This window comes from Rhizobium sp. P2_G2, from assembly GCF_056403555.1.
In genome coordinates, this window is record NZ_JBFUFF010000024.1 from 1 (window position 1) to 57,671 (window position 57,671).

Below are 57,671 nucleotides of genomic sequence, written 5' to 3' on the forward strand. Positions count from 1 at the left end.
TCTTTGTACGACACGCGCCTGCCGGCCCAACAGACGACCCGCTTGAGCCAACAGAATGGCTCCAAATAGATGCGACACGCCCTTGTGCCGTCAAACCCGTAGAGAGTCACGAGTCCATGAGACGACAGAAGCAGAACTGGTTCCGGACATTCGCAGCGACGGCCGTGATCGCCGCATCGGTGCTGGCGCCGATTGGAGAAGCCATGGCTCAAACGCCGTGTTTCCGGGGCATCAATCTTTCAGGCGCCGAGTTCGGCAAGCCGGGTGGCCAGCCATTCAAGGATTATACCTATCCCTCGGCGGAAACCGTCACCTATTTCGCCAGCAAGGGTTTTGACACGATCCGCCTGCCTTTCATGTGGGAACGGCTGCAGCCCAAGCTGATGCAGCCTCTCGATCCGGGCGAGACGAACCGGCTGAAGGAAGCGGTGGCACTGATCCGCTCGCATGACATGCGCGTCATCCTCGACCCGCACAACTATGCCCGGTATCGCGAAAAGGTGGTTGGATCGCCTGATGTGCCGGCTGCGGCCTTCGGCGACTTCTGGGCGCGGCTCGCTTCGCTTTATCCCAATGACAAGGACGTCATCTTCGGGCTGATGAACGAGCCCTACCAGATGCCGATCACCCAATGGCTGAATGCCGCCAATACGGCCACCAGCGCCATTCGCAACCAGGCCCGCGCCAACAATCTTATCCTCGTGCCGGGCACGGCCTGGAGCGGCGCGCATTCCTGGATGAAGCCGATCGACGGCGAGCCGAACGGCGTCGCCATGGCCCGCTTCCAGGATCCGGGCCATAACTTCGCGTTCGAAGTGCACCAATATCTCGACGACGACTTTTCCGGCACGAAGCCGAATTGCTCGCGCGGCAGTGATGCCGTCGAGGCGCTGCGCAAGTTCACAGAGTGGCTGAAGCAGAACGGCTTCCGCGGTTTCCTCGGCGAGTTCGGCGCACCTGCCAAGGCCGGCAAGATGCGCTGCATCGACACGCTGAAATCCATGGTCGGCGTGATCGAGGATAACAAGGATGTCTGGACCGGCTGGACCTATTGGGTCGCCGGCGACTGGTGGCCGGCCGAAGAGCCGCTCAACATCCAGCCGACCAAGGATGGCGACCGGCCGCAACTGGCCGCACTGCAGCCGACGCTCAGCGACTTTTCGGCTGGGGGAAAGGACTGCCCGTCGCTGAATTGACGGCTTTCGCGGCGATTGCGCCTGGCTTGGCCTCGGCACTCCGCCCAAACATCCGGCTCCAAATCGACCGCATCGCGGGAAACTGCACGGCATTCGCCGTGCCGAGCATGAAGAACATGATCGCGGCGGTCTTCACCGAATAGAACGAATTCGAGATGATCAGGATGAGCAGCAGGTAGACGATCATCATCGAATGGAACTGCCAGCCCTGCTTGTCGCGGCAGGGCAGCATCACGAAGGTCGCCCAGATGCCGATGAAACCCAGGACGCCGAACTGGGTCAGCGTATAGGCAAAGCCCGAATCTGACGTGAATTTCTCATAGGTCTCGTAGCCCAGCACCGCGCCTTGCGGCAGCGTGGTGATCAGATGCGCGGTCGACTGCAAGCGGCCGGTGAAATCGTCCGGACCCTGGTTGACGCCGGTGATGATGCCATATGCGGAGAACAGCGACAGCATCAGGAAGGGCACGACCAGCCAGATCTGGCGGGGTATGAGGCGGTAGCAAGGCACGAGCACTGTCATGACGACGCAGGCACCGAGGCCGAAGCGCGCGTCAGCCGAAATGATCAAGATCAGCGCCGAGATGATCAGGAACCAGCGATGTTTGTAGTCGCGGCGAAACAGACCCCAGGCATAGAGGATGGCGCCGTAATTACCCATCGACACTGGTTCGAGGAACACCGAGGAGACACGCTGCTGGCCGAGAAAGGGCAGAAGCGTGCGCGGTTCGGGGCGATTGCCGGAGATGAACAGGCCGCGCGTGGCGCCATAGCTGTCCTGCAGGCTCACGGTGCCGCGCGAGATGTAATAACCCAGCACATTGAACCAATCGAGATAGAGGTCGAGCAGGAAATATTCGAAGGCGGCGAAGACCAGGACGATGATGGCGGAGATCAGCGCCAGCCGGTCGGCGATGCGGATATCCTTCACGCGCGTGCCGAGCACATAGAAGATCACCGGGTTGAGCACATCGCGCAGCGCTTTGAGGTCGGTCTGATGCCGCAATTGGAAGAGGAAGAACATATAGGTGACGAAGATCGCCAGGAAGAGATAGAGCCCGGCGCGCCGATCCGTGGCGGCGAGGAAGGCAGTGCCGGTGACCGCCATCTCACCCAGCATCACATGGCTGTCGGAGACGGCCATGACGCGGGTGTTGACGAAGCAGAGGAAGAGATTGAAGGTCAGGCCGCCGAGCACCGAGGCAAAGGCCGCAAATCGTATGAAACCGCTCAGCGCGCCCTCGTCCTGCCCTTCGGCCGTCAGCGTCGAATCATAGGTGAGCGCCATATCGCCTTTCCTCAGGCTGCCTGTTCGAACAGGATGGTGCCGAGCATCCGGTCCTTGAACGGCGCCAGCGCCTGTATCAGCCCGTCGATCTCATGGTCGGCTTCCGAGCCACTCGCCAGGACGAGAATGCCGTCGGCATTCGACAACAATTCCTCGACGTGGTAGCGGGCCTCGGGTCCGCGGCTGTCGATGATGACATAGTCAGCCCTGCGGTTGCGGTTGGCAAAATTGCGGAACGTCGGCGCCTGCTCGGCCGAAGGGACGACCGGCGAAAGGCGCTGGAATTTCAGCACCGAACCGAGCAGCACGTCGGCCGGAATTGAGCGGTCGCCGGCGCCGGCGCTCTCGCCGGTGGAGAAAATCACGTCTTTGCGCTKATGGTAAAGAGCATCGGCAAGATCGCGCGTGATGCCGCGGGCCGGATTGTCATTGTCCGGAGACAGGACGATGATCAGGGAAGGCATGTCCGACGGCTTCATCGACAGAATGCGATCAACCGTGGCCGAGATACCGGCCGTTCCCATCTCGTCGACCGGCGCCGGCGCTGGCTTCGGGCGTGCATTGGCAAACCTGACCGCCGAAGGTGTCTGCATCGGTGCGACAGGCGTGGCGACGGCAGGCGTTTCGGATATCACCGGTTCCTCCACCGCCACATCCTCGTCGTCCTCGTCGTCCATGACCGGCTCAGCATCGCCACGCACGGTCTTGCGGGTGAACAGCTTGCCCAGCATTTCACGGGCCACAGCGACGCCGCAACCAGCGGCAAAGCCGAACAGGCCGGCGGCGATCAGGATCATGACCTGGGCCAGCTTGGAACTGCCGCCGAGCGCCACGGCCTTGGAGATGACGCGCGAATTGTTGACATTGACCGTGTCGCGCTGGCCCAGTTCTTCGGAACGCGACAGGAAAGCCTTGTAGAGCGCGCGCAAGGTGTCGACCTCGCTTTGCAGTTCACGTGCCTTGATGCCGGCCTCGCTGGTATCGAGGCTCGACCTGGTCAACTGGTCGAGCCGACCTTCGAGCGCCTTCACATTGGCCTGGGCGCGATCGACGCTGCTTTTCAGCGATTGGCGGATGCGGGCCAGTTCCTGCTCGATCGCCTGCCGCATGCCGTCGACCTGCGAACGGGCAGCTCGCATCTGCGGATGGTTGGCGCCGAGATTGGAGGCAAGCTGGTTGGCACCGGCGACCAGATCGGCATAGCGGGCACGCATGTTGCCAAGTGCCGTGGAAGCCAGTGCCTCGGGAATGGCGCCGTCCTGAACCGAGCCCACCGTCAGCGATTGGGCTTGCTCGTAACTCGCCTGCTTGGCGCCGAGATCGGCGCGGGCCGCCAGAAGCTGGGTGTTGACGCCCTGGACCTGCTGGTCGATCACCAGGCCCTGCTGACCGGTCGAGACGAGATCGTGGTCCGCCTTGAATTTTTCCAGTTCCTGCTCCGCCTTGCGGACGCGCATGGCAAGTGTCTGCGCCTGCAGTTCGAAGGCGCCGCTGGCGCGGTTCGAGGCATCGCTGCGTGCCTCATGCACTTTCTTGAGATAGACGGAGGCAATGGTGTTGGCGATCTCGGCACCCTGCGCCGCGTTCGGATGCTTGACGGTCAGGTTGAGGATGAAGGACCCGCCGGCGCGCTCGACCTCGATATGCTTTTGCAGCGAAGCGATGGTGATCGCCTTGGCGAGCGCCTTGTCGGTCGTCGGTCCCTTATAGAGGAACGGATCCTTGGTCAGGTCCAGCTTGTCGATGACATCGCCGAGGATCTCACCGGACTGCATGACATAGATCTGGCTTTCGAGGATCGCCGAATCCTGGGTCTGGGCGGAAGCCTGCGGCACGAGGTCGGGCTGCTCGGCCACGAGGCCCTGCGTATCGACAAAAATATCCGTCTCGACCGGAATGGTCGGCTTGACGGCAACGACATAGGCGGCGCCGATGAGGACGAACAATAGCATCGGCACCAGCACATAGAGCCAGCGCCGCCAAAGAATGCCCGGCAGTTCAAAAATGTCCATTGTCCTGCCCTGTTTTCCTGAACCGGAGCATCTATACGCCGTGCATCCCGCCACGCCACCGAAGCGCCGGCAGCATGCGAGGGACCAGGCCAATCTGGCAAAACATGGTTAACAGCCAGTGAATTCAAACAAATTTGTCGCCCCGCAAAAGACTTCGTTGACCCATTGCGAAACAAGTTCGATCCAGCGCGTGCCCGGACCGGTTCATCGGCGGGACACGTCATCACTTGTTAATATTCATGGCGTCAATACTGCCTCGACCAAAAGCATTTCACCTTTTCCGGGGCCTTTCACACGCGCATGAAACGCATCGAGGACGACGTAGCCACCGGTTTTTCGGGCAGCGGCCCTGTGCCGCCTGCACCGCTGATCGTCCATGTCGTGCGCCAGTTCCTTCCCAATCGCGGTGGGCTGGAGGATGTCGTCTTCAATCTCTGCCGCCAGGCGATTCGGCACGGTTTCCGTATCCGGGTCGTGACCTTGAATTCACTATTCTCCGAGCCCGGCCGCGCGCTGGCGGAACGCGAGACGATCGATGGCATCGAGATCGTGCGCATCCCTTGGAAAGGTTCGAGCCGTTATCCGGTGGCGCCATCGGTGCTCAAGCATATCCGCGATGCCGATCTGGTCCATGTGCACGCGGTCGATTTCTTCTTCGACTTCCTCTCGCTCACCCGATTGGTCCATCGCAAGCCGATGATCGCCACGACACATGGCGGCTTCTTCCATACGAAGCGGTTTGCGGCGATCAAGGCGCTTTGGTTCCGGACGCTGACCCGCCTCTCGGCTTCTGCCTACCATCCCTTGGTCGGCTGCAGTCAATCGGATGTCGAGACATTCCGTCCGATCGCCGGCGGCAATCTCGAACTGATCGAGAACGGTGTCGACACGGCCAAATTCCACGACAGGGCTTTGACGCTGCCTGCAAAGCGATTGATCACGATCGGCCGCTTTTCATCCAACAAGCGTCTTGACCGATTGATAGCAGCGACGCGAACACTGCTCGACGTCGATCCGGAATGGTCGTTGGACATTATAGGCGTGCCCTCGGACCTCACACTCAGCGATGTCACGGCCATGACCAAAGGCATCGAAGCGCAAGTGCGTGTGCATGCCGGGCTCAATAATGGCGCAATCGCGGACCTGATTTCGCAATGCTCGCTTTTCGTCTCCGCCTCCGAATATGAAGGTTTCGGCCTCGTGGCGATCGAGGCAATGAGCGCCGGCCTGCTGCCCGTCCTGCAGGAGAACAGCGCCTATGCGGCGCTCGCCGCACGGCACGGGATGATGAAAGTCGGCGACTTCACCTTTGCCTCGCAAGGCGCAGAGCTGATTCGAAGCGCATGGCGCATGCTTGAGGGCGATCCGGAAAGGATGCGTACGACGCTGATCCATGAGGCTGACGGCTATTCCTGGGAAAAGGTCGCCGAGCGTTATATCCGGCTCTACCGGCAGGTTCTCGTCCAGAAGGCCTGAATGATCAGCATGGTCGCGACCGCTATGGCGGCCATGGAACGATCCGGGGTGATGGCAGGCGCCAGATCGCCTTGCACCATCCACTTCAGCTCCGATGTCATCTTATGGATGGAGATCGCGCCATGACCGGCGATCTTTCCCCCGGCTGGCGATCATATTTGCAGTAATGAATTTCAACTTCACCGGTGATGATTCGCGCCATGAACTCGACGCAAGATTGTGGCTTTTAGTCCTTTTGGCGATTGCATGGTTTGAAGGACCTGATAACGTGCAGACGACACGCGCCTCGCACCGCGCTTCCCCCCAAAGAAAAGACGAAAATGCCCAATTCCGCCCTGTCGCGCCAAGTCGAATCACCGAGGAAACTCAACCCTCGACCCACCTTGTCTCGCGAGGCATGGCTGAATGCTGCCGTCGATGTGCTGGAGCGGCACGGCATCGCCAATGTCAAGATCGACCGGCTGTCGAAACAACTTAAGGTTACGCGCGGCAGCTTTTATTTCCATTTCCAAGGCTTGAACGACCTGCTTGCAAGCATGGTGTATGAGTGGCGGACACGCAACTGCCAACCGTTCCAGCGCCTCGTCATTTCCGAGATCACGGATGGGCTTGCCTTTTTCGACACGGTGGCCGGCATCTGGGTCAAGGAAGATCCGTTCAGCCCGAAGCTCGACCTCGCCATCCGCGACTGGTCGCGGAGCAACCCGGCACTGGCGCGCGAAGTGACCGCGATCGACGACTTGCGCATAGGTCTCTTGAAGCGCTCGTTCCTCGCCATGGGCTATAGCGAGGACGAGAGCACGGTCAGGGCGCGCATCACTTATTTCCATCAGATCGGCTATTACGCTTTGTCGTTCAAGGAGAAGCTCACCGACCGTTTGCGCCTTCAACCGCTTTACGGCGAAGTTCTCGTCGGGCCCTTGGCGAAAAAGCCGGACTAAGAGCCATGCATGCGGATGATCGCCGATGCCGAATTGCGTCTTTAAATCCAGGCACTTGAGCGGATCGGCAGATCATTGCGCGAGACTTAACGCCCCTTTAAACCGCCACATTTAAAGTTCATCGCGTCGTAACATCCAGGCGGAACAGGCGGAAATATAGGCGGCATGGCGGGAAAACCAAGGTCCGGAGGCAGAATCGAGCCCTCTTTCGAGGGTGGCGGCAAACGCAGCCGCAATGACGATCTGCGTGCCGATCCGCGTGACCGGACGGGAAGCCGCAGCAAAAAATCTACTCCGTCACGCTCCAAATCCTCGTCCAGCCGCACACGATCCGGCGGCATCGTCGGCTTCCTCCGCCGCTCGGTCTACTGGATGCTGGTGCTCTGCCTGTGGGGCACCATGGCCGTGGCCGGCGTGGTCATCTATTACGGTGCGAAAATGCCGAGCGCCGAGACCTGGGCCATGCCGAAGCGGCCGCCCAATATCAAGATCGTCGACGTCAACGGCGAACTGCTCGCCAATCGCGGCTCGACCGGCGGCGAGGCAATCCCGCTCGACGCCATGTCGCCCTTTATCCCCGAGGCGGTGATTTCCATCGAGGATCGGCGTTTTTATTCGCATTGGGGTGTCGACCCGATCGGCCTGACACGCGCCATCGTCACCAATATCACGTCTGGACGCGCCGTGCAGGGCGGTTCGACGCTGACCCAGCAGCTTGCCAAGAACATGTTCCTGACGCCCGACCGGACGCTGGAGCGCAAGGTACAGGAAGTGCTGCTCGCCTTCTGGCTGGAAAGCAAATATTCCAAGGACCAGATTCTGGCGATGTACCTGAACCGGGTGTTCTTCGGTGCCAATTCCTATGGCGTCGAAGCGGCCTCGCGGCGCTATTTCAACAAATCGGCGCGTGACCTCAACCTTACGGAAGCAGCAATCCTCGCCGGCCTGCTTAAGGCGCCCTCTGCTTTGTCGCCGGCGAAGAACCCGGAAGGCGCCATGGCCCGCGCCAAGCTGGTGCTCGCCGCCATGGAGCAGGAAGGCTTCATCACCCACGACGAAGAGCAGGCGGCGATCGAAAACAAGCCGCAGAAAGCCAAGAGCTTCTGGACCGGGGCCGAGCACTATGCCGCCGATATGGTGATGGACCAGCTGCCCAGCCTGGTCGGCGACGTCAAGGAAGATGTCGTGGTCGAGACCACGATCGATCGAGGCCTTGAGAAGGACGCCGAGAAAGCCATCCAGGCGACGCTCGACAAGGAAGGCAAGAAGCTCAACGCCTCGCAGGCCGCCCTTGTTTCGATCGACGGCACTGGCTCCATCCGCGCGCTGGTCGGCGGCCGCGACTATGCCCAGAGCCAGTTCAACCGCGCCTTCAAGGCCAAGCGGCAGCCGGGCTCGGCCTTCAAGCCCTTCGTCTATGTCACGGCGCTGGAACGCGGCCTGACGCCGGCATCGGTTCTGGTCGACGGCCCGGTGAGGATCGGCAACTGGACGCCGGAGAATTTCGACAACAAATATCGCGGCTCGGTGACGCTCGCCAATGCGCTGGCGCAATCGCTCAACACGATCGCGGCGCAACTGGTCGCCCAGGTCGGCGCGAAAAATGTCGCCAAGACCGCGCACCGCATGGGCATCGACTCTGACCTGCAGGAGAATGCATCGATCGCGCTCGGCACGTCGGAAGTGTCGCTGGTCGAGCTGACCTCGGCCTATGCACCGTTCATGAATGGCGGCTACAAGGCCAATCCACACATCATCAAGCGCATCACCACCATGTCCGGCAAGGTGCTCTACGAGAATACCGACGACCGGCCACCGAAGGTGCTTTCGCCTGTCATCGCCGCCGAGATGAACCAGATGATGTCGGGCGTGATTCGATATGGGACCGGCAAGAATGCCAAGCTTCCGGGCTGGCAGGTGGCCGGAAAGTCGGGCACGACGCAATCGTTCCGCGATGCACTGTTCGTCGGCTTCACCGCCAACCTGACCACCGGCGTCTGGTTCGGCAACGACGACGGCACATCGATGAAGAAGGTCACGGGCGGCGGGCTGCCGGCCAAGGCCTGGAGCCAGTTCATGATCGCGGCCCACAAGGGCCTGACGCCGGCGCCCCTGCCCGGCCTCAACGCCAACGACGTCGATCCGGGCCTTGTCGCGAATGCGCCCGAAGCCGGCAAAGACAAAGGCCATGACAACCTGTTCGATATGATCAGTCATGTGCTCGGCAATGATGATGCCAAGGCAACACCCGCCATGCAGACCAATGACGGCAAGACCGTGCGGCCGCCGGCTGATGTGACCGACAAGCAGGCTTCCCAGCCGGACAAGAAACAGGACGGCCTGCCGACACAGCAAATCGACGACGTCATCCGCAAGGCGGACCAGACCCAGGATCCGGGTCTGATGCCGCCGGTGGATGTCGGTCAGACGACCGCCACACCGAAGCGCAGCAAGGCCAATTCTACCCTGCTCGACGTTATCATGCAGTAATGTATGTGCCGGCTGGGCAGCCCTGCGCAGCGCAAGCCGGCAAAAGGTGCTGTAATATGCGGAATTGCCAACAGAATTCTTGTCGCGAAGACTGACTTTTGCGTGATTTCACCCATAGAAACGCCTTGCAGAGGCAAATTTGCCTCCTTATATACCCGCCATGAACACGAGCGCATGCAGCTCGCACAATCGCAATGAACCCATCCATCGGGGGTTGCGCGGGAATGCCGGATATCGGGTCCCTGCAGCCTGCTAAAAGGAGAGAAGTAAAAATGGCAAAAGTTATCGGTATCGACCTCGGAACCACCAATTCCTGCGTTGCCATCATGGACGGCAAGGACGCCAAGGTGATCGAAAACTCCGAGGGCGCCCGCACGACGCCGTCGATGGTCGCTTTCACGGAAGACAGCGAACGCCTCGTCGGCCAGCCGGCCAAGCGCCAGGCGGTGACCAACCCGGAAAACACAGTCTTCGCCGTCAAGCGCCTGATCGGCCGCCGCAACGATGATCCGACCGTCGAAAAAGACAAGGGCCTCGTTCCCTACAAGATCATCAAGGCCACCAACGGCGACGCCTGGGTCGAATCCCGCGGCACCGGCTATTCTCCCTCGCAGATCTCGGCGATGATCCTTCAGAAGATGAAGGAAACCGCGGAAGCCTATCTCGGCGAGAAGGTCGAAAAGGCCGTCATCACCGTTCCGGCCTATTTCAACGACGCCCAGCGCCAGGCCACCAAGGATGCCGGCAAGATCGCCGGCCTTGAAGTGCTGCGCATCATCAACGAGCCGACTGCCGCAGCCCTTGCCTATGGCCTCGACAAGCGGGAAGGCAAGACGATCGCTGTCTACGACTTGGGCGGTGGCACGTTCGATATCTCGGTTCTCGAAATCGGCGACGGCGTCTTCGAAGTGAAGTCCACCAATGGCGACACTTTCCTCGGCGGTGAAGACTTCGACATGCGCCTGGTCGAATATCTTGCTGCCGAATTCAAGAAGGAACAGGGCATCGAGCTCAAGAATGACAAGCTCGCTTTGCAGCGCCTGAAGGAAGCTGCCGAAAAGGCCAAGATCGAGCTCTCGTCCTCGCAGCAGACCGAAATCAACCTGCCGTTCATCACGGCGGACGCGACCGGTCCGAAGCACCTGACGATGAAGCTGACTCGCGCCAAGTTCGAAAGCCTGGTCGACGATCTCGTCCAGCGCACGGTCGCACCTTGCAAGGCCGCGCTCAAGGATGCCGGCGTCACTGCCGCCGAGATCGACGAAGTGGTCCTGGTCGGCGGCATGAGCCGCATGCCGAAGGTGCAGGAAGTCGTCAAGCAGCTGTTCGGCAAGGAGCCGCACAAGGGTGTCAACCCGGATGAAGTGGTCGCCATGGGCGCCGCCATCCAGGCCGGCGTTCTGCAGGGCGACGTCAAGGACGTGCTGCTGCTCGACGTGACCCCGCTGTCGCTCGGCATCGAAACGCTCGGTGGCGTCTTCACCCGCCTGATCGACCGCAACACGACGATCCCGACGAAGAAGAGCCAGGTGTTCTCGACTGCCGAAGACGCCCAGCAGGCCGTGACCATCCGCGTCGCCCAGGGCGAGCGCGAAATGGCCTCCGACAACAAGCTGCTCGGCCAGTTCGACCTGGTCGGCATCCCGCCGGCGCCGCGCGGCGTGCCGCAGATCGAAGTCACCTTCGACATCGACGCCAACGGCATCGTCAACGTTTCGGCCAAGGACAAGGGCACCGGCAAGGAGCACCAGATTCGCATCCAGGCCTCCGGTGGTCTCTCCGACGCCGACATCGAAAAGATGGTCAAGGATGCCGAAGCCAATGCCGAAGGCGACAAGAAGCGCCGCGAGGGTGTCGAAGCCCGCAACACCGCCGAAAGCCTGATCCACTCGACCGAGAAGTCGCTCAAGGATTACGGCGACAAGGTCGGCCAGGCTGACCGCGACGCCATCACCGGTGCGCTCGAAAACCTGAAGTCGGCCATTGCCGGCGCGGATATCGATGCCGACGACGTCAAGGCCAAGACCCAGACGCTTCTCGAAGTCTCGATGAAGCTCGGCCAGGCCATGTACGAAGCCCAGCAGGCCGAAGGCGGCGCTGCCGGCGGCCAGGAAGCCGACGACGGTGTCGTCGACGCAGACTACGAAGACATCAGCGACGACAAGAAAAAGTCGGCCTGATTCACGCGAACCCGAAAGGCCTGCAAGGAAGCCCCTTGCAGGCCTCTTCGAATCTGCCATTCTCCGATCTCGGCGCGGGGGAAACGGAATGGCTTTCCAGTCGAGTGGATGTGATACGCGTTCGCGTATGGTTTTTTGAATATGGCCAAAGCTGATTTTTATGAAACGCTCGGCGTGAGCAAGACGGCGGACGAAAAGGAGCTCAAGGGCGCCTTCCGCAAGCTCGCGATGCAGTGGCACCCCGACAAAAACCCGGGCGATGCCGCCGCCGAAAGGAAATTCAAGGAAATCAACGAGGCTTACGAGATGCTCAAGGACCCGCAAAAGCGGGCTGCCTATGACCGTTTCGGCCACGCCGCCTTCGAACAGGGCGGCCCAGGAGGTCCCGGCGCCGGCTTCTCGGGCGCGGGCGGCTTTTCAGACATTTTCGAGGACATTTTCGGCGAGATGATGGGTGGCCGCCGTCGCGGCGGTGGCGGCTCTCAAGGTCGCGAGCGCGGCGAAGACCTACGCTACAATATGGAAATCACCCTCGAGGAAGCTTTTTCGGGCAAGATCGCACAGATCCGCGTCCCCTCCTCGATCACCTGCGATGTCTGCAGCGGCTCCGGCGCCAAGCCCGGCACGAAGCCGACCTCCTGCCCGACCTGCCACGGCTCGGGCCGCGTGCGCGCGACGCAGGGCTTCTTCTCGATCGAACGCACCTGCCCCACCTGTCAGGGCCGCGGCCAGACGATCTCCGACCCCTGCGGCAAGTGCCACGGCCAGGGCCGCGTCACCGAGGAACGGTCGCTGCAGGTCAATATACCCGAGGGCATCGAAGACGGCACACGCATCCGCCTGCAGAGCGAAGGCGAAGCCGGCTTGCGCGGCGGCCCATCCGGCGACCTCTACATCTTCATGTCGGTCAGGCCGCATTCCTTCTACAAGCGTGACGGCGCTGATCTCTATTGCACCGTGACGATCCCCATGGTGACGGCGGCTCTGGGCGGCAAGTTCGAGATTTCGACGCTTGACGGCACGAAGTCACGCGTCACCGTGCCGGAGGGCACGCCAACCGGCAAGCAGTTCCGCCTCAAGGGCAAGGGCATGCCGGTGCTGCGCTCGCACCAGACCGGCGATCTCTATGTGCAGATCGTTGTCGAGACGCCGCAGAAGCTGACCAAGCGCCAGCGCGAACTCTTGGAAGAATTCCAGAAGATTTCATCGAAGGAGAACAATCCAGATTCCACAGGCTTCTTCGCCAAGATGAAGGATTTCTTCGATACCTTGAGCGACTGATCGGCGCGGCCGTTTTCGAATTCGGCGAAGAGTTTTGCAGCGAGACAGCTCTCATGACTGTCTCGCTGTTTCATTGTGGAACTCCCGCTTTCGCCAGAAAATGACGGAAATGTTCCACGTCTTCATGTCGTCGATACGGCGCCTGCTGTGGACTGGTCCAATGGGAAATCGTCACTCTCGAATCGATCTCTCGCGCCGTGTCGAGGGTTTGCCTGGCGTCGTTGACCTGATCCAAAGCCGCATAGCTTGCGGCAAGGTAGAGTCGAGCGAGAGCCGTTTCCAGCGACGGAAGAGCCTCAAACGTCGCAACGGCCTTTTCATAGAGCCGGGCGTCAAAATAGATTGCCCCCAGCTGGAGGCTGTACCATGAAGGGTAGTGAGGGTTTAGCCGAATAGCGCGTAAAGCAAGCTCTATGGCATCCTTGGCACGACCAGCGTAACTCAAACACCAAGCCATGTCGCTGAGCACATCGGCATCGTTTGGATTGAGCGCGATGGCATGTTCGAATTCAGTGATTGCACGATCATGCTGTCGCTGATTGACGTAGCAACCAGCCCGCGCCCAGTGTCCCCAAGGCTCATCATCATCGGAAACGACTGCTCGATTCGCAAATTCCCAGGCGAGCTCCCATGAACGCTCTTCCGAGCTACTCCAGCCATACAAGACATCGATGATGTGGGTCCATGCAAGCTTTGCCAGTGCTTTGGCATATTGCGGGTCGAGTTGTATCGTCTCGAGGAAGAGCTCCCTCGCATGAACAACACTTTCCCTTGTAAACAAATCGAAGCTCTGCATTCCCAGTAGAAAACGGTCGAACGCCTGGAAACTTCGGACGCCCGCGCGATCGGGCCTGCCCTCCCAGGCCTTGGAGATGCGCCCGCCATAACCCGAAGCGAGAGTGCCAACGATCGTCTCAGCAATTTCATCCTGAACGGCAAAAATGTCTTCGACTTGGCGGTCGTATCGGCCGGCCCACAGATGCTTGCCCGTAGCAGCTTCAATGAGCTGCGCAGTGACGCGGACACGGTCTGCGGTTCGTTGCACACTGCCTTCCAGAATGTACCGGGCGCCCAGTTGCAAACCAATCTTGTCGATGCTGATCGCCTTGCCGCGGTAGGCGAAGGTGGAATTTCGAGCAATGATTGATAGATCTCGGAAGCGAGACAAGTTGGTGATGATATTCTCTGTGATACCATCGGCGAAATATTGTTGCCCCGGCACCTCGCTCATATTATCGAAAGGCAAAACCGCAACCACGGGCTTTTCATGGAACGGGGCTGCTTTATTGGAGCCGCTGTTCCGATCGATCGAATAGGTGCGGTAGGCAGCAACGGGACGCACGATATTCTTGAGCGATATTTCGCCGAGATCTTCAAATTCGGCTGTCACGCTTGCGTCGAGTTCTCTGATCACGCTCTCCGAAACGGCAGATGCCGCCGGCTGGTGAGAGCGGCTCCAGGCGTGCAGCAATGTTCACGCCCTCGCCATAGATGTCGCCGTCCTCCTCAAGCACGTCGCCGACGTTGATCCCAATTCGAAGAACGATCTGTATTCCCGACACAAGAGCTGCATTGGCTTCCGTCATCCGCTTCTGCAGTTCCAGCGCGCTTTCCACCGCTTCGGTGGCATTTGGGAATTCCACGAGGGCGCCATCCCCCATATACTTGACGATGAGCCCGCGGTATTTTTGCAGGACCGGCTCCAGCACATTCTCCCGCCGGCTTCGCCAGGTATTTAATGTATCGACCTCGTTTTCTCCCACAAGTCTCGAATATCCGACAATGTCGATCACCATGATCGCGGCAAGCCGGCGCTTTGCGGGATATTCGCTCACCACGCGTGATCCTCAAGAGGCCCTCGGTGAGAAAGAGATTATCGAATATCATCTCATGTGAACAGGCAGGTGGATCGTGAATTCTTCCTTGCTTCCGCAGGGCAAAGCGGAAGCTGAATCGGCGAAGTTGCGCGCCGCCAAGCAGGTGAAGACAGCAATACTCTGCGCAGCGGCCGACGCGATACTTTCCTACCCGCTAACGCAAGAGCGTGGGATAAGGAAGTCCAGGTGGAGCTTCACCTCAACCACCGGAATGCGGGTCGATGCTATAGGGATGCACGGGATAGCCAGGACCGATGGCGTCTTTCACGCGCCCAAGCCAGGCCTCGAACGCCGGATAATCCGTGGAAGCGACGCCGCAATCGGCGACCAAGTGACTGTAGGCATAGACCGCGAGGTCAGCGATCGAAAATTCCATTCCAACCAGAAACGGCACTGCTTTCAAGCTGCGTTCCAAAGCTCCGAGAGCACGGGCGATGGCCTCGCGCTTACCCGCGACCATTGCCTGGTTGCGCTCAAGTCGTCCGGTCAAGGTCCAGAACCGCAGCGAACCGATTGTCGGCTCGACGTGATATTGTTCGAAGAACAGCCATTGCATGACTTTGGCGTTGAGATAGCGGTCCTCCGGCAGGAAGCGCGTCCCCTCGGCCAGATAGACAAGGATCGCGTTTGACTCCGCGATCGTGCGCCCATCCTCAAGACCAAGTGCGGGAACTGCGCCGGCCGGGTTGATATCCAGAAACGCTTCGGTCCGGCTTTCGCCTTCGAAGATCGATATCGGCCGGCTGTCATGGGGGATGCCGAGCAGCCCAAGCAAAACCCGTGCCTTCCAGCCATTCTGGGATGGCAGATAATCATAGAGCGTGAGCATGAAGATCCTTTCGCGGTGACGGGATGAAGTTCACATAAAGCTTGGGCACCCGCCACCCGATTCCTGTACCGACCCCAGAGATTACAGCGCCGTTTCTTCATCGTTTCTTGAGGATGATTCGCATCGAAACGCGACAGACTTACTCTCAGCCGCTCGATTTTAGGTTTCCATAATATCTCGCCGATAGCGTCGGACCATCTGTGAGCAGAAGGTTTTGCCGTGCGCGAACACTACAGAAGATTCAGGGCCGAGATATTGCAGCGGGGAATCCCCCGCTCGCGCCGCACATTCATGCCGGGCGCCCCGGTCGAGGTTGCCGGCTATCTTTCCATGACCGCAGGTGTTGGCGAGTCAGCGCGGCTCAATGCCGATGCCTTGGCTCGAGCGGGTATTCCTGTCCGTCTCGCCGATCTCAGCACGCATCTGGACGAGAAGCGCGATGTCGAGTGGAGGATGCCTGCATTGAGCAGCGAAGCACCCGGACAGCGCATCCTGCATCTCAATCCGCCAATGTTGCCGCGCGGCATCCTGAAACTCGGGCTGGGCGCCTTCCTGCGCGCCTACAATATCGGCTACTGGGCCTGGGAACTCGAAGTCATCCCCTCCGAATGGCGACATGCCTTGCGGTATATGAACGCCGTCTTCGTGCCGTCGGAATTCACCCGCAGCGCGATTGCCGGCCACACGGCCCTGCCCGTCATCACCGTGCCGCATCCGGTCGCAGAGCGCCAGGCGGCGTCCGGTATTCGGGCGCAGTTCGGCATTCCGGCCGACGCCTTTCTGGTCAGCAGCATTTTCAGCGCCGGCTCGTCGATCAACCGCAAGAATCCGGAAGCGGTGCTCAAGGCTTTCGCGCAGTTCGCCGCAAAGCGGCCGGATGCGCATCTCCTCATGAAGGCAAGCGGCAATCCGGCCGGCGACGAGCGGCTGCGCGCCGTGCTCGAGGCCGCAGCCAGGATCGGCAATGTCCGCATCGTCACCGAAAATTTACCAAGCTCGGTGATCGCGGGCATTATCGGCCAGTCCGATGTCTATATCTCGCTGCATCGCTCGGAAGGTTTCGGACTGACCGTCGCTGAGGCCATTCTCGCCGGAACACCCGTGGTGTCGACCGGCTGGTCCGGCACGGTGGATTTCTGCGATCCCGAGAATACGTGGAACACGTCTTACACGCTCATCCCGGTGGTCGATACGCATCCGGAATTCGTCAAGCTCGCCGGTGCCCGCTGGGCCGATCCGAACGCCGAGCATGCAGCCCAGCAGCTCGCCGAGATCGCCCGCGATGCGGAAGCAGCCAAATGGCGGACCGGGCGGGCACGGGATTTTCTCCGCCGCTACCTGGCGGAACGGACCTACGAGAAGGCCCTGCAGCAACTTGCCGCGTGAAACGGCACACAGGCTAAATTTAACAATTGCCAAGTACCGGTTTGTTCAAACCAATTTTGGCAAGATGCATGGATGGAACCGATAATGTCGAACGGCATCATTGCGAACTCGATCGTCAACGCGCTGGCGGGCTTCATGCTGCTGATCACCGGCTTTGCCTCGGCGATCATAACCGCGCGCCTGCTCGGTCCGGAGGCCAACGGCATCATCGCCTTTTCGCTATGGCTGGTCGTGTCAGGTGCTTCGATTGCCGAACTCGGCTCTTCCATCATGCTGCTCAAGATGATGCCGCAGCTCAAAGCGGAAGGCTATAACGAGCACCGCCGTCGCGGCTTTGCCGCCATCCTGATCACGCCGACGCTGTTTGCCGTGCTCGCGCTGCTCGCTATCTATGCCGTCTTTTTCCTCACCTCGGAACGGTTTCATTGGTCGGGTGCCACGGCACCCTCGGTGGCGCTGGTGACCGGCATACTTTTCGTCATCCAAGCGATCGGTTCGTTTTCTAAATTCTACCTGATCGGCGAAAAACGGCTCGGCAGTTTCTTCAAGCTCACTGTCGTCGTTTCGCTGTTCCAGATCGGCGGCGTGCTGTTCGGTTCGCTCTATCACGGCGTCGAGGGCGCCCTGATCGGCTATGCCGCCGGCCAGGTCGTGCTTTTCGTGGCCACGCTGCCGATCATCTTCGCGGCACGCGATGCTTGCGACGTGCCACGCAACTATCTCACCTCGTCGTCACTGTTCATCTCGCTGCAGTTCATCGTCGAAGCGATCTTCCTCAACCGGCTCGAACTGCTGTTTCTGCAGCAATTCTGGTCGGTGAAGATGGTCGGCTTCTACGCCGCGGGCCTGTCGATCTCCAACATGGCGCTGCAGGTGCCGATCCAGCTGACCGGCAGTCTGCTGCCCTACTATTCGGAACGTCGCCACGAGGCCGGCGGCACAGGGCTGTCGCCCTCGGTCATTGCCGGCGTCACCCGCAGCCTTTCCTATATCACCCTGCCGATGAGCATCGGACTGGCGGCCATCGCCCAGGAACTTGTCGTCACCGTATTCGGCTCGGCTTTCCGCGAGGCGGGAACGACGGTGGCGCTCCTGGCGCTCGCCTCGCCTGGTGCTGCCTTCATGCAGACGCTCAGCCTCTATCTGCTCTCGCAGGATCGTGCCAAGGAAAGGCTGGTCATCAGCCTCGTCGCAGGCACGCTTCTGGTCGCCGGCTGCCTGGGAACCGTGCCATTCCTTGCGGGCGAGGGCGCGGCTGCCGTTCGTGTCGTCGTCTTTATCGTCATGTGCATGCTGATGATCCGTTTTCTCAAATTCGGCAGCGAACTTCATCCGCTCTATTTCAGCCTGTTCAAGGTCGGGCTCGCTTCGGCAGCCTGCGGCGCTGCTGCTTTCGCCGTCCTCCAGGTCCACGGCGGGCCGATCGGCCTGGTGCTTGCGATCATTGCCGGAGCGATCGTCTACATTCCGGCGCTCAGGCTCTTCCGGGCCGTGCCGGAGGAGGACGCGGAACTTATCCGCCGCAGCACCGCCCGGCTTGGCCGGCTGCGGCGCGTGGCCGAACGGATCATCGATTTCGTTTCGCCACGCCGGCCGGAGCCAGCGCCCCAGAACCCCATGCGCCGTGCGCCGGGTGTGAACGCCACGGTCGAAGGCGCCGGCCGCGCCGCGGCACTTCCCATCTTTTTCTCCGGCACGATAGGTCATTTCATGCCGGAGGATTCCGCGGCTCGCCGGGATGCCGCCGTGCTGCTGCTCAGCCCCTGGGGCTATGACGAGATGTGCCTGAGGAAATCCTATCGCATCCTTGCCGAACGGCTCGCTGCCGCCGGTATTCCGAGCCTGCGCTTCGACTATCCCGGCACCGGCGATGCGATCGACGGAACCGACTTTTCCGCCGGCCTCGCCGTCTGGGAAGCGTCAGCACGCGACGCCGCAGCAAGGCTCAAGGAGCTCGCACATACCGATCGCATCATCCTGGTCGGCCAGGGCATAGGGGCTACGATCGCGCACCGGATCGCCGGGGATATCGAAGGCGTGACCGCCGTCGGCATGCTGGCGCCGGTGCTGAACGGCCGCAGCTATCTGCGCGAAGTGGGTTTCAGGGCCCGTTTCATCTACGAGGATCTCGGTCTCAAGGACAGCCACCGCGAGGTCGAAGGTGTGTCCGTCGCCGGCCTGCGCATGCCGGACGAGATCGCTGTGGATATTCGCAAGATCGCCATCACCGCAGATGAACCACATGCGCCGCATTACCTGGTTATCGAGCGGCCGGTGAAGATGAACGACACCGGTTTCACCGATGCGCTGCGAGCGGCCGGCGTCGATGCGCGGCAACAGGAATATGTCGGCTATGACGGGCTAATGACCATGCCGCTGACGGCGCTTGAACCAATGTGGGTCATCGAGAGCCTCGTCGACTGGGCCGGATCGCTGGCTCCCACTGACAAAAGCGGCAAGGCTTCGGAGCGCACCCTGCCCGATCAGACCATGGCCGGTTCCGGCTATGTCGAACACGCCGTCCGCTTCGGCGCCCACAACAATCTCACCGGTATCGTCAGCCTGCCGGACGGCGGCCGGCCGGGCGGGGCCTCGGTGCTGTTGCTGCCGACGGCCTATGACCGGCGTTCTGGCTGGGGTGGCACGACGGTCAATATCGCCCGCGATCTGGCACGCCGCGGCATTGCCTCGCTGCGCTTCGATTCCGCCAATGTTGCCGACAGTCCGCCATCGCCAGAAGCGCCGGAGCGCGTGCTCTATTCCTATACCCAGAGCCGGGATGCCACCGCCGCACTCGACGTGCTCGAATCCTTCCGACCCGGCCCGTTGATGGTGGCCGGGCGCTGCAGCGGCGGCTATGTCGCCTTCCGCAGCGGCCTGCGCGACAAGCGCGTGTCGGCCATCGTCGCCGTCAACCCGTTCGTCTTCTACTGGGACCCGGCGGTGAAGGTGCCTGAGGACATCAGCGTCGTGCCGCGCAGCCTCAACGACTACGGCACGCGTTTCACCCGGCTGGAGACGCTGAAGCGGCTTGTCAACGGCGAGGTCCATGTGCGCGCCGCGATCCGCAACATGACGGTCGCGATGTGGCGGCGTCTTTCTTTCCGCGCAGCACCCCTGCTCATGTATCTTCCGGGTCGGCATGTCGTCGCCAGGGAAGTGAAGCGCTCGTTTGCTGCCTATGAGCATGATCAGGTTCCGATCACGGTCATGTATAGTGAAGCCGATGTCGGTCTTGAACATCTCTATTTCCACTTCGGTGCCAATGGCCGCAAGCTCAGCCGCTACAAGAACGTCCAGCTGATCTTCATGCCCGAGACCGATCACAACCTGACGCCGCCGGCGGCCCGGCAACGCCTGTTCGACGAGATCTTCAGACTGGCGAGCCGTCCGCCCCGATCAGAGCAGCACGGCGATGCGCCCCAGCATCAGAACGAGGAACGCGTCAGCGTGCAGGCGACGTAACAGGTTGCGTTTCTTGACGTCCCGCCAGAGTCGACTACGGTCATGTTCGGTCGGCTCTGGCGATTCCCTCGCTCGGCGAAATGACAGGGACGACCATTGTCGTAACAAGGCGGACTTCCCCGCCCCTTTCAGTCCCCGAGACCGACGGAGTTCCCGATGGGCCCGCCCGTGGATGCCGTACAGGCGTCCGAGCATTTTTCTGCGTCCGCCGACATCGTCATCATCGGCGGCGGCGTCATCGGCGTCAGCGCGGCACTCTTCCTCGCCCGCCAGGGCGTGTCGGTGGTTCTCTGCGAGAAGGGTCACATTGCCGGCGAGCAATCGAGCCGCAATTGGGGCTGGGTGCGGCGCATGGGCCGCGATCCGCGCGAATTGCCGCTGATCGTCAAGGCGATGGATATCTGGGACGGCATGCAGCAGTTGGTGGGCGAGGATGTCGGCTTTCGACGCACCGGCATCGCCTATCTCTGCAAGGATGACAGAGATGTCGCCCATGAGGAAGAATGGCTAAGGTCCGCCGGCGAATATGCCCTGGACAGCCGGATAATCCGCGGAGTGGAGCTCGCGGCTGTGCAGCCGGGAGCGGTGAAGGCCTATCATGCCGCTCTCTACACGAAGAGCGATGGTCGCGCCGAACCGCAGAAAGCGGTTCCGGCCATGGCACGGGCCACCATTCGGGCGGGCGCTACGCTCCTGCAGAACTGCGCTGTGCGCGGTATCGAGACGGCAGCCGGCCGGATCGCCGGCGTGGTCACGGAGCGCGGCTCGATCAAGGCCGGAACGGTGATCATCGCCGGCGGCGCCTGGTCGAGCGCACTCTGCAGGCCGCTCGGTGTGCGCCTGCCGCAATTGCGCGTACGATCATCGGTGCTGCGGACCGGCCCCGTCGGGGGCGGACCGGAAGGTGCTGCCTGGGCCGGTTCCTTCGCCTATCGCAAGCGGCTGGACGGCGGCTATACGATTGCCGAGGGTTCGAGCACCCGCCACGAGATCGTGCCGGACAGCTTTCGCTACCTCTTCGATTTCATGCCGATGATCGCCCGGGAATGGCGCAGTCTCAGTCTGCGGCCAGGCGGCGATTTCTTTCAACAGCTCACCGCCGCGGATGATATCTTCGAGAAAAACCGCGTGCTCGATCCGCCGCCGGACAATGCCTGGCTCGACCGCGCCCGCGCAGCGATGGAAGCCGTCTTCCCCATGCTCAAGGGCGTTCCGACCGTGCAAAGCTGGGCCGGCTATATCGACGCGACCCCGGACGCCGTGCCGGTGATCGCGCCGGTGCAATCGCTGCCCGGGCTGATCATCGCCACCGGCTTTTCCGGGCATGGATTTGGCATCGGGCCTGGCGCGGGCCACCTTGCGGCGGATATCGCAATGGGCAGGACGCCGATCGTCGATCCGTCGCCGTTTCGCTATGAGCGATTTATCGACGGGACAAAGTCCCGGCCTTTGACGGGCGTCTGATCAGAGATCGAAGACGCTGCCTGAAATCACCTCGCCATTGACCTTGATCTCCGCGGCGCCATGATCGCCGCGCTTGACCTCGATCCTGAAATCCTTCCCGTCCTGCTTCAGCACGGCGCTATAGCCCGGCCAGGCCGACGGTAGCGAGGGTTCGACCCTGATCTTATCGCCCTCGCGACGGATGCCGAGGATCGCCTCGACAGCCATGCGATAGAGCCAGCCGGCCGAGCCGGTATACCATGTCCAGCCGCCGCGCCCGGTGCGGCTTCCCTCGCCATAGATATCCGCCGCTACGACATAGGGTTCGACGCGATAAAGATCAGCCGCTTGCCGGCTCTTGGAATGGTTGATCGGCATCAGCATCGAGAATGCCCTATAGGCATCGTCGGCGCGGCCCATGCGGGCAAAGGCGTAGGCGGCCCAGATCGCCGCATGCGTATATTGCCCGCCATTTTCGCGCACGCCCGGCGGATAGGACCTGATATAGCCAGGTTGCTTGTCGGAATGTTCGAAGGGCGGTGTGAACAGACGGATGATCTTCGCATTGCCATCCATCAGCAGGCTTTCGACACTGTCCATCGCCTGATTGGCGCGCGCATGGTCGCCAGCGCCGGAGATGACGCTCCAGGACTGGGCGATCGAATCGATACGGCATTCGTCGCTGATCGCCGAGCCGAGCGGCGAACCGTCGTCGAAATAGCCGCGCCTGTACCAGGCGCCATCCCAGGCATTCTCCTCGATTGCCTTCTTGAGCCGGTCGCAATGCGCCTGCCAGGCCTCGACATGCTGATGGTCGCCCCGTTCCTTGGCGATCGGGATCATGCGCGAAAGCGCATTGTGCAGGAACCAGCCAAGCCAAGTGCTCTCGCCTTTGCCTTCGATGCCGACGTGGTTCATGCCGTCGTTCCAATCGCCGCCGAGGATCAGTGGCAGGCCGTTTGCGCCCGTCCGCTTGATCGCTAAGTCGAGTGCCCGGCAGCAATGTTCGTAAAGGCTCGCTCTATCCTCCGAAATTTCTGGGGTGAAGAAGGATTCATGCTTTTCGCCCAGTTGTTCCCCCTTGAGAAATGCTATTTCCTCGTCAAGGATGGCGCGGTCACCGGTCGTCTGGATATAGAGCGCCGTGCCATAGCCCAGCCACGCAACGTCGTCCGAGATCAGGGTACGAACGCCGGCGCCGGTCTTCGGCAGCCACCAGTGCTGCACATCGCCCTCGGGGAACTGGCGGCTGGCGGCATTGAGGATCTGCCCACGCGCCAACGACGGGTCCTGCAGCATCAGCGCCAGCGTGTCCTGCAACTGGTCGCGGAAGCCGAAGGCGCCGCTGGCCTGGTAGAAGGCGCTGCGGGCGCGGATACGGCAGGCGAGGTTCTGGTAGGGCAACCAGGTATTGACCAGCCGGTCGAAACCTTCGTCCGGGGTCTCGACCTGCAGCGTACCGAGGAAGGCATCCCATTGTGCCTCGGTCTTCTTCGATTCCGCATCGAAGCCATCACGCATCAGGCGCTGGATCAATGGTGCAGCCAGTTCGGCGTTATCGACGTCGCCCAGTAGCAACAAGATCTCGCTTGTCTTGCCAGGATCGATAACGAGATCGACGGCAATGGCTGCACAAGGATCGCCCTGACTTTCAACAGAGCTCGACAGCGACGCCCCGGCAGTCACGGCTTCTGGATTGAAACTATCGCCGACGGCGCCGAGAAACTCCGCCCGCGCCGACGTATAGGATGATGGCTTGGCGCTGACAGCGACGAAAGACGTGCGCTCCGAGCTTTCGACACTGTAGGGATTGGACGCCAGCAAAGCATTGGCATTGGCATCGTACCAGCTCTTGATATAGGGCGCGGTCTTTGCCCGGTTGTTGCCCAGCACCCATTCGACATAGAAGTAAAGACGCAACCTGCGGGACTCGGAGCTCTTATTGGCTATCATTAGCCGACTAATCTTCGCGGGATCTTTTTCGGCGATGATCTGCACGAGTTCGATATCAAGATCCTCGGCGGAGACCTTGAAGCTGCTCCTGCCCGGTCCATGCCGCACTTCGTGCAGCCGGTCAGGCGTCGAAAGCGCCGCGAACGGCGACAGCACTTTCTTGGTCGCGATATCGACGATGTAAATCGCCTCGCCCGGCCGGTTGGTCACCGGGTCGTTGCTCCAGGGCGTCACTTGGTAGTCGCGTGAATTGCTGCTCCAGGTAAAGCCCGAACCTTCGGCAGCGATGTGGAAACCGAACGTGCCGTTCGAGATGACGTTGATCCAAGGATGCGGGGTTGCCTCGCCGCCCGGCAGGCGAACGACGTAGTCGCGACTTGCAGGATCGAAACCGCCATAACCATTCCAGAAGGTCAGTCCGTCCGCCTCCGGCTTGACCGGCTCGATCTTGGGCTCAGGTTTGGTGGGTGCCATCAACTTGCGGCCGCGCTGTTTGGGCTCGACCGGCATGGCAATATCGGCATGATCGCCATCCGACAGACGTTCGAGCCTGTCGATCTGCTCGGAGATGGAGCCGTTACGGGTGTGGAGCAGGATGCGCGCCGCGCCGATCAGCGCGTTATAGGCATTGTCGTCGATCAGGTCGCGACGCACGGAGAATATGTGTTGCGACGGACCCGAGGCCAGGCCGCGCCGCCGCGCATTCTCACACATGAAATCGATGGCGTGCTGCACATCCTGGGCATAGGTGGCACCGCGATCGTTGATGATTACCAGGTCCGAGATAACGCCCCGCGAGCGCAGATATTCCTGCATTCGGAAGGCCTTGTTGATGATCGGCAGGTCGACGTCGTTGTCGATGCGGATGGCGAAGATCGGATAATCGCCGGAAATGCTCATCGGCCACAGTGCCGATTGCGGCAGCGTCACCTCTTCCGGCCCCTGCTTCAGCCGCGTGTCCGGATAAATCAGGAAGGAGGCGATGCGCTGGAAGAGCAACACCTCTTCATGCGACATGTCGAGATGGCGGATCTGCACCTGCGACCGCGTCCAGGCGAGCCTGGCCTCATGGTCGAAGGCACCGGGGTGACGGTAGCGTTCCATCGCCTTGTCGAGCTCGGCGCGGCTGGGCGCCGCAATCGTCCAGAAAGCGACGGACGCCTCGCGGCCTGCTGCGACGCGGATGACGCGTCTGAGCGAGAAGATCGGATCGAGCGTGAAACCCTGATTGCCTTCCAGCGCGTCCGTCACCGAATCGAAGGCGCGCGCATGCTGCAGGTCGCGGCCGCGACCGATGAATGCGCGGCGGTCGGTCTCCGCCTGGAACTGGGCGGAACGACCTGACGTGCCGGTCATCATGTGAGCGACCTGCATATCCGGCTCGCCCTGCGAGCGCTTGTTGCGCACGGCATAGATCGCATCGCGGCTTTCGTTGATCTCCGTCTTGACGAACATTTTCGAGAAGGCCGGATGGGCCGCGTCGCTATCGGCCGAGGACATGACGATCTCGCCATAGGAGGTAATCTCGAGATAGGCGTCCGTCTCGCCGAAATTCCGGATCGTCAGCCGCCGGCCTTCGGCATCGGCCTCGGTGGCGACGATGCATTCGAGCTTGGATTCAATGCTGCCGACGGTCTTCTTGAATTCAGCCTTCTCGTCGGCGAAAACGGTCTGGCTCGCTTCACCCGCAAGAGATTTTGGACCCGGGGTCGCCGACCACCAGACACCGGATTTCACGTCGCGGATGAAGACGTAGCTGCCCCAGTCGTCGACAGTCGGGTCCGGCTGCCAGCGGGTGACGGCGAGCCCGTTCCAGTTCGAATAGCCTGAGCCTGCCGCTGTCACCATCAGAGAATAATGGCCGTTGGAGAGTACCGAGACGGCACGCTTGGCCCGGAGCGGATCCTCGACGACGCGATATTTCGGGCCATAGGTCAGGCGCGTGCCCTCGCCGCGGGCTTCACCGCCCTCGACCTTGACCACCGGCACGAAGTCGCGTGGCGCCTTTTCCTGCAGCAGCAGTTCTGCAGCCTCGATCACCGGGTCGCTGTGGAAACGGTCGCGCAGGAGGCCATTGAGTACCGTATTGCCGATCGCCGTGATCGACATGCCCTGGTGATGTGCCATGTAATTCTGCACCACGGCACATTCGCTGCCCTCGGGAATGCGGGAACGGGTGAAATCAACCGCGTCATAGTAGCCATAGGCACCAAGCGCGCCCTGACCGGTAAGCCGCTTCAGGTTGGCCGCGGCCTCGCGCGGCCTGAACTGGCTGGCGATGGCCGTCGCATAGGGTGCGATCACCACATTGGCGCCGATGTCGCGCTTCAGTCCCAGACCGGGGACGCCGAAATTGGTATATTGGTAGTTCAATTCGCGGTCGCGGGCATTGTAGGCGGATTCGGATACGCCCCAGGGAATACCCATTTCACGGCCATAGAGAATCTGCGCCTCGATGGCGAGATTGTTGGACTGGTTGAGGATACCGCCCTGCCGCTCATGCATGACGATCGGCGGCATCAGATATTCGAACATCGAGCCGGACCACGAGACCAGCGTCGCCTGCCCCTCGACAGAGGTCACCGGGCGCCCGAGCCGGAACCAGTGCTCGCTCGGCAGATCTCCCTTGGCGATGGCAAACAGGCTGGTGAGCCGCGCTTCGGAGGCAAGGAGATCGTAACAGGGCTCATCGAGACGGTTGTCGTCAACCTGGAAGCCGATCGACAACAGACGCCGTTCCCTGTTGAACAGGAAGGCGAAGTCCATGGCGAAGGCGAGGGCCCTCGCCCGTTCGCTGAGCGCATAAAGGTGGTCACGCAGTGCGCGGGTCTGGCCGCGGTCATAGCCGGCATCGGCGAAATGCGCCTCACAGGCCTGTTTCAGTCGTCCGGCCCATTCCGTCAGCAGTTTTGATGCCGTGCTCTGCACCTCGGCATCGAAATCGCGCGCAAAGGATTCGATTTCGGTGGCGATCACCGAGAGATTGATCGCCCGGATCGGGGCAACGTCGGGACTTTCGAGGCTGGTCGCCACAGACTTGGCAAAACCGTCGAGCCGCTCTTCGAGCCGCCGGCGCAAGGGGCGGATGACGCGGCGGTTGTCCGGCACGGTCGCCAGGGTCTCCCGGACGATCTGCAGGGTATCGCCGATGCCGCGGACATCGCCCAGCAGATAGGCGATCGGTGCGACGGCCCATTGCTTCAGCGTCGAGGAGACGACAATCAAATGGGCGGCGAGATTGCCGCTGTCGACCGCCGAAATGTAACGGGGGTAAAGCGTCGCCAGACTCTTCGTGTCGTACCAGTTGAACAGATGGCCGCGGAATTTTTCCATCTTCTCGACCGTGCCGAGCGTGCGGTCGATCCGATCGAGCGCCTCCGCGAAGCTGATCCAGCCCATGTCGCGCGCGGTCACCGTCGAGAGAAAATAAAGACCGATATTGGTCGGTGACGTCCGATGCGCGACGAAAGGCTGCGGCACTTCCTGGAAATTGTCCGGCGGCAGGAAATGATGCTCCTCGGTGACGAAGGTCTCAAAATAGTGCCAGGTGCGCCGGGCAACGGCACGCAGCACATTTGCGTCCGCCAGTGAGACATGCAGCCTGTCCTCGTTCTCCAATGACTGGCTGATCCAATAGGCCAGAAACGGCGCCGTCAGCCACAACAGGCTGAGCACGCCGGCAATGAGGGCGTTATGCGGATCGATCGCCATGACCAGAGCATAGACGAGCAGCGTGGCGACAAGCGAGATCGCCATCATCCTGACATAGTCGAGCATGCTGCCTGGACGTGCGGCATGCGCCTCCCGCGTCGTCTGCCATTCCAGCAGGTGGCGCCGGCTGACCGTCAGGCGGTAGAGCGTGCGGATGATCGCGTCCGCCTTCATCACGGCATCATGCGCCATGAAGGCCAGCTGCAGGCCGATCTGGGCGAGCATGTCGGTGGTCTCGGCCAGAATGGTGCGCATGTGGCGCGACAGCGAAACCTCCTTCTCATGCGGTGCGAGTCCGGTCAGCAAGGCGACAATGGCCGGCGAGAAGTAAGCGATGATCAGCACGAGCTCCCATAGTGCCGTCGCGTGCCTGGAAAACAGCAGCCAACCCAATGCGGAGGCGAGCAGCCAAAAAAACGGCATCAGTGAGCGGCGCAGATTGTCGATCATCTTGAAGCGCGACAGCGCCGTCAGGCGATTGCTGACATCGAAGATGTAGGGCAGGAGCTGCCAGTCGCCCCGCGTCCAGCGGTGTTGGCGCGACACCTCCACCTCGTAGCGGACGGGGAAATCCTCGACGAAATTGACATCGGTCGTAAGACCGCAACGGGCAAAACCGCCTTCGAGCAGGTCATGGCTCAGCACCGTGTTCTCGTCGATGCGGCCTTTCAACGCCGCTACAAAGGCATCGACATGATAAAGGCCCTTGCCGGTGAAGCTGCCTTCGCCGAAAAGGTCCTGGTAGAGGTCGGAAACGGCGAAGACGTAAGGATCGAGGCCGCGATCCTTGGAGAAGATGCGCTGGAAGCGTGAGGCCTCGTCGCCGGTGGTCAGCGACGGCGTGACGCGCGGCTGCAACAGGCCATAGCCTTCGACGACCCGCCCTGTCTCGGCGTCAAGGATCGGTGCGTTGAGCGGATGCGCCAACTTGCCGATCAACCTGCGGGCAGCGTCGCGCGGCAGGCGCGTGTCGGCGTCAAGCGTCAGCACATAGGTGATGCCGGACGGCAGGTCCGGATCGGAAAGGAAGGTCGTGTCCTGGTCGCCGCGCAGGAAAAGATTGAACTCGTCGAGCTTGCCGCGCTTACGCTCCCACCCCATCCAGACGCCTTCCGATGGGTTGTAGAGCCGTCGCCGATGTAGAAGGAAGAAGCGGCGCGGGCCAGCCGCCTCATATTTTTCCGCCAGTTGGTCGATCTCTCGCTGGGCGAAATCCAGGAGTTCGCGATCCGCCTCGCCCTCCTCGATCCGGCTGTCCGCCCAGTCGCTCAGGAGCGCGAAACAGATGCCTTCATCAGGATTGGCGAGATAGTGGATTTCGAGATTGCGGACCAGTTCCGAAACCGAGTCGCGATCAGGGATCAGGCAGGGTATGACGACGAGCGTGCGCGCGCTTTCGGGAATGCCGCTCTTATATTCGTAGCCGGTAAGATGGGACGGAGGCACGAGCGCGTAGACGACCGCGCGGAAGATCGCAGCCGATGCCTCCAGCGCCAGCGGTGCAAACAGGACGGCGAGCAGCGTGATCTCGGCACCATTCAGGGCGGTGCGGCGCATGGCCAGGACGGATGCGGCGACCATCAGCAGCGCCAGCAACACTGTCGGGACAGCCACTTGCCCCAGACCGAGCTTCTGGTAGGCGGCTCCCAATTGCTCCGAGAATTTTGGCACGTAACCGGCAGCCCGCCGCAGTTCGATTATGCCGTCGTCGACGAGGTAATAGCCGACATTGGCGCGGCGCACGGCACTTGTCCCGGGCTCCGGCGCTTCCGTTGCGGCGCGCCCAGCGAGTGCGAGGGCAAGCTCAGCCACCTCGATTTCCGATTTCGGCGAGCGCCGGGCGATCTTTTCGATGGAATTGCGGTAGTAGTTTCGGCTGGCGGCGTCGAGCCCGGCATAGTCGGAGCCATCGCGGAGCGCGCTGTCGACCTTGGAAATCTGCTCGAACCACGACGTCCATTGGATGTCGTCGATCCTTCGCAGGCTGCGGATGATGTTGCCGACCGTCAGATTGCTCGTCGATATCTTGGTATGTTCGGCAATCATCGCCTCTTCGGCGTTGCTGCCACGTTTTTCGAGCTGTTCCTCGAGCCAGGCAAGGGCGCGGGCAGCCGCGTCCGAATCCTCGCGCAGGCGATAGAGAAGCTGAGCGGCGAAAGAGTCGTCGGCCGTCAGTGCGTTCCTGCTGCGGAACATGCCTTCGAGGTTTTCAGGCTCGGCGCTGGGGGCGAGGACGTCGGCGAATGTGTTCGCCTCGACGCGCATGCGCCGCGAGCGGTCGACGCGGTCTGAAATCCGGCGCAGGTTTTCGATCAGGATGAAGCGCAGGATCGCCGGGATGGCCCAGATTTCGCCAATCGTCAAAGTCTCGGCCTGCTGGAAGCCATTGACCATGGCCGTCAGCGTCGCCGCATCGACATTGCTGTCGGTATGGGCGACATAGATCCAGGCGATTGCAAATGTGCGCGGCAGCCTGCCGCCACTATCAACGGCAATTTCCGGCAATTGCCGAAAGAATTTTGCCGGCAGGTCGCGGCGCACCTGGCGAATGTTCTCGCGTACCAGATGATGATTGTCGAGCAGCCATTCCGCCGCCGGCGTGATCATCTGCTTGTTGCGGGAATCGGTGGCGATGGCGTCATAGTTGGAGAGGATCGCGGCCTCATTGTCCTCGAGCCGGGCGGGAAAGCGGAATTCGCGAAAGACGGGCAGCTTGACGGATGCGCTGGCGGCCAGCGTGCGGCCGATCTCGGCGAGTTCGTTGGGCGTGCTGAACTCGGTGCGGATCGCCGCGTCGAGCCCATCGAATATCTCGCTTGAATCCCTGAGGATCGCCCCGTCGAAAGCTTGTTTGTCCATTGGAGCTTCTCTCGCCCGCGGTGATGGGCAGCCTCCAATTCCCTCAGACGCAGATGAGAGGTCGGCCCGCAGTTCTTGACGCATCGCGAGAACGCATTACGGCAGGAAATAGTTCCTCCCGGTGCCGACCTTGTGACCGGCCCTTGTTATCACGGAACTCATCCGTCAGCAGGCAGGGGCTCCAGGCCAGCGAATTCATCCGCCGGCCCGGACACGCATCAATTCGTCAGGCGGCGAGCGCGGACATGATCCGGATCCAGGAACGGATGCCTTTTTGGAAGGAATTGAGATTGTATTTCTCGTTCGGCGAATGAATGCGGTCATCCGGAAGCGCAAACCCGGCGAGCAGCGATTCCATGCCGAGCATGCGCTGGAAATCGCCGACGATCGGGATCGACCCACCCATGCCGATCGAGACGGCCGGCTTCGGCCATTCTTCCGAGAGCGCGATCTTGGCCTTGGTCAACATCGGTGAATCGTAAGGCAGCTGGATCGCCGGCGAGCCGCCGTGCTTGGAAAACTCCACCGAGCAGTCCGCCGGAAGCCTGGACTGAACATAGGCGCGGAACGCGGAGCGGATCTTGTCCGGATCCTGCTTGCCGACCAGGCGGAACGAGATTTTCGCCGAGGCTTCGGCGGCGATCACCGTCTTGAAGCCATCGCCGGTATAGCCGCCGGTGATGCCGTTGATCTCGGCGGTCGGCCGCGCCCAGGTGAGTTCGAGCACGCCGCGACCCTTCTCGCCGGCGGGAACCGAAAGGCCGATCTCGCCCAGAAACTTCTCGTCGGTCATGCCGAGCGTCTTCCACGACGCCTTGACGTTTTCCGGTGTTTCCTCGACGCCGTCGTAGAAGCCTTCGAGCGTCACCCGACCGGTCGCGTCATGCAGGCCGTCGAGGATGTTGACGAGGATGTGGATCGGATTGGCGGCAGCACCGCCGAAATAGCCGGAATGCAGATCGCGGTCGGCCGCCTTGACCTTGATCTCCTCACCCACCAGGCCCCGCAGGCCGGCCGAGATGGAAGGCGTCTCCGGATCCCACATGCTGGTGTCGCAGACCAGCGCATAGTCGGCCTTCAGCTCAGCCTTGTTGGCTTCAAGGAAAGGTTTTAGCGACGGCGAGCCGGATTCTTCCTCGCCTTCGAACAGGATCGAGACGCGCACCGGCAAGGCCCCATGCGTTTCCTTGTAGGCGCGGCAGGCTTCGACGAAGGTCAGAAGCTGCCCTTTGTCGTCGGAGGTGCCGCGGCCGGTGATGACCTTCGCGCCGCCGACGTCCTTGATCCCCGGCTCGAACGGATCGCTTTCCCAGAGATTGAGCGGATCGACCGGCTGGACATCGTAATGGCCATAGAACAGGACATGCGGCGCATCAGCCTTGGCGCCCTCGTGATGAGCGACAACCATCGGATGGCCGGGCGTGTCGCGCACGGAGGCCTCGAAGCCGAGTGTCTTGAGATAATCTGCGAGCCAGGTCGCGGCCTTGCGGCAGTCATCCTTGTAGGCTGGATCGGTGGAGATCGACTTGATGCGGCAGAGCGCGAACATCTTCTCCAGGCTGGAATTGAGGTTGGCGTCTGCCTTGGACAGAACGGTATCGATCACGGTCATGATTGTCACCTGGATTCACGTTGGGCGGATGGCGGGGACCTTAGAGCGAGCCGTGTTGATTTGGAAGCATTCTATGGCTCAAAACTGAGCCGAATTCATTCTGAAGATTCACGACATTTTTCATGAAGGTTTCGAGGACGCCAATCGTGTTCTCAAATCGATTGAATTTCTTTGATCCGGAAAAAAAATCCGCTATAGCGCTTGGAGCCGCATTCGGGGGACCGCACTTGGCTGACCGGGAAACGATCGCGCTGATTGCGCATGATCAGATGAAAGACAGCATGGCGGAGTTCGCCCGCATGCATCAGGATGTGCTGGCACGCTACGACATCGTCGCCACCGGCACGACCGGCGGCCGCATCCTCGATGCCGTTCCCGGCCTGGCGGTCACGCGGATGAAGAGCGGACCGCTTGGCGGCGACCAGCAGATCGGGGCGATGATTGCCGAGGGCAAGATTCGCATGCTGATCTTCTTCACCGATCCATTGACGCCGATGCCGCATGATGTCGACGTCAAGGCCTTGACACGCCTCGCCACCGTCTACGACATACCCATGGCGCTCAATCGCGCCACCGCCGACCTGCTGATCGGCAGGAACAATAAATAAACGGGCAGGAAACTCCATGGCGACCAATATCGACGACCACTTCCCGTTTCCGATCCTGGTCGGCGACATCGGCGGCACCAATGCGCGCTTCGCGCTGCTGACCGACGCCAATGCCGAGCCGAAGCATTTCCCCATCGTCCAGACCGCCAAATACGTCACGATCGATGACGCCATCCAGGATGTCGTGCTCGACAAGACCGCGGTGCAGCCGCGTTCGACCATCCTTGCCGTCGCCGGCCCGATCAATGCCGACGAGATTCCGCTGACCAACTGTCCTTGGGTGGTGCGGCCGAAGAACATGCTCGCCAATCTCGGTTTCGACGATGTGATGGTCGTCAACGATTTCGAGGCGCAGGCGCTGGCTGTCGCTGCGCTCGGCGACGAGCACCAGGTCCAGCTCGGCCGTGGCGCCGTGTTGCCTGGCCATTCCAAAGTGGTCCTCGGTCCGGGAACCGGCCTCGGCGTCGCCGGCCTCGTGCATGCGCTCAACGCCTGGATTCCGGTGCCCGGCGAAGGCGGGCATGTCGATCTCGGCCCGCGCTCGGAGCGTGACATGCAGGTCTTCCCGCATATCGAGCGGATCGAAGGCCGGGTCTCGGCCGAGCAGATCCTGTGCGGCCGCGGCCTTGCCGGCCTTTATCGCGCCGTCTGCGCCGCCGACGGCGTCGAGCCGCTTTATTCCGATCCTGCCGACGTCTCCGTGCACGGTCTTTCCGGCGCCGATCCGCAGGCTGCCGAGACGCTGTCGCTGTTTGCCACCTATCTCGGCCGGCTTGCCGGCGACATGGCCTGCACCTTCCTGGCGCGCGGCGGCGTCTATCTCGCCGGCGGCATACCGCAAAAAATCCTGCCGGCGTTGCAAGGCCCCGAATTCCGCGCCGCGTTTGAGGACAAGGCGCCGCATAACCATATGATGTCGACCATACCGACCTTTGTGGTGACGCATCCGCTTGCAGCGCTGGCCGGGCTCGCAGCCTTTGCCTGCCAGCCAAGCCGCTTCGGAGTCGCCACTGAAGGCCGCCGCTGGCGGAAATGACTGTTCAAGCGCGCCGGCAGGGATTAGAGCACGCTCTCAGAGCCGCCGTGCGGAAAACAGGAACGGACGATTGAACGCGAACGCTACAAAAAAGCCCGAGATCGATCGCGCGGCAATGCTGCCGGTGATCAAGCGGATTTTCATGGAGAACTTCCACGCCCATGTGCGCGGCTATGTGTTCGCCATCTCCTGCCTCGTCGTCATCGCGCTGACCACGGCCTTCACCGCCTGGATCATGGAATCGGTGATCAACGAGACGTTTGAGAACAAGCGCGCCGATCTCGTCTGGATCATCTGCATCTCGATCTTCGTTGCCTTTGTGCTGCGCGGACTGGCCTCCTATTTCCAGGCGGTGGCGCTCTCCAAGATCGGCAATTCGATCGTTGCCTTTTACCAGAAGCGGCTTTTTAGCCATCTGATGGCGCTTGATCTCGGTTATTATTCCGAGACACGCTCCGCCCGCATCGCCGCGACGATCTCACAGAACGTCAACGGCATCCGCGACACGCTCAACCTGACGATCACCTCAATCGCCCGCGATGCCTTGACCTTCTTGTCGCTGGTCGCCGTGATGTTCGCCAAGGATCCGCTGCTGTCGATCCTTGTCGCGGTCGCAGCCCCTCCGATGTTCATGGTGATGCGAGCGATCGCGACCAAGCTGCGCGTCGCCACGCGCGACGCCGTCGAATACAATTCCCGCGTCACCGGTGCGATGCAGGAGACGATCCAGGGACTGGCGATCGTCAAGGCTTTTACCATGGAAAGCCAGTTGAAGACCCGCGTCGAAGGTCTGATCGATGTGGCCGAGAAGCGCGCCAACCGCATTGCGCGGCTTTCGGAGCGCAGCATGCCGGTCACCGAGACCTTTGCCGGGGCAGCGATTGCGCTCGTCATCGGCTATGCGGCCTATCAGTCGATCCACGCGGGCGAATTGCCGGGCGCCTTCATCGCCTTCATCACCTCGATGCTGCTCGCCTACGAGCCGGCGCGGCGGCTGACCAAGCTGCAGCCGCAGCTCGAACGCGCCTATGTCAATGCCAGGATGATCTACGACATCCTCGACACGCCGATCCCGATGCGCGAGGCGCCGGATGCCAAACCGCTGGTGGTCACCGAGGGGCGGATCACCTTCGAGAACGTCAATTTCGGCTATGGCGCGGAACCGATCCTGAGAGGCGTCAGCTTCGTCGCCGAAGGCGGCCGGACGACGGCGATCGCCGGGCCCTCCGGAGCGGGCAAGTCGACGATCATCAGCCTGGTTCCGCGTTTCTACGATCCCAATGGCGGCCGTGTGCTGGTCGACGGGCAGGACCTGCGCTATGTCACAAAGCAGTCGCTGCGCGAAAACCTCGCCTATGTGTCGCAGGCGCCGCTGCTTTTCGAAGGCACGGTCCGCGACAATATCCGCTATGGCCGGCCGGACGCCACCGATGCCGAGATCGAGGAAGCGGCGCGGCTCGCCTATGCGCATGATTTCATCCTCAACCTGCCGATGGGCTATGACACGCCGGTGGGCGAGAGCGGCGCCAATCTCTCCGGCGGCCAGCGGCAGCGGCTCTCGATCGCCCGCGCGCTCGTCCGCAAGGCGCCGATCCTGCTGCTCGACGAAGCCACTTCCGCACTCGACACGGAATCGGAGGCTGCGGTGCAGAAGGCGTTCGAGAACGCCATGCTCGGCCGCACGGTGGTGGTGATCGCCCACCGTCTGTCGACCATTGCCGGCGCCGACAAGATCATCGTCATGGAGGACGGCCGGATCGCCGAAGAAGGCACGCATGAAATGCTTGCGAACGATGAGGGCGGGCTCTACGCTCGCCTCAACGGGCTGCAGATCCGAAGAGAACCAAAACAACCATTGGCCGCGACAGGGACGGAATGATGAGTGACAGCGACATGAAGATGGTGGTGGTCGCCGGTGCTGCCGGCCGCATGGGCCAGACGCTGCTCAAAGCCATTCACGCCGCTCCCGGCATGAAAATCCACGCGGCCATCGAGCGCGAAGGTGCATCGACCATCGGCAAGGATGCGGGCGAGGTCGCTGGCCTTGGCCCGATCGGCGTGCCGATCACCACCGATCCTCTGGAAGCCTTCGTCAAGGCCGATGCCGTCATCGATTTCACCTCGCCGGCCTCGACCGTGCAGTTCGCCGGGCTCGCGGCGCAGGCGCGTATCGTCCACATCATCGGCACGACCGGCTGCTCGGCTGACGATGTCGAGAAGATCAAGGCCGCGAGCCGGCATGCGCGCATCGTCATGTCCGGCAATATGAGCCTCGGCGTCAATCTGCTCGGCGTGCTGGTGCGACGCGCGGCGGCGGCGCTGGATGCGGCCGACTGGGATATCGAAGTGCTGGAAATGCACCACAAGCGCAAGGTCGACGCGCCCTCGGGTACGGCGCTATTGCTCGGCGCCGAGGCGGCGAAGGGTCGGGCGATCGACCTGCTCGCCAATGCCGTCAAAGTCCGCGACGGCCATACCGGGGCGCGCGAGGAAGGCTCGATCGGTTTTGCGACGCTGCGCGGCGGCGGCGTGGTCGGCGACCACCAGGTGATCTTTGCCAGCGAGGCGGAGATGATTACCCTGTCGCATCGGGCCATGGACCGTTCGCTGTTCGCGCAGGGCGCGCTCACCGCCGCGCGCTGGGCCTTCGACAAGAAGCCGGGCTTCTACAGCATGCTTGATGTGCTCGGCATGGCCGACTGATTTTTACCTCAGACAACCGGAGAAACCGAATGAGTGGCACTATGGTGCTCGTCCGCCACGGACAGAGCGATTGGAACCTGAAGAACCTGTTCACCGGCTGGAGGGATGTGGGCTTGACGGAGCTCGGTATCAGCGAAGCCAAGACCGGTGGAGAAGCTTTGGCGGCCACGGGCATCAAGTTCGACATCGCCTTCACTTCGGCGCTGAAGCGGGCGCAGAATACCTGCCAGATCATCCTCGATTGCGTTGGCCAGCCCAATCTCGAAACGATCAAGGACCAGGCGCTCAACGAACGCGATTATGGCGACCTTTCCGGCCTCAACAAGGACGATGCCCGCGCCAAGTGGGGCGAGGAGCAGGTGCATGTCTGGCGCCGCTCCTATGACGTCCCGCCGCCCGGCGGTGAAAGCCTGAAGGACACCGGCGCCCGCGTCTGGCCCTACTACATCACCGAAATCCTGCCGCAGGTGCTCTCCGGCAAGACAGTACTTGTCGCCGCCCATGGCAATTCGCTGCGCTCGCTGGTCATGGTGCTCGACCGGCTGACCCGCGAGCAGGTGCTGGCGCTCAATCTCGCGACCGGCGTACCGATGGTCTACAAGCTGAATGCCGACTCGACCGTGAAATCGAAAGAGGTGCTCGGCGACATGTCCGGCGCTCACTGACGAATTTTTGCGTGGCGGGCTTCGGCCCGCCATCCTGTTTTAGATCGCTGCTACCGTCCGATATCTCGATTCCCGTCCAACCGAGCGAGTGACGCCATGCTGACCCATATTTCCAATGAACACCTGACTGTCGACGTCTCCTCGCTTGGCGCCGAAATGCAGTCCCTGACCTCCAGCGACGGCCGCAACTGGTTGTGGAGCGGCGACGCCGCCTTCTGGGCCGGCCGTTCGCCGGTGCTCTTCCCGATCGTCGGCAAGGCGCCGGACAACAAGCTGGAGATCGACGGCAAAGTCTACGAGATGAACCAGCATGGCTTTGCCCGGCGCAGCGAATTCACGCTTGCCGGCTCGTCGGCGACGTCGTGCCGCTATGAGCTGACGGCCAGCGATGCGACGAGAGCGGTCTACCCCTTCGATTTCCGCCTGGCGCTGACGCATGCACTGGATGGCCATGTGCTGACGGTGACGGCGGAAGTGGCCAATCTCGACGACAGGCCGCTCCCCTTCGGCCTTGGTTTCCACCCGGCCTTCGTCTGGCCGCTACCGGGCGGCGAGGGACAGTTGCACGACGTTACGCTCGACAATGGCGCCGAACCTGAGCTGGTGCGGCTGGAGAATGGTCTGCGCCTGCCTGGCCGGGCACACTCGCCGTTCAAGAAAGGCCGGCTTGTGTTGGATCACGGCCTGTTCGTCAATGATGCGTTGATTTTTGCGGAAGGCGCGGGCAATGGGCTGAGCTATGGCGCAGAGAATGGTGCGGCGCTGAAGTTCCATTTCGACAACCTGCCGAACGTGGCGCTGTGGACCAAGCCAGGGGCGCCGTTCCTGTGTGTCGAGCCGTGGCATGGGACGGCGGCAGAGGTGGGTGCTGGCAGTGATATCATGGCGCGGCCGTATAGCATGTCGCTTGCCAAGGGCGAGACGGCGCGGTTTGGGTTCAGTGTCGAGGTCCCAGGATAGAATTTCCGGGAAACGCATCGCCTGGGGCACCCCCCTCTGTCCTGCCGGACATCTCCCCCTCAAGGGGGGAGATTGGATGAGGCACCCCTTTGCCTCAAGCAACGCTTCAAGCCCAATTCTCGGCGGATATTTGAGCGAGGTCGCGCCTCTGGCCAATCTCCCCCCTTGAGGGGGAGATGCCCGGCATGTCCAAAACGTAAATGAGCTTTCCGCTGGACACAGGGCGGGGGGTGTCGCGAACTCAGACATTGCTGACAGCTTTAAGCCTACCCTTATAAGCTCTGCGCCGCTCCCCTCGACATCGCCCGCTTCCTGGTCAGCCCCAGTGATGCCAGCCAACGCCCCGGACTTACTGACGGCGAAGCCGGCGGCGGACAAATTGACAAGTGCGGATACTGATACCCAGAACAATCAGCATTATGCCCGCACTTGGGACCAGTGGCGGTCCGGTAAGTCGGCCACCATAGAACCACAGATCGGGAACGCTGAGCACAAAAAAGATCAAGGTAAAAACGAAGAAAATCTGACAAAGCGAAGCGATCATCAGATAAACGCCGAGAATCCAATAGCCGACCTTGCTGAAGGGGTGCGACAGTAGCGAAAGCGATTGCGGCCCGGAAAGGCTGGTTGACCCGAGCGAGGCGAAGGGATGGTCAAACATTTTCTGTCCGCAAGCTTAGCGTCATGACCACCATCTTAACGTGAAACCATGCGCCTTACTATTGCAACAAAGTACGCATGGTTAATCGATGGCTTTAAGCCTGCGCCGCTTCCCACCCCAGCATTGCCCGCTTCCTCGTCAGCCCCCAGTGATACCCCGTCAGCGCCCCGGACTTGCCGACAGCGCGATGGCATGGCACGACGAAGGACACCGGGTTGCGGCCAACGGCTGCACCGACAGCGCGCGAGGCCTTCGGCGTGCCAATCCTGCCGGCAATATCCGAATAACTGCACAGCTTGCCCACCGGGATCTGCAGCAGCTGTTCCCAGACGCGGATCTGGAAATCCGTGCCGAGCAGTACCACCCGTAGCGGCTGGTCGGCCTGCCAGCGCGAGGGATCGAAGATGCGTTCGGCATCGGGACGCACTGCCTCGTCATCGCGGCTGTAGATCGCGTCCGGCCAACGCTGCGTCATATCCTCCAGCGCGAAGGCGTCGCCGCCCTTGTCGAGGTCGGAGAAGGCGAGCCCGCACAGGCCGCGATCGGTAATCATCAACAGCGCCCGGCCGAAGGGCGAGTTGTGGAAGCCATAGCGGATTTCAAGCCCTCTGCCCTTTTCCTTCCATTCGCCCGGAGACATCGCCTCGTGTGTGACGAAGAGGTCATGCAGACGGCCTGGGCCGGAGAGGCCGAGTTCGAAGGAGGTTTCGAGCAGCGGCATCTTCTCTTCGCCCAAGAGCCTTTTGGCGTGGTCGAGGGTGACGGCCTGCAAGAAGCCTTTGGGCGACAGCCCGGCCCAGCGGGTGAAGGTCTTTTGCAGCTCCAGCGGCTGGCGGCCCATTTCTGCGGCGATGGCGTCGAGCGACGGCTGGCTGCGATAGTCGGTCGTCAGAAGTTCGATGACGCCGGACACGACGGCATAGTCGTCGCCGACCGGGGTGATGTCTCTGGCGTGATTGAGCGGAATGTTCATGGTCTTCATCCTTTCATTATGAAGGATGATGACCCCTCTCGCCAGCAATAACCACCCGATTCCTGCAAATCTCAGATGCGCCGCTTGATGCCGGCAAGGGCTGCGGTGAAGGCCCTGGCAAAGCTTTCCCGGTCATCGGGGCCGAGGAAGGTCCCTAAAACGGTGCGCTTGCCCTCGCCCACGACAGCCATGCCGGTAATGCCGAATTCMTGGTGGCGGTCGACATCGAAACGCGCCCAGAACGGATTGTAGTGGCTTTCGCGGACAAGGCCCTCCGGCGAAACCTTGCGAATCGACAGATCGAGGCGCGACATGCGCACAAGCTCACGGGCGCGGGCAGAACGATAGTTCAGATAGAACGCGCCGTAAAGCAGCGCGAAATCCAGGCCGAAAAACATTGCCACCGGCAGCGCGCCGGTCACCAGGAAGAAGATGGCGTTGAAGAAGCAGAAGAGGAAGGTCAGCGCCATCAGCCAGCGGAAACCATTCCTGCCGAGGGAGCGATAAGGCTTCAACTCGGCGGTGAAGACCGGCTCTTCGCCGGCCGTGATTTCTGCGTTCACAGTCGTCATCCGAAGAACTATAGGACAATCATGACAAAGCGCAAGAATGAGTCCTCTCCGCCGCCAGCGGCAAAAAAGCCTGTCCGCAAACGCACCTTTCGATGTCCCTATTCGCCGGCCGAGGTCGAGGAAATCTTTCGCCGATTCTCGGTGCAGCGGCCGGAGCCGAAGGGGGAACTCTACCACACCAATCCGTTCACGCTGCTGGTCGCCGTGGCGCTGTCGGCCCAGGCCACCGATGTCGGCGTCAACAAGGCGACAAGGCCGCTGTTTCCCAAGGTCGACACGCCGCTGAAAATGCTCGAACTCGGTGAAGAAGGCCTGCGGGAGGCGATTAGGACGATCGGGCTCTATCGCAACAAGGCCAAGAACGTCATCGCGCTGTCGGAAAAGCTGATTGCTGATTTTGGCGGCGAGGTGCCGAAGACGCGCGACGAACTGGTGACCCTGCCCGGCGTCGGCCGCAAGACCGCCAATGTCGTGCTGTCCATGGCGTTCGGCATCGCCTCACTCGCCGTCGACACCCACATTTTCCGCATCGGCAACCGGCTGAAGATCGCACCGGGCAAGACGCCGGACGAGGTCGAGGACCATTTCCTCGAAATCATCCCGCCACATTATCTCTACCATGCCCATCACTGGCTGATCCTGCACGGGCGCTACATCTGCAAGGCGCGTCGCCCCGAATGCGAGCATTGCGTCATCGCCGACCTGTGCAAATCGCCGGAAAAGACCGCGGAGATGCCAGCCGAACTGGTGGAACTGCCGCCGCAGGTCATCTGACGGCAACCTGCCGGCCGTTCAGCGCCTTGTTGAGATGCACCATGGTGATGGCGGCGAAAAGCGGCGTCAGCAGGTTGAGCACCGGCACGAACAGGAAGAGTGCGATCAGCAGGCCGGCAAGCGTCACCGTGCCCTGATTGCGGCTGCGGAAGGACCGGGCGCCTGCGACGCCGAGATGGCGGCTTGCGGCGAATTCGAAATATTCCCGGCCGAGCAGATAGCCGTTGACCAGGAAGAAGATGATCAGGTTGACGCCCGGCACCAGCAGGAAAAACAGCGCGATGATGTTGGCGATGACGACGATCAGGAAGAAGCGCAGGCTGCCGAGAAGCGATTCGGCCAGCGTCAGCGGCGTGCCCGGCGGGTCGGCAGGATAATCCTTCTTCTCGATGGCATCGGCGGCATCATCGAGGAAGAAACCGGCCGTCACCGCGCTTACCGGCGCGATCAGCATGGCGACGGCGACAGCGAGGCCAATTGCCCAGATAAAGCCGGCGACCACGGCGAGCCAGCCTGCCCAACTTGGCAAGCCCGGCAGATAGGGCTCGATCCAGGGCATGACCCAGTAGACAAAGGCTTCGCGAACGGCGAGCCAGAGCGCCACCAAGGCCACGATGGTCAAGCCCAGCACTTTCCACAGAACCGGGCGGATGCCGGGGGAGAGAAGATCGGCTAGGGCGCGCATGGCCGAATTCAGGATCATCGAAAGCCTTTCAGGTGCCTGTCTGTTTGTTTACGCAATTCCGGACGCAAAACCGCTGCGCATTTTTGCTGGAATTGCTCTGGACGGACCGAATGAATGTCGGGTGCGGGGTTTGCTATTGCAAGCCGCCGGCTGGATGCTATCTAAAACCCATGACCGACAAGCCCCGCATTTCCATCCTCTACTGCACCCAATGCAACTGGCTCCTGCGCGCCGGCTGGATGGCGCAGGAACTGCTGCAGACCTTTGGCCAGAGCATCGGCGAAGTCGCGCTGATCCCCGGCACGGGCGGCAATTTCGRGATCCGCGTCGATGGCGCGCTCGTCTGGGAGCGCAAGCGCGACGGCGGCTTTCCCGGGCCGAAGGAACTCAAGCAGCGCATCCGCGACATCATCGAGCCGGAGCGCGATCTCGGCCACACGGACCGGCCGTCCGAGGCCTGAGATTTGGGCTGATGCGTGTTGCGATTTCCCGGGGGTCGCTTCAAGCGCTTTGGCTTGCCTGATTTCCCGCATGTCTTTTTCCCGAAACCGGGGGCCGCTTTCGGCAGACATGCGCACACGAAAAACCCGCCGGCGAGCGGCGGGTTTTCATCAAGCAATGCCGCTATCAGTAGCGGACGACGCAGCGATAACGATGCCAACGCGGGCCGCACCATGCCCAGTGGCGATAGGGGCGAACCACCACGGTCGGGCCGATGACGACGCGCGGACCCCAATAACGGCCGCGCCAGCCGCCACGCCAACCACCGCGCCAACCGCGATGCCAACCACCGCGCCAGCCGCGGCAGCGCCAGCAACCGACATTCGTGGCATCCGTCTTCTTCTCGATCTGCAGCGGAGCATTCATCATCGGCGCCGCTTCGACGGCCGCCGGAGCGACAGTGGCGAAAGCCAACGCGCCAGCCATGACGATATTGCGGATTCTCGACATTTACGTTCCTCTCAAGTGTTTCCGGGGCTTGCACCCCAAGGTGTCCCTTGCGCTAGACGTCTTATCGACWTTCTTTATTCTTTAGGAAAACCACATCCCACCGGCTATTGGCAACGTAAAAAACGTCACGATAGTGTGAAAACGGTTTTCCGGTTACAAAATCCTTATATTTCAGCAAAATGGCGGCATTTGGACTTGACTAAGCATCAGGGTCTTGAGGCAAACGCGTGTCGCACCAAAAAGATCCGACACCTTTGCTTGAGCAGGCCCAAGCCATTCAGGGCTTTGCGGCGGGCGTGCGATAAATCTGTCATGGTTTTGCAAAAACCCTGTTGACAGGAAACCGCGACCCACTTACATGCACCGTCGCTGCCCAGATGGCGGAATTGGTAGACGCGCAGGTTTCAGGTACCTGTGCCGCGAGGCGTGGAGGTTCGAGTCCTCTTCTGGGCACCATTCCCTTCCGTAATTGTTGATATTGTTTGTGTATTGATCCTCCACCGGGAGGCTCACAGCTGTTACGCAGATGTTCGAGCTGTGGAAAAGAATACCCCTCTCTCCCCGTCGCCTGATGGTACATAGCGCAGCCTATGGCATCCTTTCTGCCCACAAGGGTGAGGCCACGGTGGCCCATGCCTGTCGGCCAGACGCGAGCCGTCGAATTTTCTGATGCGGTTTGGCACCATTATTGCATGCATTTTTCATCACTGGCCGACACTACCGCAAGATTGACGTCTGAGATCAGAAAGAACGGCACCCTCTCGTGACCCCTATCGACACGCTTTTCATCAATGCAAAACTGGCAGACGGCTCGCTATGGGACATCGGCGTGGCGGACGGACGCATCGCCTCCATCACGTCTGCGGGCTCGACGGCCTCCGTCGGCGACACCATCGACCTCGCCGGCGCACTCATCGTTCCCGGCTTTGTCGAAGGCCATATCCATCTCGACACGAGCTTCTACGGCGACAAATGGATCCCGCACAAGCCGTGCACCAACGGCTTCGACGTGCACGAACGCGTCGCCTTCCAGGCTCAGAACATGGCCGAGGCCGCACCCATGGACGAGCGTGCCCGCAGCCAACTCGACCTCTGCATCGGCAACGGCAGCACCCAGATGCGTAGCCATGTGATTGTCGACGGCTCAGTCGGGTTGAAATCGCTTGAAACGGTGCTGAAGGTGCGAGAAGACTATCGTGACCTGATCGACATTCAACTCGTCGCCTTTCCGCAAAGCGGCATCCTCAAAAGCCCGGGCACGCCGGACCTGCTCGACGAAGCGATCAGGTTGGGCGCCGATCTGGTCGGCGGGCTCGATCCTGGCAGTTTCGACCGCGATGTCGATGGCCATCTCGACGTGGTCTTCGGCGTGGCCGAGAAGCATGGTGTCGATGTCGACATTCATCTGCATGATGCCGGGACGCTCGGCCTGTTCACCATCCAGGAAATCTGCGCCCGGACGAATGCGCTCGGCATGCAGGGCCATGTTGCCGTCAGCCATGCCTACGGCCTCGGTGACCTCGCGCCGGACCAGGCGAAGAAGGCGGCCGACCTGATCGCTGCATCGGGCGTCGCGATCATGACCAATGCGCCGGGCAACCACAATTTCCCATCCGTGGCACTGCTGCGCGCGGCCGGCGTCACCGTGTTCAGCGGTAGCGACAATATCCGCGATTCCTGGTGGCCCTATGGAGATGGCGACATGCTTGGCCGTGCAATGATGATCGGCTACCGCTCCGGCTTCTACACTGACGAGGAACTGAATGCTGCCTTCGACGTGGTGACCGCGGCCGGCGCCAGGGCGCTGCGGCTCGAAGGCTACGGCATCACGGTCGGCGCAAAAGCTGATTTCGTGGCGCTTGCGGCCGAGCATGTGCCGCAGGCCGTCGTGGCTGTTCCGAAAGGGCGCAGGGTCTTCAAGCACGGCCGGCTGGTGGCCGAAGATGGGCGCGTGGTTCGCGCATGAGTCTTCCTGCGCCGCTCTTCGATCTCCTCATCCGCAATACCCGTATCGAGGCCGATGGCGCGCTGGTCGACATCGCCGTGCGCGGTGGGAATATCGCTGATATTGGCTCGACGTTGCGGTGCGAAGCTGCCGAAGCCGTTGATGCCGAAGGCGCCTTTGCCTGCGGCGGCTTTGTCGACAGCCATGTTCATCTCGACAAGGCCTGTATTCTTGACCGCTGCACGATTTGCGAAGGCACCCTGGCGGAAGCTGTGCGAGAAACAGCAAAAGCCAAGACCGGTTTTACGGAAAGAGATGTCCATGCCCGCGCCGCGCGCGTCGTCGAACAGGCGATCGTCAATGGCACCACGCGCATGCGCACATTCGTGGAGGTGGACCCGCGCGCTGGCATGCGATCATTCGAAGCGATCAAGCGGATCCGGGCCGATTATGCGTTTGCGATCGACATCGAGATCTGCGCCTTTGCGCAGGACGGACTGACGAACGAGCCTGAGACGTTGGCGATGCTGGATGGGGCACTGGCTAATGGCGCGGATCTGGTCGGCGGCGCGCCCTATATCGACCCGGACCCGCCCGGCCAGATCAAGCTGATCTTCGATCTCGCCGAAAAGCACGACGTGCCGGTGGATCTCCACCTCGATTTCGACCTTGATCCGGCCATGACCAACCTGCCGGCCGTCATCGGAGAAACCATGCGGCGCGGCTGGCAGGGCCGTGTTTGCCTCGGCCACATGACAAGCCTGTCCGCCCTGCCGCCGGCCGAGGTCACCGCAATTGCGTTGCGCCTGGCCGAGGCTGACATCGCGGTCACCATCCTGCCCTCGACGGACCTTTTCCTCAACGGTCGCGCCTATGACAAGCTTGTACCGCGCGGCGTCGCACCTGGACATGTCCTGACACATAGCGGTGTCGTCACGTCGATCGCCAGCAACAACATCCTTAACCCGTTCACGCCCTATGGCGACAGTTCACTGATCCGCATGGCCAATCTCTATGCCAATGTCGCTCAGCTTTCGCGCGATGACGATTTGCGGCACGTGTTCGATATGGTCACACGCTCGGCGTCGCGGCTGATGCAGGCGGATTACGGCCTAACGGTCGGCAAGCCTGCCGACATCGTGCTCATGGACTGCGGTGGTCCTGTGCATGCCGTGCGGGAAATTCCCCGCATTGTCTGCGGCTGGAAGAATGGCCGCAAGACGTTCGACAACGGCCGGCCGACGATTTTCCGGCCATGCTCGCCTACGCCGTCGCAGGTGCAGAGCCATGAGGGAACCGCCTCATCAATTCGGGACTGAGCCCAACGACGATCACCGACTTCACCCATCTGACCGACAAGATCGATCTGTCGCACTGGGATACGATCGGTACGTTCAGCCAATTGAAGAGCCACGCCAATGACGACAGTCACGTCAACATGGTCATCACTGCAGGCGCCGACACGCTGACGATCTGGGCATGACGAAACCTAATCTCGACAATACCGACTTTACATTCTAGGGAGCGGGACGCAGTGCCAGACGAGCGGATCTTCATCTGCCTCTGGACTGGAATTCCTGTCAAATCATTGAGTTGACTTGCTCTTTAGCGTCCATCACGCTCATCGCACTATACTTCAGGCCAATGGCCTCCAAGGAACAATGCGAATAGTCACTCGTTTCGTCGCATGAGTTTCCCCATTCGGAGCGAGACAATGGCACCACGCGCGCAGTGGAAGGGATTTCTGAAGGTCGGTGAAGTCAGTTGCGCGGTGTCGCTCTATACCGCTGCGACGACGTCGGAGCGTATCAGCCTCAATATTCTCAATCGCGACACCGGCAACCGGGTGCGGCGGGAATATGTCGATGTCGAGACCGGAAAGCCTGTCGAGTACGACGATCAGGTCAAAGGTTATGAGACCGATAGCGGCGACTATGTCGTGCTTGAGCCGGAAGAGATCGCCGCCGCCGTGCCCGAAAGCGACAAGACGCTTGCCATCGAAGCCTTCATTCCCTGCGCGGAGATCGACGACACCTATTTCGACAAGCCCTATTATCTCGGTCCTTCGGACAAGAGCGGCAGCGATGCCTTTGCCATTCTCCGGGACGGAATGGAGGAGGCGAAGGTGGCGGCGATTGCCCGCACCGTGCTGTTTCGCCGTGTCCGCACCGTGCTCATCCGTCCGCATGGCAAGGGATTGATCGCCACCACGCTGAATTTCGATTACGAGGTGCGCTCCGCCCGCGAAGCGTTCGACGATGTGCCGGAGATGAAGATCAAGGGCGAGATGCTCGACCTTGCCAAGCACATCATCAACACCAAGAAGGGCAAGTTCGATGCCAGCGATGTCGATGACAGATATGAAGAGGCGTTGACCGAGCTCATCAAAGCCAAGCTGGAGGGTCGGCCGCTGCCGAAGCCGAAGGCGCCCGAAGTGGTCAAGGCGAGCGATCTTATGGAGGCGCTTCGCCTGAGTGCCGGAAGCGGTGCGGAAGGCAAGACGGAAAAGCCCGCCGCGGCCGGCAAGGCGAAGCGATCCGGCGGCAAACAGACGGCTGCCCGCAAGCGGTCCGCTGAAGCCGCGCGACGGGCGAGCTAGGAGACGGCGATGGCGCAGCGTCCTTATTGGAAAGGCTATCTCAAGCTCAGCCTGGTCAACTGCCCGGTCCAGATGATGCCGGCGACATCCGAGGCCGAAAAGGTTCGCTTTCATACGCTGAACCGCAAGACCAAGAACCGCGTCGTCAGCCGCTATATCGATTCGGTGACCGGGCGGCCAGTCGAAGAGGATGACGAGGTCAAGGGCTATCAGCGCGGCGAGAACGAATATGTCATGCTCGAGGAAGAGGAGCTGGACGCCATCGCGCTGGAAAGCGTACGCACCATCGATATCGAAATGTTCAGCCCGCATGATTCGATCCATTGGATCTGGCTGGAAAAGCCCTATTACTTGTCGCCATCCGACCCGATCGGGGAGGAAGCCTTTTCGGTCATCCGCGATGCCATGGCGGCGACGAAGATGGTGGGAATTTCACGGCTGGTTGTGGGCGGGCGCGAGCGCGCGGTGATGCTCGAGCCGCGCGACAAAGGCATCGTGCTCTGGGCGCTGCGTTTTCGAGACGAGGTGCGCGACGAAAGCGACTATTTCGCCAGAATTCCGGAAAAGTCCGATCATGAACTGATGCCGCTCGTGCAGCAATTGATCAAGGAGCGGGTCAAGCGCTGGAAGCCGGATATGGCGAGCGATCCTGTGCAGGAAGAGCTGCTGCAGATCATCGCGGAGAAGAAAAAGCAGCGCGGCAAGACCGTGACGCGCAAGCCGGCGCCGGAGGAAAAGCCGGCGGAGACCAGCAATGTCATCAATATCATGGACGCGTTGCGGCAGAGCCTGAAAGGCGAGCGGCAAAAGTCCCGGTGAACGCTCGACGCGCAATCAATCGATCCGCGGCACTGCGGTTGGTCGTGGGCAAGATTCTGCGTGCGGCGCAACAAAGTGAGTGTTGGCGACGGCAATTTCGATCTATAACCGCCGGCATGATCGAAGCCACATCCCTGTTGGAAGCGCTGCGCCAGTCGTCGCCGCCCGCTATTGTCGATGCGATCGAGCGCCTGGTCCGCGAGGCGCCCGACCGCAAGCTCAACCGCATCAACGCGCTTGCCTTCGCGGCCCAGGAGGGGCTCGATGAAGAACAGACGATCGCGGCCTTCCTGCATGGATCGCGGCTCGGTCTTTTCGAGCTCTCCTGGAACGTGCTCTGCTGCAGCTGCGGCGGCGTGCTCGGCGCCAATAGCACGCTCAAAACCGTCCGGGAGTCCAAATATACCTGCAAGTTGTGCGTCGCGGATTATGAGGCCACGCTGGACGACAAGGTCGATGTCACCTTCACCGTCAGTCCGCGGGTGCGTTCCATCGGTGCCCATGACCCGCACAGACTGTCGCCGGAAGAATATCTCCGCCAGGTCTATTGGAGCTCTGGCGTCGATCTGCCGGACGAGGACTGGGACAAGGCGCTCGGCGGGTTCATTCTCGACACGCTCGAACTGCCGGCCGGGGAAAAGGGGACGATTTCGCTGACCCTGCCCGAGGGGTTCGCCTTCATCTTCGAGCCGGTCACGGATGCCGTGCAATTCATCGACGTGAAGGGGGAACCGACCAAGGAGCGACGCAGCCTCGCGATCATCTATGACCGTTCCCCCAATCCGAGCGAGATGATGGTGCTGCAGCCCGGACCAGTGCGCATCCAGGTCGAGAATCACACCGATGTCCGCGCCCTGCCCTCGGTTTGCCTCGCCAATGAGGCGATGCATGCCCTGGTCGGCAAGCGGCGGCCATATCTGACCGCCAAGCGGCTTCTGTCCAACCAGACTTTTCGTGACATCTATCGCACCGATACGCTCGATGCCGATCAACGGCTGAAGATCATGGGCCTCACCTTCCTGTTCACCGACCTGCGCGGCTCGACCGCGCTCTATGAGCGGGTCGGGGATCTGGCGGCCTTCGACCTGGTGCGGGCGCATTTCCGGGCGCTGCAGGAGATCGTCGCTGCTGAGGCGGGTGCGGTGGTCAAGACCATCGGCGATGCTGTCATGGCGACGTTCCCGACGCCGGATCGCGCGGTGTCCGCGGCGATCCGCATGCGCGAGGCAATGCGCCGCCTGAACGAGCAGCGCGGCAGCGAGGATCTGGTGCTCAAGATCGGTATTCACGAAGGCCCTTGCATCGCCGTCAATCTCAATGATCGGCAGGATTATTTCGGCCAGACCGTCAATATTGCGTCACGCGTGCAAAATCTTGCCACGGAGCAGGAAATCTATGCCACCGGCGCGGTGCTCAACGACCCGGCGGCCTCCACGCTGCTTGCCGATCGCGGCGTCGATGTGATGCCGAAAAACGTGGCGTTGCGCGGCATCGCCAATGAGGTCACGATCTTCACCATCCCCTGAATGAAATCATCGGCGTGGCCTTGGTGTTGCAGACACCTGCCCACAGCGCGGGCGGAGTTGTGATTCGGCATGCGACACGACAAAGACAGTGTCGGCGGCGGCGATTTCGATGTATGGTGGCCCTATGAGCGAAACCGTCTCCCTGTTCGAAACGCTGCGCCAATCCTCGCGGGCCGATGTCGTCGACGCGCTTGAGCGCCTGGTCCGGGACGCGCCGGACCGCAAGCTCAATCGTATCAATGCGCTTGCCTTCGCGGCTCAGGAAGGGCTCGACGAGGAGCAGACGATCGCTGCCTTCCTGCATGCCTCGCGGCTCGGCCTGTTCGAACTCTCCTGGAACGTGCTGTGTCCCGGCTGCGGCGGCGTGCTCGGCGCCAACAGCACGCTCAAAACCGTCCACGGCAGCGAATATACCTGCAAGCTGTGCGCAGCGGGATATGAGGCGACGTTGGACGATACGGTCGACGTCACCTTCACCGTCAGCCCGCGCGTGCGCGCCATCGCTGCCCACGACCCTCACAGACTGTCGCCGGAAGAATATTTCCGTCAGATCTATTGGGGCTCGGGCGTCGACCTGCCCGAAGAGAATTACGACGAAGCTGTCGGTGAATTCGTCCTCGATGCGCTCGAATTGCCGCCAGGGGAGAAAGGCACCATTTCGCTGGCCCTGCCGGAGGGTTTCGTCATCCTCTTCGAGCCGGTCACCCATGCCGTGCAGTTCATAGAGGTAAAGGGCGAGCCGACAAAGGAGCGACGAAGCTTTTCGGTCATCTATGACAAAGGCTACGATCCCAGCGAGGTCATGGTGCTGCAGCCTGGCCCGGTGCGCATCCAGGTCGAGAACCACGCCGATGTGCGAACGCTCCCGTCCATCTGCCTTGCCAATGACGCGATGCATGCCATGCTCAGCCACCGGCGACCGTTCCTGACGGCCAAGCGGCTGCTGTCGAACCAGACATTTCGCGACATCTATCGCACCGATATGCTCGACGTCGATCAGCGGCTGAAGATCACCAGCCTCACCTTCCTGTTCACGGATCTGCGCGGCTCGACCGCGCTTTATGAGCGGGTCGGAGATCTCGTCGCCTTCGACCTGGTGCGCACGCATTTCCGGGTGCTGCACGAGATCGTCGCCGCCGAGGCCGGCGCCGTGGTCAAAACCATCGGCGACGCTGTCATGGCGACGTTCTCGACGCCGGATCGCGCCGTGGCGGCCGCCATCAGAATGCGCGAGGCGATGCGCCAGTTGAACGAGGAGCGCGGCAGCGAAGATTTGCTGCTCAAGATCGGCATCCACGAGGGCCCCTGCATCGCCGTCAGTCTCAACGAACGACAGGATTATTTCGGCCAGACGGTGAATATCGCCTCGCGCGTGCAAAATCTTGCCACGGAGCAGGAAATCTACGCCACAGGCGCGGTGCTCAAGGACCCGACGGCGTCTTCCCTGCTTGCCGATCGCGGCGTCGATGTCGTGCCGAAAAACGTGGCGCTGCGTGGCATCGCCAACGAAGTCACGATCTTCACCATCCCCTGAGCGCTGAAAGCACGATGCTGGTTTCACTTGGCTTTTCCTGCCAGACGCGCTTCATGATCGAAGCGCTCCATCCAGAGCTCAAGCGGCAGCCCTTCGATTTCAACATTACCAGCCGCGCAGCGCTGATCCGAGCGCTGGAAACGGATGGCGCCTCGCTCATGCATCGGCCGGAGACGATGGCGACGTATCGCATGCCGGTGGAGGGCCGCCAGGGTATCGAGGTCTCCGGCATGTTTTTCTGGCACGACTATCCGCTCGAGGAGGACAAGCTCACGCTACATCCGGACTGGGCTCTCAAGCACGAGCAGGTCAATGCCAAATATCAGATGCTCTGGCAGCGGTTTTCCGATCTGATCCGTTCGGAGACGGAGAAGACATTTGTGCTTTCCAATTCGCAGCACAACCTGCCGCAATTCGCCGAAGACGAGGCCGATTTCGACCGCAAATTCGGGCTGGGACGCGCTGCCTATGAGCACATCGTCGCGGCGCTGGATGGCTATGGAGCGCAAAACTACCGGCTGAAATTCCTCAGCCGCAGCGTCGCTGAACTGGCGGAAACGGCTGACCTGCATGACGAGCGGCTCGACCACCGCTTCGTTGGGGCGCTGTCGCTCCGGGTCGCTCCGGACATGGTCGCAAAGCTGTTTTCCGGCGAAAGCGAGSCTGACATCGCCGTTGTCGCGGGCAGGTACGAAAATGGCGAAAAGCTGGTGCAGCCGATTTCCGCGCGGACGGCGCTGATCTTCGACCGGGGCGAGGCGCAGCCACAGGGCAGCCTGTCGCGGATCCAGAGCGGCCTGCTTGCGGCCTTTCCAGGACGCAACACTCTGACGACCGTCGCATTGAATGGGGACGTGCTGGTGTTTTCCAATGGAATGAGGTGGGCGCGAACGCCCACCCCAGCGGAAAGCAACACTCTATAGGATCAGCCGAGACGGGCCGAAAGCTGCACCTCGATGGCGCCCAGCGCACGCGAGACCGGGCAGCTGGCTTTGGCCTTGGCGGCGAGCTCCTGGAATTTTGCGTCATCCAGGCCCGCCACGGTGCCGACGAGCTCGATATTGCTCGACTTGATGGTGAAGCCGTTGGCCGGATCGGGATCGATGGTGACCGTCGCGGTGGCCTCGAGCTTTTGCGCGGGCGTGCCGTTCTCGGCGAGGAAATGCGACAGCTGCATGGCAAAACAGCCGGCATGTGCTGCGGCGATCAGTTCCTCGGGATTGGTGCCGGATTGGCCCGATTCGTCCTGGAAGCGGCCCTTGAACGAATAGGGCAGCGACGAGAGCGCGCCGCTCTGCGACGTCAATGAGCCGGTGCCTTCGGTAAGCGTGCCCTGCCAGACGGCCTTGGCGTTTCTCTTCATGATTTCCTCCTGTTGACGGATAACAGCGACGGCAATCTATCCGAAGTCGATGTAGCAACCAAGACACCCAAATTTGTTCGCAGACGCCTTTCAAGAATTGTATCGATTGACTTGAGCATGTCGCCTGAAAGTGGGAACCGGTTTCAGGATAACGACATGCGCAAAACAAAAGTTTAGAGCGCGGTTCTGATTCCATTAGAACGCAAAGCGCTCTAATCTGTCATCGAAGCTTGATCGGGGGAAACGATGTCGAAGAAGAAAGTGCTGCTTGCGGGAGAGTCCTGGGTTTCGACTGCGACCCATATCAAGGGTTTCGATCAGTTTTCGACTGTGACGCATCACACGGGCGCCGACGAATTGCTGGCGGCACTCAAGGACGGCCCGCTCGATGTGACCTTCATGCCGGCGCATCAGGCGCAACGCGATTTTCCGCAGACGATCGAGGCGCTTTCGGCCTATGACGCGGTCGTGCTCTCCGATCTCGGTTCCAACACGCTGCTTCTGCACCCGGATACCTGGATCTCGTCCAAGCCGACGCCGAACCGGTTGAAACTGTTGCGCGACTATGTCCGCGGCGGTGGCGGGCTGCTGATGTTCGGCGGCTATTACAGTTTCCAGGGGATCAATGGCGGGGCGCGCTATCATCGCACGCCAGTCGAAGAGGTGCTGCCCGTACAGTGTCTTGCCATAGACGACCGCGTCGAGGTGCCGGAGGGTTACATACCGGTGGTGACCGGCGGCGACAGCCATCCGATCCTCAGCGGGCTCGGCACGGACTGGCCGATCCTGCTCGGCTTCAACGAGGTCGTGCCGAAGGACGATGCAGAGGTCCTTGCCACCGTCTCGTCGGAATATGGTTCGCTGCCCCTGCTCGTCACCGGGACCTATGGCAAGGGACGTACGGTCGCCTGGACGTCGGATGTCGGTCCGCATTGGCTGCCACCCGGCTTCATCGCCTGGAGCGGTTACAAGACATTGTTCGAACAGATGATCGGTTGGGCTGCCGGCGATTAAGGATTCGTCCGATCAGCAATGTGTATAAGCGTCTAACTATTTGCGCTGCGTCAATGAACATAAAAACGCGATTGAATAGTTATTCGACATCTCCGAAAAGGGAATTGTGATTCCCTTACATCAAGGACCAACGTGCCCAAGTCGCATGATCGCACCGATACTCGCGTGTTTGCCGTCAACACGTCGGAGCCAGTCGTCAAAGCGTCCGGTGTCTATACCTGGGTTATCACCACGGACACGGTCTATGTCGACAGCCTCGCCGCCGAGTGCTTCGGCTTCAGCGCCGTTGAGGGCAGAAACGGCTTGCCGCTGCTTCGCTATATCGAGCGCATCCATGCGGACGACCAGCCGCGTGTCGCCAAGTCCATCCACGATACGATGCTGACCGGCAATCCGTTTTGCGAGCAGTACCGCGTCTGCCGGCCGGATGGCTCGATGGTCGAGGTGATCGCTTTCGGCGCTTGCTTCCGCGACGAATCCGGCGAGCCCTCGCACTATTCAGGCATGGTGTTTCCGAAATCGACGATCGATATTCACGGCGGCCCGATCATCGGTCATCTGCTGGCGGCCTATGATGCGGCCTGCCGCGAGAACAGGCCGGCGCTGGCAGAGAAGATCATCGATGCCCTGATCGAAGCCGGCTGGCAGGAAAGCGATATCGCCGTCAGCCCTCAGGGCGTTCGGCTGCACTGATCTCCCAACGTGATTCCAGGATTCTTAGCCGGCTAAAATCCCGGCAATTCCAGTTTCAGGAACTGTCCGAGCGCCTCGATGACCATGCGATGGTCGTCGAGCTGCGGCAGGCCGGAGACGGTGATCGCGGCGATGACGCCGGCCTTCTTCAGGCGAATGGGGAAGCTGCCGCCATGGGCGGCGTAGTCGAGTGGATCGAGGCCCCATTCTTCGCCGACCACCCTGCCCTTTTCAAGCAATTGCTGGCCATAAAGCAGTGACGACTGGTGAAAGCGGAGCACGACATTGCTCTTGCGGCGAACCCAATGGTCATTGTCCGGCGTGGCGCCTGGCATGGCCGCGTGAAACAGCGCGCGATCGGCGGTGCGGATATTGACCACGACCGTTTGCCGCTTGCCGCGCACAAGGCCATAGAGTACCGAGCCGAGATCGAAGGCGGTCTCTTCAGTAAAGCTTTGGAACTGCGCCAGCGTCTCCTGCTTCCTGAGGATTGCGATCCGCTCCGCGATCCCGCTGTTGATGTCGTCCTTGTTCGTCTCGGCCATCGTCCTTCCCCTCACTCAGCCGTCTCTGGCCAGTCGAGCCAGTCGCGGATCAGCCGATAGGCGACCGCACCGCTGACCGGCACGAAAATCTCATCCGGATGGGTGCCTTCGATCATCGCCAGCACTTCGTCGCGGGTGAACCATCGACAGTCTTCGAGCTCGCGCGTATCCGGCGTCACGTCCAGCGTCACCGCCTCGGAATAGCAGCCGATCATCAGCGAGTGCGGCATCGGCCAGGGCTGGCTGGCGTGATAACGTATCCTGCCCGTCTCGATGCCGGATTCCTCATAGGTCTCGCGGCGCACGGCGCTCTCGATCGTCTCGCCCGGCTCGAGAAAGCCGGCGAGGCAGGAATACATGCCCGGCGAGAAATGCGGCGAACGGCCCATCAGGCAGCGGTCGCTGGCAATGTCGATGGTGAGCATGATCACCACCGGATCCGTGCGGGGAAAGTAGAGCGTGCCGCAGGCGGTGCATTTGCGCCGGTAGCCGCCCGCTTCCGACACGGTCGGGGCGCCGCACCTGCCGCAGAAGCGGCAGGAGAGGTTCCAGGAGATCAGCGACGAGGCCTGGGCGAACTCGCCGAGCAGTTCCTCGCCGATCAGCGCCTCGCGCATCAATGTGCGGCCATCGGCAAATTTCAGGTCGGGGGCAGTTTCGGGGTCGATGCCGACGGGAACGGCCAGCCTCGGCTCGCCCGTCTTCTCGAATCCGAGCAGCACGGCATTGTCGAAATCCGGCTGCAGATTGCCGAGTTCATAAGGCGCAAACAGCGGGTCGACCACCTGCTCCTCATGTTTCAGCACCAGTTTGCCGCCGGAGAAGGCATAGAGATGCACGCCCTCATGCTTCAACGCCTGCTCGACACAGTCGGCCGGCCGGTGTTCCGACTGCCGGTCGAGCTTGTTGTCGGAAAAGGCCACCAGTGCCGAGGGTTCCGGATGGGGCTCCAGGACGTCGAAGATCGAGTGATTGCGCATCAAAGGGCATCCGATATGGTTTTCATCAATGCGGCGCGGGCAGCATCCGCATAAGGTCGGCGCTGGCCGAAACCCCAGACGGGACCCGGCCAGTTCTGATCGTTTTCATAGCGGGCGATGATATGCACATGCAACTGCCGAACAATGTTGCCGATGGCAGCGATATTGATTTTCGTCGGCGCCGTCGCGTTCTTCAGTGCCACCGCGACGAGATTGGTCTCGAAGGTCAGCATGGTCTGGTCGAGCGGCGTGAGGTCGAAGAGTTCTGACACATCCGGCCGCTGCGGCACGAGAATCAGCCAGGGCCAGCGGCTGTCATTCATCAGCCGGAGCTGGCAGAGGCCGATCTTGGTGATCAGGGCCGAATCATTTTCCAGCCTTTGGTCGAGCTTGAACGCCTGCACCGGCTTCCCCCCACATGTAATTCTTCTCTGCTTAGCAGATTATTTTTTCTTTGGCTTGCAATCGCAAGCGATATTGACGATATGGACAGCGGGAGGCTGGTGGTGGACGCGCCACTCGCCAACCGGGTCAGGTCCGGAAGGAAGCAGCCCCAACGAGCTTCGGTACGGGTCATCGTGCCGGCCTCCCACCCCTTTTTCCGTGGACTGGTGAAGTTTGTCGCGGACCGGAATTTCCATTTCCGGCCGGAACGGCTAGTTTGCCGCCACGGATAGAGAACCAAGGACCAAATGGCAGACGACCTGATCCCCGCCGGAGAGACCGAGAAGACCGGATATCGCGTGCTCGCACGCAAATATCGGCCGAAGGATTTTTCCGACCTCATGGTCGGCCAGGAGGCCATGGTCCGGACGCTCACCAATGCCTTCGAGACCGGCCGCATCGCGCAGGCCTATATGCTGACCGGCGTGCGCGGCGTCGGCAAGACCACGACCGCCCGCATTCTCGCCCGCGCGCTCAACTACAAGACCGAGACGATCGACAAGCCGACGATCGACCTGCGCGAGCCGGGCATCCACTGCCAGGCGATCATGGAAGGCCGGCATGTCGACGTCATCGAAATGGACGCCGCCTCGCATACCGGCATCGACGACATCCGCGAGATCATCGAGCAGGTGCGTTATAAGCCGGCCTCGGCACGCTACAAGGTCTATATCATCGACGAAGTGCATATGCTGTCGACGGCTGCCTTCAACGGCCTGCTGAAGACGCTGGAAGAGCCGCCGCCGCATGTGAAATTCATCTTCGCCACGACGGAAATCCGCAAAGTGCCAGTGACCGTGCTGTCGCGCTGCCAACGATTCGACCTGCGCCGCATTTCTGCCGCCGATCTCACGGGGCTGTTCACGACCATCTCGGCGAAGGAAGGCATCACGGCAGAGCCGGAAGCGCTGGCGCTGATCGCGCGCGCCGCCGAAGGTTCGGCCCGCGACGGCCTTTCCCTGCTCGACCAGGCGATCGCCCATGGCAGCGGCCATGTCGAAACCGCTGCCGTGCGCGCCATGCTCGGTCTCGCCGACCGCGCCCGCATCGCCGATCTTTTCCGTCAGGTCGCCAAGGGCGATATCGCCGCGGCGCTGAAGGAATTCGCCGGACAATATGAAGCCGGCGCCAATCCCGTCGTGGTGCTCACCGATCTTGCCGATTTCACCCATCTGGTGACGCGGCTCAAATATATTCCCGAAGCCGCCAACGACCCGTCGCTCAGCGAAGTCGAGAGGGTGCAGGGCGCGGAATTCGCCAGTTCGATTGCGGTGACGACACTGTCGCGCATCTGGCAGATGCTGCTCAAGGGCATTCCGGAAACGGAAAATTCTGCCCGGCCGTTCGGTGCCGCCGAAATGGTGCTGATACGGCTGGCGCATGCGGGCAGCCTGCCCTCACCTGAGGAAGCAGTGCGGCGCATCGCCGGACTGCAGAACGGCGAGATTTCCGCGCCGTCCTCCGGCCCCGCCCCGCGCCCCGGCAATGGCGGCGGCGCACCGATGACGCAGGCAGCGCCGGCTGAAGCCCGCGGCTTCGAGCAGCCCACGCCTTCACGCTCTCAAGGTGGACCGACAGCAATGCTGCGTTCGGTTCCCGATATGCGGCCAGCCGAAATGCCG

General features: G+C 61.4%; 43 protein-coding genes, 1 tRNA gene and 1 other RNA gene (1 of these 45 running past the window's edge). 29 read left to right on the forward strand and 16 right to left on the reverse strand.

Going from position 1 to position 57,671, the window contains the following annotated elements:
- Nucleotides 1-116: 116 nt before the first annotated feature.
- Nucleotides 117-1,196: a glycoside hydrolase family 5 protein gene (locus tag AC1D06_RS18325; protein WP_477987354.1), complete on the forward strand. Its 1,080-nt coding sequence runs from the start codon at nucleotides 117-119 to the stop codon at nucleotides 1,194-1,196.
- Here AC1D06_RS18325 and AC1D06_RS18330 read toward each other — a convergent pair.
- Nucleotides 1,150-2,484, reverse strand: a complete 1,335-nt coding sequence (locus AC1D06_RS18330) for a UDP-phosphate alpha N-acetylglucosaminyltransferase (protein ID WP_477881328.1) — start codon at nucleotides 2,482-2,484, stop codon at nucleotides 1,150-1,152. The genes AC1D06_RS18325 and AC1D06_RS18330 overlap by 47 nt on opposite strands.
- Nucleotides 2,485-2,495: 11 nt before the next feature.
- The gene (locus tag AC1D06_RS18335) at nucleotides 2,496-4,496 is read right to left on the reverse strand and encodes a GumC family protein (RefSeq protein WP_477987355.1); all 2,001 of its coding nucleotides are present in this window, start codon (nucleotides 4,494-4,496) and stop codon (nucleotides 2,496-2,498) included.
- A 300-nt stretch (nucleotides 4,497-4,796) separates the two neighbouring features.
- Between AC1D06_RS18335 and AC1D06_RS18340 the strand changes: the two genes are divergently transcribed.
- The 5 genes from AC1D06_RS18340 (at nucleotide 4,797) to dnaJ (ending at nucleotide 12,864) form a co-directional block, all read left to right on the forward strand.
- Nucleotides 4,797-5,972 (forward strand): glycosyltransferase family 4 protein, encoded by a 1,176-nt coding sequence (locus tag AC1D06_RS18340; RefSeq protein ID WP_477881331.1) that lies wholly within the window; start codon nucleotides 4,797-4,799, stop codon nucleotides 5,970-5,972.
- Between the two features lie 320 nt (nucleotides 5,973-6,292).
- Nucleotides 6,293-6,913, forward strand: a complete 621-nt coding sequence (locus AC1D06_RS18345) for a TetR/AcrR family transcriptional regulator (RefSeq protein ID WP_477881332.1) — start codon at nucleotides 6,293-6,295, stop codon at nucleotides 6,911-6,913.
- 165 nt (nucleotides 6,914-7,078) lie between these two features.
- Nucleotides 7,079-9,403, forward strand: a complete 2,325-nt coding sequence (locus AC1D06_RS18350) for a transglycosylase domain-containing protein (protein ID WP_477881333.1) — start codon at nucleotides 7,079-7,081, stop codon at nucleotides 9,401-9,403.
- 272 nt (nucleotides 9,404-9,675) lie between these two features.
- Nucleotides 9,676-11,583, forward strand: coding sequence for a molecular chaperone DnaK (gene dnaK / locus AC1D06_RS18355; protein WP_477881334.1), 1,908 nt, complete (start codon nucleotides 9,676-9,678; stop codon nucleotides 11,581-11,583).
- 141 nt (nucleotides 11,584-11,724) lie between these two features.
- On the forward strand, nucleotides 11,725-12,864 hold the full coding sequence (dnaJ, locus tag AC1D06_RS18360) for a molecular chaperone DnaJ (protein WP_477881336.1): 1,140 nt from the start codon (nucleotides 11,725-11,727) through the stop codon (nucleotides 12,862-12,864).
- 70 nt (nucleotides 12,865-12,934) lie between these two features.
- On the opposite strand, the gene AC1D06_RS18365 is transcribed toward dnaJ, so the two are convergent.
- From AC1D06_RS18365 to AC1D06_RS18375, 3 genes are all read right to left on the reverse strand, one after another.
- Complete coding sequence (locus AC1D06_RS18365) at nucleotides 12,935-14,278, reverse strand: tetratricopeptide repeat protein (RefSeq protein WP_477987357.1); 1,344 nt, start codon at nucleotides 14,276-14,278, stop codon at nucleotides 12,935-12,937.
- A complete protein-coding gene (locus AC1D06_RS18370) occupies nucleotides 14,238-14,699 on the reverse strand; it encodes an adenylate/guanylate cyclase domain-containing protein (RefSeq protein ID WP_477987358.1) in 462 nt (153 codons plus the stop codon). The genes AC1D06_RS18365 and AC1D06_RS18370 overlap by 41 nt, the downstream gene beginning before the upstream one ends.
- 241 nt (nucleotides 14,700-14,940) lie before the next feature.
- Entirely contained in the window at nucleotides 14,941-15,570 is a 630-nt protein-coding gene (locus AC1D06_RS18375) for a glutathione S-transferase family protein (RefSeq protein ID WP_477987359.1), read from the reverse strand.
- Nucleotides 15,571-15,789: 219 nt separating this feature from the next.
- Here AC1D06_RS18375 and AC1D06_RS18380 point away from each other — a divergent pair, with 219 nt between their 5' ends.
- From AC1D06_RS18380 to AC1D06_RS18390, 3 genes are all read left to right on the forward strand, one after another.
- Nucleotides 15,790-16,956 carry a glycosyltransferase family 4 protein gene (locus tag AC1D06_RS18380; protein WP_477987360.1) on the forward strand — a complete coding sequence of 389 codons (1,167 nt, stop codon included), beginning with the start codon at nucleotides 15,790-15,792 and terminating at the stop codon, nucleotides 16,954-16,956.
- Between the two features lie 84 nt (nucleotides 16,957-17,040).
- Nucleotides 17,041-20,421, forward strand: a complete 3,381-nt coding sequence (locus tag AC1D06_RS18385; RefSeq protein ID WP_477881348.1) for an oligosaccharide flippase family protein — start codon at nucleotides 17,041-17,043, stop codon at nucleotides 20,419-20,421.
- Between the two features lie 156 nt (nucleotides 20,422-20,577).
- Nucleotides 20,578-21,885 (forward strand): NAD(P)/FAD-dependent oxidoreductase, encoded by a 1,308-nt coding sequence (locus AC1D06_RS18390; protein ID WP_477987361.1) that lies wholly within the window; start codon nucleotides 20,578-20,580, stop codon nucleotides 21,883-21,885.
- On the opposite strand, the gene AC1D06_RS18395 is transcribed toward AC1D06_RS18390, so the two are convergent.
- Nucleotides 21,886-30,387 (reverse strand): glycoside hydrolase family 94 protein, encoded by an 8,502-nt coding sequence (locus tag AC1D06_RS18395; RefSeq protein ID WP_477987362.1) that lies wholly within the window; start codon nucleotides 30,385-30,387, stop codon nucleotides 21,886-21,888.
- A 226-nt stretch (nucleotides 30,388-30,613) separates the two neighbouring features.
- Nucleotides 30,614-31,999 carry a dipeptidase gene (locus tag AC1D06_RS18400; RefSeq protein WP_477883627.1) on the reverse strand — a complete coding sequence of 462 codons (1,386 nt, stop codon included), beginning with the start codon at nucleotides 31,997-31,999 and terminating at the stop codon, nucleotides 30,614-30,616.
- Between the two features lie 227 nt (nucleotides 32,000-32,226).
- On the opposite strand from AC1D06_RS18400, the gene AC1D06_RS18405 reads away from it, so the two are divergent.
- The 6 genes from AC1D06_RS18405 to AC1D06_RS18430 all read left to right on the forward strand — a co-directional run bounded on the left by AC1D06_RS18405 (nucleotide 32,227) and on the right by AC1D06_RS18430 (nucleotide 37,971).
- Nucleotides 32,227-32,607, forward strand: a complete 381-nt coding sequence (locus AC1D06_RS18405) for a methylglyoxal synthase (RefSeq protein WP_477883625.1) — start codon at nucleotides 32,227-32,229, stop codon at nucleotides 32,605-32,607.
- 16 nt (nucleotides 32,608-32,623) lie between these two features.
- A complete protein-coding gene (locus tag AC1D06_RS18410; protein ID WP_477883623.1) occupies nucleotides 32,624-33,643 on the forward strand; it encodes a glucokinase in 1,020 nt (339 codons plus the stop codon).
- 70 nt (nucleotides 33,644-33,713) lie between these two features.
- Nucleotides 33,714-35,522 (forward strand): ABC transporter ATP-binding protein, encoded by a 1,809-nt coding sequence (locus AC1D06_RS18415; protein ID WP_477987363.1) that lies wholly within the window; start codon nucleotides 33,714-33,716, stop codon nucleotides 35,520-35,522.
- Nucleotides 35,522-36,346 (forward strand): 4-hydroxy-tetrahydrodipicolinate reductase, encoded by an 825-nt coding sequence (dapB, locus tag AC1D06_RS18420; RefSeq protein ID WP_477987364.1) that lies wholly within the window; start codon nucleotides 35,522-35,524, stop codon nucleotides 36,344-36,346. The genes AC1D06_RS18415 and dapB overlap by 1 nt, the downstream gene beginning before the upstream one ends.
- Before the next feature lie 29 nt (nucleotides 36,347-36,375).
- Nucleotides 36,376-37,011, forward strand: a complete 636-nt coding sequence (locus AC1D06_RS18425; RefSeq protein ID WP_477987365.1) for a 2,3-bisphosphoglycerate-dependent phosphoglycerate mutase — start codon at nucleotides 36,376-36,378, stop codon at nucleotides 37,009-37,011.
- Nucleotides 37,012-37,107: 96 nt separating this feature from the next.
- The gene (locus AC1D06_RS18430) at nucleotides 37,108-37,971 is read left to right on the forward strand and encodes an aldose 1-epimerase family protein (protein WP_477987366.1); all 864 of its coding nucleotides are present in this window, start codon (nucleotides 37,108-37,110) and stop codon (nucleotides 37,969-37,971) included.
- Between the two features lie 349 nt (nucleotides 37,972-38,320).
- On the opposite strand, the gene AC1D06_RS18435 is transcribed toward AC1D06_RS18430, so the two are convergent.
- The 3 genes from AC1D06_RS18435 to AC1D06_RS18445 form a co-directional block, all read right to left on the reverse strand.
- The gene (locus AC1D06_RS18435) at nucleotides 38,321-38,632 is read right to left on the reverse strand and encodes a hypothetical protein (RefSeq protein ID WP_477987367.1); all 312 of its coding nucleotides are present in this window, start codon (nucleotides 38,630-38,632) and stop codon (nucleotides 38,321-38,323) included.
- Between the two features lie 94 nt (nucleotides 38,633-38,726).
- Nucleotides 38,727-39,605: a methylated-DNA--[protein]-cysteine S-methyltransferase gene (locus tag AC1D06_RS18440; protein ID WP_477987368.1), complete on the reverse strand. Its 879-nt coding sequence runs from the start codon at nucleotides 39,603-39,605 to the stop codon at nucleotides 38,727-38,729.
- 71 nt (nucleotides 39,606-39,676) lie between these two features.
- Nucleotides 39,677-40,177 carry a DUF2244 domain-containing protein gene (locus AC1D06_RS18445; RefSeq protein WP_477987369.1) on the reverse strand — a complete coding sequence of 167 codons (501 nt, stop codon included), beginning with the start codon at nucleotides 40,175-40,177 and terminating at the stop codon, nucleotides 39,677-39,679.
- A gap of 21 nt (nucleotides 40,178-40,198) precedes the next feature.
- On the opposite strand from AC1D06_RS18445, the gene nth reads away from it, so the two are divergent.
- Nucleotides 40,199-40,951: an endonuclease III gene (gene nth, locus AC1D06_RS18450; protein ID WP_477987370.1), complete on the forward strand. Its 753-nt coding sequence runs from the start codon at nucleotides 40,199-40,201 to the stop codon at nucleotides 40,949-40,951.
- Here the strand turns inward: nth and AC1D06_RS18455 are convergent.
- Nucleotides 40,944-41,654, reverse strand: a complete 711-nt coding sequence (locus AC1D06_RS18455; protein ID WP_477883608.1) for a sulfate transporter family protein — start codon at nucleotides 41,652-41,654, stop codon at nucleotides 40,944-40,946. The genes nth and AC1D06_RS18455 overlap by 8 nt on opposite strands.
- A gap of 152 nt (nucleotides 41,655-41,806) precedes the next feature.
- Here AC1D06_RS18455 and AC1D06_RS18460 point away from each other — a divergent pair, with 152 nt between their 5' ends.
- On the forward strand, nucleotides 41,807-42,097 hold the full coding sequence (locus AC1D06_RS18460) for an Rdx family protein (RefSeq protein WP_477987371.1): 291 nt from the start codon (nucleotides 41,807-41,809) through the stop codon (nucleotides 42,095-42,097).
- 166 nt (nucleotides 42,098-42,263) lie between these two features.
- On the opposite strand, the gene AC1D06_RS18465 is transcribed toward AC1D06_RS18460, so the two are convergent.
- On the reverse strand, nucleotides 42,264-42,587 hold the full coding sequence (locus AC1D06_RS18465) for a hypothetical protein (RefSeq protein ID WP_477883605.1): 324 nt from the start codon (nucleotides 42,585-42,587) through the stop codon (nucleotides 42,264-42,266).
- Between the two features lie 371 nt (nucleotides 42,588-42,958).
- Between AC1D06_RS18465 and AC1D06_RS18470 the strand changes: the two genes are divergently transcribed.
- The 8 genes from AC1D06_RS18470 to AC1D06_RS18505 all read left to right on the forward strand — a co-directional run bounded on the left by AC1D06_RS18470 (nucleotide 42,959) and on the right by AC1D06_RS18505 (nucleotide 51,933).
- Nucleotides 42,959-43,043 (forward strand) — tRNA-Leu (locus tag AC1D06_RS18470).
- Between the two features lie 307 nt (nucleotides 43,044-43,350).
- Nucleotides 43,351-44,553, forward strand: a complete 1,203-nt coding sequence (locus tag AC1D06_RS18475) for an amidohydrolase family protein (RefSeq protein ID WP_477883345.1) — start codon at nucleotides 43,351-43,353, stop codon at nucleotides 44,551-44,553.
- A complete protein-coding gene (locus tag AC1D06_RS18480; RefSeq protein ID WP_477883343.1) occupies nucleotides 44,550-45,851 on the forward strand; it encodes an amidohydrolase family protein in 1,302 nt (433 codons plus the stop codon). The genes AC1D06_RS18475 and AC1D06_RS18480 overlap by 4 nt, the downstream gene beginning before the upstream one ends.
- 395 nt (nucleotides 45,852-46,246) lie before the next feature.
- Nucleotides 46,247-47,131, forward strand: coding sequence for a non-homologous end joining protein Ku (gene ku, locus AC1D06_RS18485; RefSeq protein WP_477883341.1), 885 nt, complete (start codon nucleotides 46,247-46,249; stop codon nucleotides 47,129-47,131).
- A gap of 9 nt (nucleotides 47,132-47,140) precedes the next feature.
- Nucleotides 47,141-47,950 carry a non-homologous end joining protein Ku gene (ku, locus tag AC1D06_RS18490; RefSeq protein ID WP_477883339.1) on the forward strand — a complete coding sequence of 270 codons (810 nt, stop codon included), beginning with the start codon at nucleotides 47,141-47,143 and terminating at the stop codon, nucleotides 47,948-47,950.
- Between the two features lie 116 nt (nucleotides 47,951-48,066).
- Nucleotides 48,067-49,476, forward strand: coding sequence for a DUF5939 domain-containing protein (locus AC1D06_RS18495; RefSeq protein ID WP_477987372.1), 1,410 nt, complete (start codon nucleotides 48,067-48,069; stop codon nucleotides 49,474-49,476).
- Nucleotides 49,477-49,600: 124 nt separating this feature from the next.
- The gene (locus tag AC1D06_RS18500; RefSeq protein WP_477883335.1) at nucleotides 49,601-51,010 is read left to right on the forward strand and encodes a DUF5939 domain-containing protein; all 1,410 of its coding nucleotides are present in this window, start codon (nucleotides 49,601-49,603) and stop codon (nucleotides 51,008-51,010) included.
- A 14-nt stretch (nucleotides 51,011-51,024) separates the two neighbouring features.
- The gene (locus tag AC1D06_RS18505; RefSeq protein WP_477987373.1) at nucleotides 51,025-51,933 is read left to right on the forward strand and encodes a hypothetical protein; all 909 of its coding nucleotides are present in this window, start codon (nucleotides 51,025-51,027) and stop codon (nucleotides 51,931-51,933) included.
- 2 nt (nucleotides 51,934-51,935) lie between these two features.
- Here the strand turns inward: AC1D06_RS18505 and AC1D06_RS18510 are convergent, their stop codons facing one another.
- Nucleotides 51,936-52,373, reverse strand: a complete 438-nt coding sequence (locus tag AC1D06_RS18510) for an OsmC family protein (RefSeq protein ID WP_477883332.1) — start codon at nucleotides 52,371-52,373, stop codon at nucleotides 51,936-51,938.
- A 246-nt stretch (nucleotides 52,374-52,619) separates the two neighbouring features.
- Between AC1D06_RS18510 and AC1D06_RS18515 the strand changes: the two genes are divergently transcribed.
- Entirely contained in the window at nucleotides 52,620-53,387 is a 768-nt protein-coding gene (locus AC1D06_RS18515; protein WP_477883331.1) for a glutamine amidotransferase, read from the forward strand.
- A 132-nt stretch (nucleotides 53,388-53,519) separates the two neighbouring features.
- Nucleotides 53,520-54,080, forward strand: coding sequence for a PAS domain-containing protein (locus AC1D06_RS18520; protein ID WP_477987374.1), 561 nt, complete (start codon nucleotides 53,520-53,522; stop codon nucleotides 54,078-54,080).
- A gap of 32 nt (nucleotides 54,081-54,112) precedes the next feature.
- On the opposite strand, the gene AC1D06_RS18525 is transcribed toward AC1D06_RS18520, so the two are convergent.
- Genes AC1D06_RS18525 through AC1D06_RS18535 form a run of 3 tightly spaced genes read right to left on the reverse strand, consistent with a single transcriptional unit; the run spans nucleotide 54,113 to nucleotide 56,009 of the window.
- Entirely contained in the window at nucleotides 54,113-54,625 is a 513-nt protein-coding gene (locus tag AC1D06_RS18525) for a heme-degrading domain-containing protein (RefSeq protein ID WP_477987375.1), read from the reverse strand.
- An 11-nt stretch (nucleotides 54,626-54,636) separates the two neighbouring features.
- Nucleotides 54,637-55,605, reverse strand: coding sequence for an NAD(+) diphosphatase (gene nudC / locus AC1D06_RS18530; protein ID WP_477987376.1), 969 nt, complete (start codon nucleotides 55,603-55,605; stop codon nucleotides 54,637-54,639).
- The gene (locus AC1D06_RS18535) at nucleotides 55,605-56,009 is read right to left on the reverse strand and encodes an HIT domain-containing protein (protein ID WP_477987377.1); all 405 of its coding nucleotides are present in this window, start codon (nucleotides 56,007-56,009) and stop codon (nucleotides 55,605-55,607) included. The genes nudC and AC1D06_RS18535 overlap by 1 nt, the downstream gene beginning before the upstream one ends.
- 91 nt (nucleotides 56,010-56,100) lie before the next feature.
- Here AC1D06_RS18535 and ffs point away from each other — a divergent pair.
- Together ffs and AC1D06_RS18545 are read left to right on the forward strand one after the other, a co-directional pair.
- An RNA gene (gene ffs, locus AC1D06_RS18540) (signal recognition particle sRNA small type) lies at nucleotides 56,101-56,198 on the forward strand.
- 99 nt (nucleotides 56,199-56,297) lie between these two features.
- Nucleotides 56,298-57,671, forward strand: partial view of a DNA polymerase III subunit gamma/tau gene (locus tag AC1D06_RS18545; protein ID WP_477987378.1) — the 5' portion only. 462 nt of this gene lie beyond the right edge of the window; the window shows 1,374 of its 1,836 coding nt (coding positions 1-1,374); it begins with the start codon at nucleotides 56,298-56,300; its stop codon lies off the right edge, out of view.

What these genes read in the sequence shown, in the direction of transcription:
- AC1D06_RS18325 (WP_477987354.1), top strand. Translation starts at nt 117, where the DNA reads ATGAGACGACAGAAGCAGAACTGGTTCCGGACATTCGCAGCGACGGCC.
- AC1D06_RS18330 (WP_477881328.1), bottom strand. Translation starts at nt 2,484, where the DNA reads ATGGCGCTCACCTATGATTCGACGCTGACGGCCGAAGGGCAGGACGAG.
- AC1D06_RS18340 (WP_477881331.1), top strand. Translation starts at nt 4,797, where the DNA reads ATGAAACGCATCGAGGACGACGTAGCCACCGGTTTTTCGGGCAGCGGC.
- AC1D06_RS18345 (WP_477881332.1), top strand. Translation starts at nt 6,293, where the DNA reads ATGCCCAATTCCGCCCTGTCGCGCCAAGTCGAATCACCGAGGAAACTC.
- AC1D06_RS18350 (WP_477881333.1), top strand. Translation starts at nt 7,079, where the DNA reads ATGGCGGGAAAACCAAGGTCCGGAGGCAGAATCGAGCCCTCTTTCGAG.
- dnaK (WP_477881334.1), top strand. Translation starts at nt 9,676, where the DNA reads ATGGCAAAAGTTATCGGTATCGACCTCGGAACCACCAATTCCTGCGTT.
- dnaJ (WP_477881336.1), top strand. Translation starts at nt 11,725, where the DNA reads ATGGCCAAAGCTGATTTTTATGAAACGCTCGGCGTGAGCAAGACGGCG.
- AC1D06_RS18375 (WP_477987359.1), bottom strand. Translation starts at nt 15,570, where the DNA reads ATGCTCACGCTCTATGATTATCTGCCATCCCAGAATGGCTGGAAGGCA.
- AC1D06_RS18385 (WP_477881348.1), top strand. Translation starts at nt 17,041, where the DNA reads ATGTCGAACGGCATCATTGCGAACTCGATCGTCAACGCGCTGGCGGGC.
- AC1D06_RS18390 (WP_477987361.1), top strand. Translation starts at nt 20,578, where the DNA reads ATGGGCCCGCCCGTGGATGCCGTACAGGCGTCCGAGCATTTTTCTGCG.
- AC1D06_RS18395 (WP_477987362.1), bottom strand. Translation starts at nt 30,387, where the DNA reads ATGGACAAACAAGCTTTCGACGGGGCGATCCTCAGGGATTCAAGCGAG.
- AC1D06_RS18400 (WP_477883627.1), bottom strand. Translation starts at nt 31,999, where the DNA reads ATGACCGTGATCGATACCGTTCTGTCCAAGGCAGACGCCAACCTCAAT.
- AC1D06_RS18410 (WP_477883623.1), top strand. Translation starts at nt 32,624, where the DNA reads ATGGCGACCAATATCGACGACCACTTCCCGTTTCCGATCCTGGTCGGC.
- dapB (WP_477987364.1), top strand. Translation starts at nt 35,522, where the DNA reads ATGAGTGACAGCGACATGAAGATGGTGGTGGTCGCCGGTGCTGCCGGC.
- AC1D06_RS18425 (WP_477987365.1), top strand. Translation starts at nt 36,376, where the DNA reads ATGAGTGGCACTATGGTGCTCGTCCGCCACGGACAGAGCGATTGGAAC.
- AC1D06_RS18430 (WP_477987366.1), top strand. Translation starts at nt 37,108, where the DNA reads ATGCTGACCCATATTTCCAATGAACACCTGACTGTCGACGTCTCCTCG.
- AC1D06_RS18435 (WP_477987367.1), bottom strand. Translation starts at nt 38,632, where the DNA reads ATGTTTGACCATCCCTTCGCCTCGCTCGGGTCAACCAGCCTTTCCGGG.
- AC1D06_RS18440 (WP_477987368.1), bottom strand. Translation starts at nt 39,605, where the DNA reads ATGAACATTCCGCTCAATCACGCCAGAGACATCACCCCGGTCGGCGAC.
- nth (WP_477987370.1), top strand. Translation starts at nt 40,199, where the DNA reads ATGACAAAGCGCAAGAATGAGTCCTCTCCGCCGCCAGCGGCAAAAAAG.
- AC1D06_RS18455 (WP_477883608.1), bottom strand. Translation starts at nt 41,654, where the DNA reads ATGATCCTGAATTCGGCCATGCGCGCCCTAGCCGATCTTCTCTCCCCC.
- AC1D06_RS18465 (WP_477883605.1), bottom strand. Translation starts at nt 42,587, where the DNA reads ATGTCGAGAATCCGCAATATCGTCATGGCTGGCGCGTTGGCTTTCGCC.
- AC1D06_RS18480 (WP_477883343.1), top strand. Translation starts at nt 44,550, where the DNA reads ATGAGTCTTCCTGCGCCGCTCTTCGATCTCCTCATCCGCAATACCCGT.
- ku (WP_477883341.1), top strand. Translation starts at nt 46,247, where the DNA reads ATGGCACCACGCGCGCAGTGGAAGGGATTTCTGAAGGTCGGTGAAGTC.
- ku (WP_477883339.1), top strand. Translation starts at nt 47,141, where the DNA reads ATGGCGCAGCGTCCTTATTGGAAAGGCTATCTCAAGCTCAGCCTGGTC.
- AC1D06_RS18495 (WP_477987372.1), top strand. Translation starts at nt 48,067, where the DNA reads ATGATCGAAGCCACATCCCTGTTGGAAGCGCTGCGCCAGTCGTCGCCG.
- AC1D06_RS18500 (WP_477883335.1), top strand. Translation starts at nt 49,601, where the DNA reads ATGAGCGAAACCGTCTCCCTGTTCGAAACGCTGCGCCAATCCTCGCGG.
- AC1D06_RS18510 (WP_477883332.1), bottom strand. Translation starts at nt 52,373, where the DNA reads ATGAAGAGAAACGCCAAGGCCGTCTGGCAGGGCACGCTTACCGAAGGC.
- AC1D06_RS18515 (WP_477883331.1), top strand. Translation starts at nt 52,620, where the DNA reads ATGTCGAAGAAGAAAGTGCTGCTTGCGGGAGAGTCCTGGGTTTCGACT.
- AC1D06_RS18525 (WP_477987375.1), bottom strand. Translation starts at nt 54,625, where the DNA reads ATGGCCGAGACGAACAAGGACGACATCAACAGCGGGATCGCGGAGCGG.
- nudC (WP_477987376.1), bottom strand. Translation starts at nt 55,605, where the DNA reads ATGCGCAATCACTCGATCTTCGACGTCCTGGAGCCCCATCCGGAACCC.